Source organism: Pseudarthrobacter sulfonivorans (genome assembly GCF_001484605.1).
GTDB classification, from domain to species: Bacteria; Actinomycetota; Actinomycetes; order Actinomycetales; family Micrococcaceae; genus Arthrobacter; species Arthrobacter sulfonivorans_A.
Genome location: NZ_CP013747.1, coordinates 805,733 through 863,403, shown reverse-complemented (window position 1 = coordinate 863,403; position 57,671 = coordinate 805,733). Strand labels below are relative to the sequence as shown.

Here is a 57,671-nt window from a genome sequence, read left to right as displayed (position 1 = left end):
CAACTCAATGCCGGCGTGCAACGCCTGGCCGTGCGCGCCGAAGCCGGCCTGCAGGCCAGCGAAGAAGGCCGCGACGGCGATGAAGACGACGCCCCGCTGCCGCTGGCCCGCGCCGTCGGCTTTGCTGACCTGGTTTCCTATACGAGCCTCTCCCGCCGGATGAATGAAAAGACCCTCGCCCGGCTGGTCCAGCGCTTTGAGAACAAATGCGCCGAGATCATTTCCGTTGGCGGCGGGCGCCTGGTCAAGACCGTAGGCGACGAAGTCCTGTACATTGCGGAAACGCCGGCTGCCGGGGCCGAGATCTCACTGGCCCTGGCACAGGCTTTCACTGAGGACGAGATCCTGCCCGAAGCGCGGGTGGCGATGGTCTGGGGCCGGATACTGTCCCGGCTGGGGGACATCTACGGCCCTACGGTCAACCTCGCCGCCCGGCTCACCACGTTGGCGGATCCGGGAACCGTCCTGATCGACTCCATGACTGCTTCCGCGCTGGACCAGGACAAGCGCTTCATTCTCGTTCCGCAGCCGGCTGAAAATGTCCGAGGGTTCGGCGAAATCCATCCCGTGCTTCTGGCACGCGGTCAAGGAAAAGGCCTGGTCCTCGACTAGCCGGTTACCGTCCCCACGTATTTATCCACTTGATGGTGAATGCCGCTATAGTCGGTTGTGCCCGGCTGCAGCGGACCGTACATCGGCCCGGCCGGAGTCTTATCTGGGGAGATACCGGTCATGAAACTTCGCCGAACGGCGCGCGCCACAAATCCGCGTGCCACAAATGCGCGCGCAGGAAACGGCGCGGGCTGGACCACCCGCCGCGGCATCCTGCGCTCCCGCGGCGTTGCGGGGACGGCTCTTGCTGCTGCTGTGGTTGTCCTGGTGACCGGTGCGATCATCTATCCGGGGTTCAAGACCACTGAGGTGGAGTTGAACGACGGCGGCGTGTGGGTAGTCAGTAAATCCAAGAATGCGGTGGGTCGGCTGAATTATCCGTCGCGGGTTTTGGATGGTGCGGTGACGCCGGCGAGTACGACTTTCGATATTCTCCAGAGCTCCGGGGATGTGTTTGTGGATGATGAGACGGGTTCGACGTTGAACCAGGTCTCGCCGGCGAACATGCGCCTGGGCGGGGACAAGCAGCTTCCGGGTTCGGCGGATGTCAGCTTCGGCGCCAGCGTGATCTCAGTGACGGACGCGGCATCAGGCAAGGTCTGGGCCGTGTCGCCGTCCACCGTTAATGGTTTTGACCAGGAAGCATCCGAACCTGTGATGGTGGGTTCCGAAGGTCTGGTCTCCGCAGTGGGTACCGATGACCGGATCTACAGTGCGGACCCCAAGACGGGCGCGGTGACTGTCACGTCTGTGGACGCGAACGGCGAAGTGGTGTCCACCGATTCGAGTATGTGGGGTGAGCTGAAGGGTGCAGGGGACCTGCAGATCACGGTGGTGGGGGATAAACCGGTGGTGTTGGATGCTGCTGCGGGGAAGTTGTTCCTGCCGGGCGGTAAGCGGCTGCAGTTGGAGAATGCGCGGGATGCGAAGCTGCAGCAGGGCGGTCCGGCGAGTGATTTTGTGGCGGTTTCGACGCAGAAGGCGTTGTTGAAGCAGCCGTTGGATGGTTCGACGGCGAAGACGGTCACGTTTGATGGTGAGGGTGTGCCGGCGGCTCCGGTGCAGCTGGCCGGGTGTGTGCATGCTGCGTGGTCCGGGGCGAACAAGTATGTCCGTGACTGCACCAATGATGCTGATGATAAGAACGTTGACGTGCCCAAGGCGAGTGCGTCGCCGTCGTACGTTTTCCGGGTGAACCGGGACCTGGTGGTCCTGAACGATGTGAATTCGGGGAATGTGTGGCTGGTGAACCAGAACATGCAGCTCGTGAACAACTGGGACGACGTTGTTCCTCCGAAGAACGAATCCGATGAGCAGGATCAGGAATCGGCGGACAACAACACCATCAACGTCCTGCCGGACCGCACCAAACCCAACCGGCCGCCGGAAACCAAACCGGACACCCTGGGCGTTCGTCCGGGGCGGACCACCATCCTCAGCGTCCTGGACAACGATTCCGATCCTGACGGTGACGTCCTGACCGCCGCCGTCGGCGATTCCGGGCCCAAAGCCGGAACAGTGGAAAGCATTTACGGCGGCACCGCGTTCCAGATCTCCGTTCCCGCGGACGCCAGGCCTGGCGCCGAAACGTTCAGCTACAACGCCGCCGACGGCCGGGGACTTTCAGCCGGCGGACAGGTCACGCTCAACGTGGTGGCAGCCGATGAAAACAAGCCGCCCGCATTCAAGCGCGGCGGAGACTCCACCACCATGCTGGTGGAACAGGGCAAAACCGTCAGCCAGAACATCCTCACCGACTGGGTGGATCCCGACGGCGACGACCTCGTCCTGCTGGACGCCAAGGCAGACAACGACCAGGACCAGGTCAAGGTCCGGCGTGACGGATTGCTGACGTTCCAGGACTCCGGAGCCACCGCCGGCAAGAAGAACGTGGAAGTCACCATCTGGGACGGCCGGGCAACGGTCACCGGAAAAGTCGTGGTGAACGTCCAGCCGCCGGGCGCCTTGGCGCCGGTGGTCAACGCCGATCACGTCACTGCCGTGGTGGGCCAGGACCTGGTCATCGCACCCCTGAAAAACGACGTCGATCCCAACGGCGGCGCCCTCCGCCTCGCGCAGGTGGAGGCCAACGGTCCTGCCGAACTGGGCCCGGTCACCGACGGCGGTACCTTCACGTTCCGCAGCACCACTCCCGGTCCCGTCTACCTGACCTACATCGCCAGCAACGGCCCGCAGAGCAGCCAGGGCCTGATCCGCGTTGACGTGGAGTCCGGCAAGGACGCCGGCGACCCCGTGGCCGTCCACGACGTTGCGCTGATGCCCACCGGAGGCAGCGTGCTGCTTGACCCGCTGGCCAACGACTCGGATCCTTCCGGCGGCGTGCTGGTGCTGCAGTCCGTGAAACTCCCGGACAACACCACGGCCTCGGTCAGCGTGATCGACCACGGCGTCCTGCGCATCACCGATGTGCTGGGCACCAAGGACCCATTCCTTTTTGAATACACCATGTCCAACGGCAAGAAGTCAGCCACCGGCAGCGTCTCCGTGATCCCCGTCCCGGCCCCCGCCGTCGTCGAGGCCCCCCAGCCCAAACCCGACGAAGTGAACGTCAGGGTCAACGACGTCGTCACCATACCGGTGCTGGACAACGACACGCACCCGCAGGGCCTGGAGCTGAGCGTGGACCCCATCCTGCCGCAAGCCGTGGACGAACTGGACGGCAAGAGCTTCGTCTCGGAAAACACCCTGCGTTTCATCGCCGGGCCGCAGCCTAAGACGGTGCGCGCCATCTACAATGCCGTGGACCCGCAGGGGCAGAAGAGCGCTGCCGCCGTCACCATCCACATCCTTCCGCTGGAGGGGGCCGAGAATTCGAGGCCCCAGCCTCAGAATCTCACCGCCCGTGTGGTTGCCGCCGGTTCTGTCCGCATCCCGGTTCCGCTGGACGGCATCGATCCCGACGGCGACTCCGTTCAGCTAACGGGTATTGACAGCACGCCGGCCATGGGAACCGCCACCGTGGGCAGCAACTTCATTGACTTCACCGCTGCCGGCGACGGCGCCGGTACGGATACGTTCCGCTACAAGGTGGTGGACCGCCAGGGCGCCGTCAACACCGGAACCGTGACGGTGGGCATCGCCCCCCGTGGCGAAACGAACCAGAACCCCACCCCCGTGGATGACGAAGTGAAGGTCCGGCCGGGACGGCAGATCGCCGTCGACGCCACCGGCAACGACACTGATCCCGACGGCGACATTATCCGCATCCTCACAGACGGTATCGAGGCCGACGACGCCCTCCAGGCCACCGTCAGCAAGACCAGCGGCCGCATCATCCTGACCGCTCCCGGCGCTGCCGGGACGGTCAACGTCCGGTACACCATCGCCGACGACCGCGACGCCACCGCCCAAGCCACCATCCGCGTGATGGTGGACAACGAGGTTCCGCTGAAGGCGCCCATTGCCCGCGACGACCGGGTCACCTCGGCCCAGGCGATGGGCAAGACTGCCGTGGACGTGCCGGTCCTCAAGAACGATGAAGACCCCGACGGCGTCGGCGAGAACCTCAAGCTCAGCACCGAGTCCCTCACCGCCCGCCCGGGGCCTGACGGCACCATGCTCGTAGACCTGACCGAACAGCCGCAGCTGATCCCGTACACCGTCGAAGACGTGGACGGCCAAAAGTCCACAGCCATCATCTGGGCGCCGGGGCTGGGGCAGCAGGTTCCCACCCTCGCCAAAGACGAGGTTATTGAGGTCATCGCCGGACAATCCGTGAACGTTGACCTCAAGGAATGGGTCAAGGTCCGGGAGGGACGCTCACCGCGCCTGACGCAGACTGACCGGATCAAGCTCATCGGTTCGGACGGCGGCAACCCGGTTTCCGGTGACGGAACGGCGCTGAAGTACACCGCCGGCGTCGACTACGTTGGCCCGGGTTCGCTGAGCTTTGAGGTTACCGACGGCACCGGGCCGGATGATCCTGCAGGGCTGAAATCCACCCTGAGCATCCGCACCAAGGTGCTGCCGGACCCCAACCGCAACAACGCGCCGGAACTCCTGGGCGCGAACGTTGACGTGCCGAAGGGCGAGTCTGCGGACCTGGACCTGAGCCGGTTGACTTCCGACCCGGACAGGGATGATCTGGACAACATGAAGTACGAGCTGGTGGGCGGCAGCCCGGCCAGCTTTAGTGCCCGGATAGACGGCAAGATCCTCAAGACATCCGTGGACGGCGCCACCGCCACCGGCACCACCGGTGCGGTCCAGATCAAGGCCAAGGACTCCCGCGGGCTGGAGGCAACGGCCACCTACCAGCTGGCTGTCACGGCCTCCAACCGGCCCAAGCCGGTGGCCAACGACGACCTGGAGCCGAACGCGGCCGCCGGGAAGCCGGTCACCGTGAAGGTGCTGGCCAACGACTCAAATCCGTTCCCCGAAACTGCGTTGAAGATTATTTCCGCATCAACCGAGACGGGCCAGGGCAGCGCAACGGTGTCCGGCGACTCGGTAACGGTGACGCCGTCGTCCGGTTTCACCGGGACCATGGTGGTTGCCTATACGGTGGCAGACAAGACGGGAGACGATTCCCGCAATGCCACGGCGCGAATCCGGCTTACCGTCAAGGACAAGCCCCTGGCACCGACTACCCCGCAAGCGCAGAGCGTTGGCGACAAAACTGCCCTGCTCAACTGGTCTGCCCCGGCAGACCGCGGTGCGCCCATTACCAAGTACTCGGTCTACGGCGAATCGGGCTTCAGGCAGGACTGTCCGGCGAACACCTGCACGTTGACCGGGCTGGTCAACAACACGAAGTACCACTTCGAAGTCACGGCCACGAACGAGTTCGGCGAATCTGAACGTTCCCCGGCCTCCGCCGAGGTCCGCCCGGACGTCAAGCCGGACACGCCGCTGGCGCCCACGCTGAAGTTCGGTGACAAGCAGCTTTCCGTGAACTGGGTGGCACCGGCCAGCAAGGGATCACCCGTCAAGTCCTACGATCTGGAAATCTCGCCGGCCCCGCCGGGACAGAACGCCCAGATCCAGAACCTGGCAGCGGTGAGCTATGTCTGGAAGGGACTCCAGAACGGCGTCTCTTACAAGGTCCGGGTCCTGGCCCGCAATGATGCCAAGGATCCGTCCGAGTGGAGCCCGTATTCGGCAGCCGAAGTCCCGGCGGGCGTCCCTGCCACCCCGGCCGCCCCGACGGCGACCCAGGCGGGCCAGGTGGGATCCACAAGCCAGCTGAAAGTCAGCTGGACGGCGCCGAACAACAACGGCGACGCCGTCTCCTCCTACACGCTGACCACCCTGCAGGGCGGGGCGGTGGTTGCCACGCAGCCGGTAGCTTCAGGCACCACGCAGAACGTCACCGTGGACAACTCCGAGAGCAACTACACCTTCACCGTTTCGGCCACCAACAAGGCCGGCACCAGCGCCACCAGCAACCCGTCGGCCCAGATCCGGGCGGCCGGCAAGCCAGGCCAGGTAAGCAGCGGAACCGTGGCTGACACCGGTAACAGCGGCCAGCTCCGCGTGACGTTTACGCCGCTGACCCAGGCTCAGCGGAATGGTTCGACGGACACCGAAATCCAGTACACGTACAACGCAGACGGCAAGTCAGGAAGCATCCAGGCCGGCGGCGGAACCATCGGTGGCCTCACTAACGGCCGGGACATCACGGTCACCATCATCGCGACGTCCACCAAGAACAACGTGTCCGGGGACGCCAAAGCCATCGGTACGGGCAACCCCTACGCTCCGCCGAACGCACCCAACGTGAACGGCATGACTTCGCCCAAGGGCGATGGCCAGGTGCATTGGTCCTGGAACCAACCCAACACCAACGGCCGACCACTCAACCACTACGAGGTCAGCGTCGACGGTGGCGGCTGGCAGAACGTGGGGCAGGCCAGGAGCTTCGACGCCCCCGGCGGTGGTTGGGGCAACAACCGCACGCTGCGTGTCAAGGCAGTGACTATTGTGGACGGTGCCATCGGCGGACCCGTCACCTCCACGTCCGGGGCCGATCCCACCCCGCCGGTTACCACCGTGAGGGTCAAGCCCGGCGACAACAACAGCTGCCCGGGCAAGCCCGGAGTCCCGGACCGCTACAGCAATGTGGGCGGGGACGCGCGCTGCGGTTCATCCGACGCCAACTGGGTGTCCACCTCGGACGGCTGGATTCCCAGCGCCTGCTGGATGAACATTTACGGCTCCAGCGAATCGTCCAACCCGGCGTCCTACTACAAGTGGTACCGCATGGACGGGGGCCCCCACTCGGGCTGGTACGTCAAGCTCGCCACTATCGATATCAGCGGTCCGGACGTCGGCAGATGCTGACAGTCCACACAGCCCGTCCACTCCAGCTTCATCAGACCCGCACCACAAGAAAAGGACTCATTTCATGACCATGACCACCGAGCAGGCCGAATGGTTTGCAGGCACTTTCGACAAGCTCGTTGCAAACGTGGGACAGGCGGTGCTCGGCAAGGACCACGTCATCCGGCTCACCTTCACCGCAATGCTGGCTGAGGGCCATGTGCTGTTCGAGGACGCCCCCGGCACCGGCAAGACCATGCTGGCCCGGGCGATGGCCGCCACCGTCCAGGGGTCCAACAACCGCATCCAGTTCACCCCCGACCTCCTGCCCTCGGACGTCACGGGTGTGACCATCTACGACCAGAAGACGCAGAAGTTCGAGTTCCACAAGGGACCGATCTTCAACAACATCGTGCTGGCCGATGAGATCAACCGCGCTTCGCCGAAGACCCAGTCGGCACTGCTGGAGGTCATGGAGGAATCCCGGGTCACCGTGGATGGCGTGACCTACGAGGCAGGCCGGCCGTTTATGGTGATGGCCACGCAGAACCCGATCGAGCAGGCCGGTACGTACCGCCTGCCGGAGGCGCAGCTGGACCGCTTCCTGATCAAGACCTCCATCGGCTATCCGGACCACGCCTCCACGGTCCAGCTGCTCGGCGGCTCGAACCTGAAAGACCGCTCCAAGGAGATCTCCGCAGTTATCACCACGCAGGCCGTGGCGGACATGGCTGACCTCGCTGCCACCGTGCACGTGGACACGGCGGTCCTCGAATACATTTCCCGGCTCTGCGAAGAGACCCGCAACGCACCCGAGACCCGTCTCGGCGTTTCCGTGCGAGGCGCCATCGCCATGGTCCGCGCCGCAAAAGTCTGGGCCGCGGGGCAGGGACGCAACTTCGTCCTGCCGGACGACATCAAGGAACTGGCCGCCGTGGTGTGGACGCACCGGTTCGTGATGGATCCGGAGGCCGAGTTCTCCGGCGCCACCCCCGAGGCCGTCCTGGCCCGGGTGCTATCCGACATCGCGGCACCGCAGCAGCGCGCCGCCGTCTGACGCTCCGGCGGAGCTCCAGACCACCACTGACCAGCACGAACAAAGGCACATTTATGTCCAGCAGCACTCCGTTGACCCGGCTTGCTGAACGTCTCCGGCAACCCTTCCGCCGGGACGGCAGACCCACCAGGCTGCATCCCTCGTCCGTCTGGGCCGAAGCCACCAGCACCGCCGCCCTCGCCCTCACCCCGGCGTGGGAGAAGGTCCGTGGCCTGTGGCTGCGCTACGTGTGGCCTGTCCTTTCGGTGGTCAGTGTCCTGGGCTGGTCCGTCCTGGCGGCCTCCATCCTGCTGTGGACTGCCGGTCAGGCCTTCGGCTGGCAGGAGGCCAAGGCGGCGGCCATCGCGGCGTTTGTCCTTTTCCTGATCGCCATCGGGTTCATCCTGGGCCGGTCATCCTACGGCGTGATCCTGGACCTCGCCCGGACCCGTGTGGCCGTCGGGGACAGTGCGGTAGGAAGCATCGCCGTCTCCAACACCTCGGCCAGGCCCCTGTTGCCCGCCGCCCTGGAACTGCCGGTGGGCAACGCGACCGCCGTCTTCCACCTGCCCAGGATGAAGCCCGCGCAAGTGCACGAGGACCTGTTCACCATCCCAACCGCCCGCCGCGCCGTCATCGTGGTGGGACCTGTCCGCTCCGTCCGGGCCGACCCCCTGCACCTCCTTCGCCGGCAGGTGCTGTGGACGGAACCGGAGGAACTGTTCGTGCACCCGAAGACAGTGGCCCTGGCCGGTTCCGCGGCGGGATTCATCCGCGACCTCGAGGGCATGCCCACCACCGACCTGTCCAGTGCGGACGTGTCCTTCCATGCCCTGCGGGACTACGTCCCGGGTGATGACCGGCGGCACATCCACTGGAAGACCACCGCGCGGACCAACAAGCTGATGGTGCGCCAGTTCGAGGAGACCCGGCGCGCCCACCTGGCCATCTCACTGTCGATCAACACGGACGAGTACGCCTCAGAGCAGGAATTCGAAATGGCCATCTCAGCGGCCGCCTCGATCGGCCGGCAGGCCATCCGCGAGCAGCGCGAGCTGAACGTCCTGACGCAAAAGGGGCCGCTGCGCTGTGAAACCGGGCGGAACATGCTGGATGACATGACACGGATCGCCGGGGCACCCATGCGCCGGACCGCCGTCGACCTCGCCCGGACACTGGCCGACACCGTCCCCAACGCGTCGGTGGTCTTTTTTGTGGTGGGCAGCAACGTGACACCCTCCCAGCTCCGATCGGCCGCGGCCTCCGTGCCGCTCGGCGTCAGGAGCCTGGCCGTGCGCCTCCAAATCGGGGCTGCACCGGGCCGCGCCAACATCGCAGACCTGACAGTGCTGACCCTCGGCGACCTCGCTGACCTCGCCATCGTCCTCAGAAAGGCGGCCGCATGAGCTCCGTACCGGGCCTCCGGCCACGCCCGCAGCAGCGGCAGTACGAATCATCCTTCGCCGACGGCCAGCCGGTCTGGCACTTTGTGCTCGACGCCGGCGCCCTCACCGTCCTGCTGGGGTTGGGCCTGCTGGGCTTCAGCCTCAGCTTCGGCGGAGACCCCTACTATCTGGTGTCGGGCTTCGGCGGCATCCTCCTGGGCCTCGGCATCGCCGCCGCCAACGCGCACCTGCGCCTGGGTTTGCTGATCACCACCGCCCTCGCGCTGGGCGCGTACCTGGTGTTCGGCACGCTCCTCGCAGTCCCGGATGCGGCAATTGCCGGTTTTGTGCCCAGCCTTGACTCCTTGCGGACCTTGCTCCTGGGTGTCGTGTTCGCCTGGAAGGACATGCTCACGGTGGGCGTTCCGGTAGGGTCTGCCGGCGGCGTCCTGATCGTCCCGTTCCTGAGTTCGCTGCTCACCGCCTTGGTTGCCGGCATCCTCACGTGGCGGCTGAAAACCCCGTACTGGCCACTGCTTCCCGTGCTGGTGCTTTTCGTCACGGGCATCGCCTTCAGTACCAACGCTGCCTTCCTCACCGTGGAGCGCGGCATCGGGCTCACCGTCATAGCGATTGCCTGGGCCACTTTCCGTCGCGACGCGCTGCGGCGCAGCGACACCCGAAAAGTCTCAGTCAACCGTCCGCAGACCGACGCTGCCACAGCCCAGCGGGCCAAACTCCGCCGGCTCTGCACCGCAGCCGCCGTGATCGCCGCAAGCGTCGCCATCACCGCGGTGGCGGCACCCCTGGTCACCGCCGGCGGTGACCGCAAGGTCCTGCGCAACGTGGTGGTCCCGCCGTTCGATCCCAAGGACTACGTCACGCCCCTGGCAAGCTTCCGGACGTTCGTCAAGGACAAGAAAGACGACACCCTGTTCGTGGTCAAAGGACTGCCCCGGGACGGCCGTGTCCGGCTGGGGGCTTTGGATGCCTTCAACGGCACCAACTACAACATGGATCCCAACGGCTCCGGCAGCTTCAGCAAGGTGGGCGACACCGAGTCCATCAACACCCTGGCCGACACCTCGGGCATCGTCCCCTCGAATGACTACTCCATCGACATCACCATCGAGGATTACCAGGGCTACTTTGTCCCGGGAGGCCGGAAGACCACCGGCCTGAGCTTTGACCAGGGCGCCTCCGCCGCGGCGTCGGGCCTGTACTTCAACGCGGGCACAGACACGGCCGTGACCACGCAGGGCCTGTCCAAGGGCGATTCCTACAGCGTCCAGGTGTCCGATCCCGTGAAGCTCGAACACGGTCAGTTGACGCAGTACGACTTCGCGAAGATTACGCTGCCGGACGCCGTCGAGGTCCCGCCGGTGGTGGGGTCACAGGCCAACGACCTCTCGGCCGATGCGCCCACCGCGATCGACCGGGTCCGCCAGATCGAGGCGCATTTCCAAAAGACGGGCGCCTTCAGCAACGGCCTGGTGGCTGACGGCCAGCTGCCCAGCGTTTCCGGCCACAGCTCGTCGCGGATCAGGAACCTGCTGACCGCCAAGCAGATGCTCGGCGACGACGAGCAGTATGCCGTGTCCATGTCGCTGATGCTCCGCCACCTGGGCATCCCGTCACGCGTGGTCATGGGCTTCTACCCCGAGCCGACCAGCCCCGAGAACGGCGCCGGCGAGGTAGAGGTCACGGGCAAGGACGTCCACGCCTGGGTTGAGGTGGCCTTCGACCGGGTGGGCTGGGTCAGCTTCGACCCCACACCGCCCAAGGACAACGTCCCCATCCCGCCGGACCCCGAAAACAAGTCCAAACCCAAGCCCCAGGTGCTGCAGCCGCCGCCCCCGCCGCAGGAACCGGCCGATCTGCCGCCGGATTCCTCGCCGGACGCCCTGGACGCCGACGAGAAGAAAAACAATCCGTGGCTCTTCTGGGGTGCCCTGCTCGGGGCCCTGGGCATTGCCCTGATCCCGCTGTCCATCCTTGCCCTGCCGCTGCTGCTGATCGCGCTCCTTAAATCACGACGCCGGAAGGCCCGCCTCACGGAGGGGCACCCGGCCCAGCGTGTGGGCGGCGGTTGGAACGAGGTGGTGAGCCTCGCCACGGATTTGGGCGCCGGCATCGACACCCGTGCAACCCGTCGCGAAAGCGCAGTGGTGCTTGCTGACTCGTTCCCGGCCACCGGGCAGACCACCACCATGCTGGCGCACCGTGCGGATGCCTCCATCTTCGGCGCCGGCCAGCCCAGCGAGGAGGAGGTCCGGGAATACTGGACCATCGTGGACGGCTCGCTGAAGGAGATGACCGGGACGTTGGGGTTCTGGCGCCGCCAGCAGGCCCGCTTCTCGCCCCGGTCGCTGCTGGCTGATGGCCGCAACGCCCTTAAGCTGCGCGGTACCAGGCTCGGGCTGAGCCCGCTGGTGCGTCCGTCCGGCCAGGGTTCCCCCGGATGGGGGTCCGCCACCGGTAGGGTGGGGACGGGCGCGGACGCTGCCGGAACCCCGAATCCGGCAGCACAGGGAAGCGAACCCCGGACGACGGCGGGGGCTTCCGAGCCTGATGAGTCCACCGTTATGCGGAACCCTGGCAGGAAGAACCCCACTGACTCATGATGAACGAGGCCGAGCGCTGCCAGCAGTGCCAGCAACTGATCCGGGGCGGCGCCACGTTCTGTCCGGCGTGCGGTGCTCCGCTGCCCAACAGGGCGGCACGCAGCGGACGCAACGTGGACCATGCACAGCGGGCCATGATGGAGCGTGCGGCGGCGCACGCCAGCCAGAATCCCGGTACTATCCCGGTAGAACAAACGGCTCCAGGGGGAGGAACGGGAATGGCAGCCAATCTTGAGCTTGTTCCGGCCACGGCGGGGAAACGGCTCGGCGCAGCAGTGCTCGACTGGCTGGCCCCCGTCGCGGTCCTGGTGGTGACTTTCGCCATCGGATTCGCGGGAATCACCCGCACCCAAAGCGGCGGCTTCATCATCTATGACACCGGTTCGCTGGTGCTGTTCGGCAGCATCGGCCTGGGACTGACGCTGGTCTATCTGGCGGTCCTGGTGGGCATGGAAGGCCGGTCCGGGAAGACCCTCGGCAACCACGTCATGGGCATCCGCAGCGCTGACAAGGATGGTTACGCCCCCGGCGCCGGGGGAGTGTTCCTGCGCGGCCTCATCACCGGCGCGGGCATCGTCCTGGCGCTCCTGGCCGCCGTGGCCATCGTCAGTTTCAAATGGTTCGATGTGGCTGTCTTTATCCTCGGACCGCTGCTCTTGGTCGGCGCGGTGTGGGCCGTGCTGGTGGTGGTTTCCAACACCTGGGACCGCAACGGCGGGCTCCGCGGCTGGCATGACACCGTGGCCAAAACGCTGGTGTTCGACGTCAAGGACGGCCGGAACCCCATCACGTCCGGCGGCATCCAGGGCCCGTACAGTTTCGCGCCCCTGGACCTCCCGCCTGTCCAGCAGGTCGCGTCGCCTGTGGCGGGGGCCGCAAAGCCGCCCCAGGTTGTGTCCGCCCAGCAGCCGCCGGTCCAACAACCCGTGCAGCCGTACGCCCCGCAGCCGTACACGTCTCAACCGGCAGCCGCGCCGCCGCCGTTCGCACCCCAGCCGGACGCGCCGCCGTCGTCCACTCCTTTCCAGCCGCATGTCCCGTACGCGGCCCCTGCCGTTCCCGCGCCGGGCGCCCAGTTCCATCCAGATGACGACCTCGACCGCACACAGATGCGCGGCGGGGCAGCGTATGCAGCGGCCGTCGCCGTACTGCGGATAAAGCTCGACGACGGCCGGGACTTCCAGCTCGACCGCAACGTCCTGTTGGGCAGGAACCCCCTTGGCCAGGCGGGGGAGCAGCAGGCCCAGCTCCTGGCGGTCAGTGATCCCGGCCGCTCGATCTCCAAGACGCACCTCCACCTGCTGACCGACGGTGCCGGCATTTGGGTGACGGACCGGAACTCCACCAACGGCAGCGCCGTCACTACACCGGACGGACGGCGCACCCCACTGCAGCCGGGCGTGCCCGCTTTTGTCAGCCCGGGATCCACTGTCCACTTTGGTGACCGTTCCTTCCACCTAGGACAAGCATGAACTCACAGCCCGCCAGCGACCCAGCTGACGCAGACCACGGAACCGGCCTCAGCCTGAGTTACGGCTACGGAACGGACCGCGGGCTGCGCAGGGAATTGAACGAGGATTCCTTCATCGCCTCCGACCCCGTCTTCGCCGTGGCCGACGGCATGGGCGGACACGAAGCCGGCGAGATTGCCAGCGGTATGTGCGTCCGCGCCCTCGCTGCCATGCCACAGCTGGCCACCGGGGAGCGCAGCGTCACGGCGGCAGTGCTCCAGCAATACCTGCTCCGCGCCGACAGTTCTATCCGGGAGGTGACCGGTGCCCGCGCCGGGACCACGCTCACCGGTGCCGTGGTGGTGGAACAGATGGGCATGCCGTACTGGCTGGTCATGAACATCGGCGATTCCCGCACGTACCGGCTGAGCCAAGGACACTTTGAACAGGTCAGCGTGGACCACTCGGAGGTCCAGGAACTCGTGGATGCCGGTGAAATCACGCCCGAGCAGGCCACCGTCCATCCCCGCCGCCACGTGGTCACCAGGGCGCTGGGCACTGGGGACGAGATCGAAGCTGACTACTGGCTCCTGCCCGTTGAGGAGGGCGACCGGATCATGGTCTGCTCCGACGGACTTAATGGCGAACTCACGGACGAGCACATCTCCCGGATCCTGAGCACCGTGGGCCACCCGCAGGACGCGGTGGATGCCCTGATCCAGGCTGCGCTCCGCAATGGTGGCAGGGACAACGTCACCGTCATTGTGGTGGACGCCAGGAACGTCATGAACGACGGCGGCATCGCCACTACTGCGCCGCGCCCCGCCGCTGATGCTGCGGAGGAGGTCACACTGCCCCGGGGACAGATTGTTGACGCCAGCCGGCCGGCCGGCCAGGACGACGAAAGCGGGGAACGCTGAGATGGCCACCGCAACATACACCGCGGGCACGTGGCTGGGCGTTGTCCGAGCCAACACGGTGGTCCTCCTAGGACCCGGCACCCCGCCCGCCCTGGTCCAGTCCCTGTGGGAACTGCTGGAGGATGCCCCGGAAGTCCACGAGGTGCTCCACGCCGTCACCAGCAGCTTCGGCGTTTCCCTGGCAAAGATACCGTCGTTCGGGATAGTGGATTCCGGTGACGCGCTCCGGATCTTCCTCCGCGGCAACCTGGACCTGACCGTGCAGCTGCCCGGCGGCCCCGTGGAGCTGAACGGGCGGGATGTTACCACCTGGACGGAGCGCCGCCTGGACACCCCCGAGTGGTACCGCCTCACCGTGGCCGGAAACGGCCAGCCCGGAGACGGCCAGGCCGGGAACGTGTTGCCGCTCAGCGAAGGCGTGGTCCTGCTGGAGTCGCTGACAGTGTCGCTCACCGGAATTCCCGTGGACGAGGTGGCGGCTCCGGCTGCCACGCCCGCTGAGGTCGAGGCACCCACCGCTGTCGGCGGCGTCGTCCTCGTAGCGGACGCTGAACCGGTCACTGAAACGGTAGCGGAGCCTGACTCCGAACCGGCGCCGGAAACTGCACCTGAGGGGGCGGCTGAATCAGGGCGGGAGGCGGTGAGGGAATATGACCGGGAGGTCTCCGCCGAAACGGTGATGGGGCTCATGGATGATGACGCCAACTTTGCAGCCGGAGCAACGGAGCCCGAGCCGGACATGGAGCCCGCCCCGGAACGCACCGCCCATCCTGACCAGGTCCCGGCCCACGAAATGACCGGCAGCTACGACCACCTCTGGGAACGGACTGTTGTCCGCAGCATCGAGGACGCAGCAGTCCGGGACGAACCAGAGGAAGATCACGCCGTCCCCGCGGCACATGTTGGCGCGTCTCCGGCACCGGTCGATGCGGCAGAGGCGAACGCTCCAGGACAGCCGGAGGCAGCGGCCAGCCTGGCTCCTGCACACCCCGCCCACGAACCCGCACGTCCACCTGCCACACCGCCTGCGGCCGCAGCGGCCGCCCGGACGATCGGCGGGCTCATCGACTCGGTCCCGTGGCGGACCGGCGGGAGCACACCTGCTGCCCAGGCCGCGCCGTCGTCCAATCTGCCGGCGTTGATTCTGCCGCCGTCGAACCTGTCCCCGTTGAATCAGCCCCTGTTGAATCAGCCCCCGGCGGACGTCCGGGCAGAAGTGCACGCAGGGCAGCCGGCAGCAGACCCGGACGCCTTCGACGGCGACCACGACGGCCACACGATCATGAAGAGCGACCTCGCCGGAATGGCCGCGCATCCCGCCCCGGTTCCGGAGCCGGATTCGGCCGCAGGCCCCCTGGTGCTGGCCCGGGTCTGCGATCGGGGACACGCCAATCCGCCCACCCAGGCGCAGTGCGCTGCCTGCGGCTCGCCGCTGCCCGCCGATGCCGTTCAGGTGGCCCGGCCACGGCTGGGCCGGATGCGGGTCTCGACGGGTGCACTGGTTGACCTTGACCAGTCGCTGGTCATCGGGCGTCAGCCGTCCGTTTCCCGGGTCCAGGGCGGTGTGATGCCGCGGCTGGTCCAGGTGGCCAGCCCCAGCGGCGACATCTCGCGCTCCCACGTGGAAGTACGGCTCGAAGGCTGGCACGTGATGCTCTGCGACCTGAAGGCCACCAACGGCACGGTCCTGGTCCGCGAGGGCCAGCCGCCCCGCCGCCTGGCCCAGAACGAGATGGCCATCCTGCTCGACGGCGACATCGCCGAATTGGGTGACGACGTCTCACTGCGTTTTGAGGAGATTCTTTGAGTTCCAAACGGCCGGTTGCGCCGCCGCCCCACATTCCGGGGTTTACGTACATCAACCTGCTCGGCTCCGGCGGGTTCTCGGACGTATATCTCTACGAACAGGACCGGCCGCGCCGGAAAGTGGCGGTCAAGGTCCTTTTGTCGGATCTGAAGACCGAGGGTGCCCGGCGCAGGTTCGAGTCCGAGGCCAACCTGATGGCCCAGCTCTCCTCCCACCCGTACATTGTGACCATCTTCGAGGCCGAGGTGACCGAGGCCGGTCACTCCTACCTGGCCATGGAGTACTGCTCCAGGCCCAGCCTGGACGTCCGGTACCGCCGTCAGCGCTTCAGCGTTGATGAGGTGCTGGCCGTCGGCATCCAAGTGGCCTCGGCCGTCGAGACCGCCCACCGGGCCGGCATCGCCCACCGGGACATCAAGCCCGCCAACATCCTGGTGACGGACTACAACCGGCCGGCCCTGACGGACTTCGGAATCTCGGGCACCCTGGGCGGCGACGCCGACGAGGACGCCGGGATGTCCATTCCGTGGTCGCCGCCGGAACAGTTCGCGGACGGCCCCGTGGACGGCGTGATGGTGGATGTCTGGGCGCTGGGCGCCACGCTGTACACACTGCTGGCCGGCAGGTCGCCGTTCGTGATGCCCGGGACCGATAATTCCCAGCGCGAACTGATCTCGCGGATCACCAGCGCGGCACTGCCGCGCCTGGGCCGGGCCGACGTTCCGGAGTCACTGGAGCGGGCGCTGTCGACGGCCATGGCCAAATCCGCGGCGTCCCGGTACTCCTCAGCCCACGCGTTTGCCCTCGCCCTGCAGCGGATCCAGGCCGAACTGAACCTTTCGGTCACGCCCTTCGAGGTACTCGAAGAGCAGCAGCTGGAAGAGCACCACCCGGATGACGGCTTCGAGGAAACCCGCGTCCGCAATATCGCGTCCATCGACCCGGAGCGGACCGGCAGCGCCCCTACTTTCCCGGCACGCACCCGGCCGCAACGCCCCGGAACCGGTGCGACGCCGTCGGGTTTTCCGGCTGGCGGCTTCGCCCTTGCGGCTGCGGCCCCGGCAGGACCCCGGCCCCAGGTTCCGGGCAACCTGTTTGCCGGCCAGGACGGCCAACTGGACGACGGCGGCACGCAGGCTGGCAGCAACTCCGCAGGCGAGTGGGCCCATGCCACGATGCTCCGCGGCAGTGCACCGGCCGCCGAGTACGGTTCCGCGCCGGACGCAACCGTCCAGCGTCCCGGGCCCCTTCCCGCCCAGGCCGGCCAGCAAACCGGCCTGCCCGGCCACCGGGCGGGGCGGGCCGATCCGGAGATCGACGCGACGATCAGCCGGCCGGCCCCGGTCGCCGAAACCGCCCCCGAGGCGGCGCCCGACCACGGCAGGCGCAACGTGTGGCTCGCCGCCGCGGGCGGAACGCTGCTGGTCCTCGCCATCATTGTCGGAATCGTGCTGGCGTCATCAGCCCCGGCGCCGAAGGTCGAAGAGACCGGCCAGGTCAGCAAACCGCCGGCGGATGCCCTGGACAACGGGACAGTTCCCGACGTCGCGGATCTGGCGGGGACTGTGGACGCCGCCGGCAAGGCGACGTTCACGTGGACCAATCCGCAGCCAAAGTCGGGCGACGCGTATAAGTGGCGGGTCTACGCGTTGGGCAACAACGGCGAATACCAGTCCACTGCCGAGCCAACCGCCCAGGTTGCGTTGAATCCGACGGAACCCACGTGTGTCCAGGTGATGATCGTCAGGAGCGACGGCGCGTTCTCACCTTTGGAAGAAGACTCGATCGCCTGCATCCGCAAGTGACGGCAGAGCAGACCGGAACCGTTAGTGAACGCGGGCAGAGCCCGACGAGGAGGCACGGAAAATGGGGGATCTAGCAATAGATTTCTGTGGTGAATGGTACGAACCGTCCGATGAGGAAATCTTCAACATCGGCCGCGAAGGCGACCTTGAGGTGGACGACAACCCGTACCTTCACCGCCAGTTCCTGCAGGTGGCCCGCTACGACGGGATCTGGTGGCTGAGCAACGTGGGCGGGATGCTGTCCGCCACCGTCGCCGACGGTTCCGGCGGGATGCAGGCCTGGCTGTCGCCGGGTGCGCGCATCCCGCTGGTGTTCAGCCACACGAACGTCATTTTCACCGCCGGGCCCACCACGTATGAGTTCGCCGTCCACCTCAAGACGCCGTCCTTCCGCCAGGAATCACGGGAGGATGACAGCAACGGCGATACCACCATCGGCCCCGTGGTCTTCACCGACTCTCAGAAGGCCCTCATCGTGGCCCTGGCCGAACCCATGCTGCGGCGGGAAGGGACCGGATTCAGCGCCATCCCGTCCTCGGCCGCAGCGGCCAAGACCCTGGGCTGGGCACTCACCCGGTTCAACCGAAAGCTCGATAACGTCTGCGACAAACTTGACCGCGTGGGCGTGGTGGGCCTCCGCGGCGGCGGCGGGAAACTGGCCACCAACCGGCGCGCGAGGCTCGTCGAACACGCCGTCACGTCCCACCTGGTCACCCCCGATGATTTGCACTTACTAGAAAAGATGAGGGGCGTGGACGAAGGATGAGGATCCGGCTGACACTCCGCCGGGACCCGGCGGAAACCAAGGACCTGGCCGTCACCGTCGACGGCCTGGCCACGGTGGCGGATATTGCCACGCAGCTTTGGGTCGCGGACCCCGACCGCAAGGGATCGCCGGCACCGGAAAACCTATCGCTGCGCATCGACGAGGCCTTTGTGGGCGGCGGCATGCGCGGCAGCGTCCTGACCCGCACGGACAACCTCCTGGAATCGGGCCTGCGGCCGGGATCCGTGGTGTCCCTGACCGAGGTCAGCGAACTCTTCAACGCACCCGGCGCCAACCGCGGACCCGCCGCAGCCACCCTGCGGATCCTTTCCGGGCCCGACGTCGGCCAGGAATTTTCGCTGCCTTCCGGCACCAGCTACATCGGCCGGGACCGGGACGTGGACATCCGGCTCACGGACCCCCTGACCTCCAAACGCCACGCCCGCATCACCGTGGGCGAGAGCGTGGAGATCGTGGATACGAACTCCGCCAACGGCCTCCTGATGGACGGCCTGCCGGTCACCCGGGCCACCCTGAACTCCTCGGACACGGTGACGCTGGGGGAGACCACCGTGACCGTGGTGCCGCTGGGCCGCAACCTGGCGGCAGCCCCGACGTCGCCCCTTGTCGATTTCAACCGCTCCCCGCGGGTGGTTCCCCGCTTTGAGGCGCCCAAGCGCGTGCCACCGGCCGGACCCAAGCGTCCGGACCACCAGCCGTTCCCGTACATCATGCTGATGGCGCCGCTGCTGATGGGCGGCATCATGTTCGCGGTCACGCGGAACATCCTCTCGGTGGTGTTCATGATGATGATGCCGCTGTTCATTGTGGGTCACTACGTGGACCACAAGATGCAGACCAGGCGCCAGCAGAAGGAACAGCTCAAACAGTTCCGGGAGTCCATGGCTGCGTTCCGGCAGGACATCACCGAACTGCAGCACGTGGAACGCGCGGTCCGCCTGCAGGAATCACCATCGGTCAGCGACACCGTGGATTCCATCTACAAACTCGGTCCGCTGCTGTGGACCCACCGCCCCGAGCACACCGGTTTCCTGGGCCTGCGGTTCGGGCTCGGCACCAGTACATCTCGCATCCTGTTCGAGGAACCCCACAGCAACGACACCGAAGCTGAATTCATGCGCGAGATCCAGGACTGCCTGAAGCAGTTCAGGGACATCGAGGGTGTCCCGGTGGTCTCCCAGCTGCGCACGGCCGGGTCCTTCGGCGTGGCCGGAGCCCGGGGCCTGGTTGACGACGTTGCCCGCGGCATGGTCCTGCAGTTCGTGGGCCTGCACTCGCCGGCCGAGGCCGTGGTGACGGCCATAACGTCGGCGCAATCCCGGCAGCGCTGGGACTGGCTGCAGTGGCTGCCCCACGTGGGCTCCGGCCACAGCCCCCTCAACGGCGACCACCTGGCCGCCGGTTCAGCCAGCGGCTCCTCCCTCGTGGCCAGGCTCGAGGACCTGCTCGACGCACGCGAAGCCATGGCCAAGCGCTCCACCCCCGAACACCGGGGATCCGTGGACCCTGCCAAGGACGAGATCCCGGTCCCGGTGCTGCCGGCGGTCCTGGTCATCGTCGAGGACGACGCTCCGGTGGACCGGGGCAGGCTGACCCGCCTCGCCGAGCGCGGACCGGACTCCGGCGTCCACGTGATGTGGGTGGCCACCGACATCCAGGCACTCCCGGCCGCATGCCGGGACTTTATGGTGGTTGACGGCGAAAACGGCACCACCACCGGGCAGGTGCGGCTGGGACGGCACACGTATCCCGTGAGCTGCGAAAGCCTTGACGCCGACCTGGCCGCGCAGCTGGCCCGGATGCTGGCGCCCGTGGTGGACGTTGGCAAGCCGGTCAGCGACGACTCCGACCTGCCGCGTGCGGTATCCTACGCCACCCTGATCGGCAAGGACTTCCTGGACAACCCGCAGGCCGTGGCGGAGCGCTGGGTGGAGAACAATTCAGTCCATGCCTCCGCGGTTCCCAACCGGAAGGACAACGGTACCCTCCGGGCCCTGGTGGGTTCCAAGGGCATCGAGCCGCTCTACCTGGACCTGAAGAACGAAGGCCCGCACGCGCTGGTGGGCGGCACCACCGGCGCCGGCAAATCGGAGTTCCTGCAGTCCTGGGTCATGGGCATGGCTGCCGCCTACAGCCCGGACCGCGTGAGCTTCCTGTTTGTGGATTACAAGGGTGGGGCGGCGTTCGCCGATTGCCTCAGCCTGCCCCACACCGTGGGCCTGGTCACCGACCTCTCCCAGCACCTTGTCCGCCGTGCCCTGACCTCCCTCCGTGCGGAGCTGCACTACCGCGAACACCTGCTGAACCGCAAGAAGGCCAAGGACCTGCTCGGGCTCCAGCGCGAAGCCGACCCGGAGGCGCCGCCGTACCTGATCATCGTTGTGGACGAATTCGCGGCGCTGGCCACCGAGGTCCCCGAATTTGTGGACGGTGTGGTGGATGTTGCCGCCCGTGGCCGGTCCCTGGGCCTGCACCTGATCCTCGCCACGCAGCGTCCCGCCGGCGTCATCAAGGACAGCCTGCGCGCCAACACCAACCTCCGGGTCGCCCTGCGCATGGCGGATGAGGATGACGCCACCGACATCCTCGGCGTGCCTGATGCGGCCTACTTCGACCCGTCCATCCCGGGCCGCGGCGCCGCCAAGACCGGGCCCGGCCGTATCCAGGGGTTCCAGACCGGCTATGCCGGCGGCTGGACCACGGAGAAGCCCCAGCGTCCGCAGATCGACATCGTGGAAATGGCCTTCGGGTCAGGGCCCAGCTGGGAGGCGCCCGCCCCCGAGAAGCCCGTCAAGGAAGCTCCGGCCGGCCCCAACGACATCGCCAGGATGACCACCAATATCGTCAGGGCCGCGGAATCCCTGGCCATCCGGCCGCCGCGCAAACCGTGGCTGGACGAGCTGGCCAAGACGTACGACTTTTCCAAGCTCCCGAACCCCCGGACGGACGAACGGCTGCTGCTGGGTGTGGCGGATGATCCCGCCCGCCAGGAACAGCCCACGGTGTTCTACGAGCCGGACCAGGACGGCAACATGGCCATCTACGGCACAGGCGGCTCCGGAAAATCCGCTGCCCTGCGCGGCATTGCGATTGCCGCCGCCGTCACGCCCCGGGGCGGGCCCGTGCACATCTACGGGATCGATTGCGGTTCCTCCGGGCTGAAGATGCTCGAAGAGCTGCCGCACGTCGGCGAGATCATCAACGGTGACGACGTCGAACGCGTCGGCCGGCTGCTCCGCCTGCTCCGGGACATCGCCGACGAAAGGTCCGCCCGGTTCGCCGAGGTCAGAGCCTCCACCATCGTGGAATACCGGACCCTGGCCAACCGCCCGGACGAGAAGCGGATCTTCGTGCTGCTGGACGGCATATCGGCGTTCCGCGAAACGTACGAATTCAGCCGCCTGTCCGCACTCTGGGACGTCTTCCTGCAGCTGGCCACCGACGGCCGTCCCCTGGGGATCCACTTGGTGGTCACCGGTGACCGGCCGAACGCCGTACCGGCGACATTGCTGGCTTCCATCCAGCGCCGGCTGGTGCTGCGGCTGACGTCCGAGGACGACTACATGTCCATGGACGTCGCCAAGGACGTCCTCACCAGCTCCTCGCCGCCGGGGCGCGGCATGCTGGGCGGCTACGAGGTCCAGCTGGCCGTCCTGGGCGGCAACTCCAACCTGGCGCTGCAGGCCCGTGAAGTCCACAAGCTCAGCCAGGCGATGCTGCGCCAGGGGCTGGAATCGGCACCAAAAATCCAGCGGCTTCCGGAACAGGTGGACCTGGATGTGCTGCCTTCCGGCAGCCCGGACCTGCCCGTCATCGGCGTCGACGACGAAACCCTGCAGCCGGCCGAGATCATGGCCCAGGGACCGCTGCTTCTGGCGGGTCCGCCAGGGGCGGGCAGGACGGTGGCGCTGGTGACCCTGGCCTACGCGCTGCGCCGGTCCAACCCGGACACGGAGCTGGTGTACATCGGCTCCCGCCGGTCCGCGGTGGCGTCGCTGCCGCTCTGGAACCGGTCCGTGGTGGGTGCCGATGACCTGGCCGAGATCATCGAGGACCTCACGGAGCACTCTTCCGGGAACCCCGGGAAGCTGGCGATCTTCATCGAGGGCCTGACCGACTTCACGGATACCGTGGTGGAATCGCGCGTTTCGCAGCTCGTGACGGCGTCCATCAAGGCCGATCAGTGGGTCATCGGGGAATCGGAAACATCAACCTGGTCCTCCGCCTGGTCGCTGTCGCAGCCCTTCAAATCCGGACGCCGGGGCCTGCTCATCAACCCGGGCGACATCGAAGGGGACAGCCTGCTCAACACGTCGCTGGGCCGGGTCAGCCCGGAGTTCATACCGGGCCGCGGCTACATCGTGGGCCGCGGCAAAGCACGGAAACTGCAGATTGCGCTGCCGCCGGAAAACAGGGGCTGAGCCGTTGCTTCCCACGGGCCCGTAAATCCATTGGATTTGCGGGCCCGTGCCGCGTTGTAGGAGACTACCGGAAACACTGTTCGCTGCGGCAGGGGGGTGCGCGGCGCTGTCGAAAAGGTAACCATGATCCGATCCTCATCCGTGCTCCGCGACGTGTCCGCTGCTGCGGCCGCTGCGGTGCTGGCGCTCCTGGTTGGCCTTTCGGCGGCGGTCCCGGCGCAGGCCGAAGACGGCGACCCCACGCCGCAGTGGTGCCTGCTGAACTGTGAAACGGCCAGCGCTGAGCCTAAGGATCCAGGTAAGGGCAAACCTGAAGTGCCGCCCGTAGTCCCGTCCCCAGTTGTCCCAACCCAGCCCCCGGCACCGCCGCCGGTGGCGCCAGCACCGGTACCGATTGCCACCCTCGCCCCGGAACCGAGCGTTTCGCCGACTGAGGAATCGCCGTCGGCCGCGCCCAGCACCACCATCCCCAGCCCGCCGTCGTCCGCAACCCCGTCCACGGAATCGAACTGGAACAAGCCAGTCACCAAGTCGGCCAAGCCCACACAGGCCGCCGCCGTTTCCCGGAACGACGGCTCCGGCCTCTTCGGCGGGCCCGGCCTGCTGGCCATCATGGCGGGCGTGGTGCTGGTGGGAGTCGCCGGCCTCGCCTTCGCCTGGTGGAGCCGGAACCGCCCCGCCTCACACTGACCTTTGTTATCCGGTGATCGAGCTTGTCGCCAGCCCCGACCTTCCCAACTAGGTAGCAGTAACTGTCGTTATGTGCGCTCATAGCGACAGTTACTGCTACCTACACGGGGGCGTTCCGTGCCCACCGGGCCCCGCGGCATTTAACGCCAGGGGCACGGCGGCGCAGTGGGCGTTTGGGCGCAATGTCGGGGCGGTAAGGCAAGATAGGTCTGTGAGCACAGCACCGGTCCCCGCAGAGGAAACAGCAAACAGCACTGAGGAACTAACCGAGCCGGACGCCGTCCCCGCTGGGTCAGTGCGCGAAGAATATGAGAATCTGACGGACCTGGTCAGGAAGTACCGGTTTGCGTATTACCAGGAGGACGAACCCCTGGTCTCTGACGCGGAATTCGACGAACTGTTCCGGCGCCTGGAGGAGATCGAGGCCCTGCATCCGGAGCTGGTAGCCAATGATTCGCCTACGCAGGAGGTTGGCGGGGAAGTCTCAGCCGCGTTCGCCGCCGTCGAACATCTGCAGCGGATGTATAGCCTCGAGGACGTCTTTTCCCTGGAGGAGCTGGAGGCCTGGATCACCAAAGCCGAGGCCGGCGTCAGCAAGCTGGGGGACACGGCTCAGCTCGCGTGGCTCACGGAACTGAAGATTGACGGCCTCGCGGTCAACCTGTTGTACCGCGACGGGAAACTGGTCCGGGCGGCCACCAGGGGTGACGGAACCACGGGTGAAGACATCACCCACAACGTCCTGACGATCAAGGAAATCCCGACGGAACTGACGGGCACCGGCTTTCCCCCGGAGGTGGAAATCCGTGGCGAGGTCTTTATCCCTTCCAAGGCTTTTGCGGAATTCAATGAGGCACTGATCGAAGCCGGCAAGGCGCCGCTGGCCAACCCCCGGAATGCCGCCGCCGGTTCGATCAGGCAAAAGGATCCGGCGGAAACCGCCAAGCGTCCGTTGCGGATGTTTGTCCATGGCATTGGTGCGCGCGAAGGGCTGGAAACCCTGAGCCAGTCCCAGACCTACGCCGTGCTGGAACAATGGGGCCTTCCCGTCAGCCCCTACTTCGAGGTTCTCAGGGGCCTGCCGGAGATCCTTGCCTTCATCCAGCGCTATGGAGAACAACGGCACAACCTCATGCATGAAATCGACGGCATTGTGGTCAAGGTTGACGATCTCGCCACCCAGCGTGCCCTCGGCTACACCTCACGCGTTCCCCGCTGGGCCGTCGCCTACAAGTACCCGCCGGAAGAGGTCCACACCCGGCTGCTGGACATCCGTGTCCAGGTGGGCCGTACCGGCCGCGTGACCCCGTTCGGGGTGCTGGAGCCAGTGAAGGTGGCCGGCTCCACCGTGGCCCGTGCCACGCTGCACAACCAGGACGTGGTCAAGGCCAAGGGCGTGCTGATCGGCGACGTCGTGGTGCTGCGCAAGGCCGGAGACGTCATCCCGGAGATCGTTGGCCCCGTGATGGCGCTGCGCAAAGGCCGTGAGGGCGAACTGCGCGAGTTCGTGATGCCCACCGTATGCCCCTCCTGTGGTACGGAGCTCGCCCCCTCGAAGGAGGGAGACATCGACATCCGCTGTCCCAATTCCAGATCCTGTCCCATCCAGCTGACGGAGCGCGTGGCGCACCTGGCCGGCCGCGGTGCCTTCGACATCGAGGCCCTCGGCGGGGAAGCTGCCGTGGCACTTACCGATCCGGCCGAGCCCAGGCCAGGCCCGCTGGTGAGCGAATCGGAGCTCTTCTCCCTAACCGCGGCGGACCTGGAGCACGTGCGGATCCTGCGCGAGAAGCGTTCCAAGGGCGTGGGCACCGGCGTCTTCGAGCTGGTCCCGTACTTCTGGACAAAGGCAACGGCCAAAACACCGTCCAAGCCCACTGCAACCACGAACAAGCTCTTCGACGAACTGACCAAAGCCAAGACGCAGCCGCTGTGGCGGGTGCTCGTTGCCCTGTCCATCCGGCACGTTGGTCCCCGCGCCTCACGCGCCCTGGCCACCGCGTTCGGCACCATGGACGGCATCCGGAACGCCTCCGAGGAAGACCTGGCCCATGTGGACGGCGTCGGCCCAACCATCGCGGCCGCACTGAAGGAGTGGTTCGCCGAGGACTGGCATGTGGAAATCATTGACCGCTGGGCTGCGGCCGGGGTCCGCATGGAGGACGAGCGCGACGAATCCATGCCGCGGACCCTGGAAGGGTTGACCATTGTGGTTACTGGCTCCCTGCCGAACTTCAGCCGGGACGAGGCCAAGGAAGCCATCCTTCTGCGCGGTGGCAAAGCTGCCGGCTCGGTCTCCAAAAACACCAGCTACGTCGTCGCCGGCGAAAGCGCAGGCACCAAACTGGACAAAGCCGAACAGCTCGGAATTCCCGTCCTGGACGAAGACGGCTTCCGGGAGCTCCTTGCGAACGGCCCGGCCTCCGCTGCCGAAGCCACGCCCACACCAACGCCCACAGAATCAGAAGAGGCAGCCGAATGAGCCACGCGGACCTCAACACCGAACTGCTTGCGGTGGCCCGGCAAGCAGCCGCCGCCGGCGCCGCCGTGCTGGCTTCCCGCGATGGCGAGACCCTGGACGTCAGCAACAAAGGCGACGCCGGCGACTGGGTTACGGCCTTTGATGTCGCCGCGGAGAATGCCGTCCGGGATGCCATCGTGGCCGCCCGGCCACAGGACACCATCACGGGGGAGGAGCATGGGACCACCCGGCCCGCTGCCCCCACCGGTTATCGCTGGTCCATCGACCCGCTGGACGGTACCACCAACTTCATCCGGAACATCGTCTACTACGCCACCTCCGTGGCAGTGGCGGATGCCGACGGCGTCTGGCTGGCCGGCGTCGTCAACGCCCCTGCGCTGGGCCGCGTCTACTACGCTGCCCGCGGCCAGGGTGCGTGGCTGGAAGAGGGCGGCCGGGTGACCCAGCTCCAGGGTCCGGCGCCGGACCGCGCCGGGCAGATCCTCGCCACCGGCTTCAGTTACGACCCCGCCATCCGCGCCGAGCAGGCTGCACTGCTGGGCAGTCTCATGGATGGATTCGCCGACGTCCGGCGGCTGGGCTCCGCGGCGCTGGACCTCTGCATGGTGGCTGACGGGACCCACGACGCCTACGGTGAACGCGGGCTCAACGAACATGACTTCTCCGCCGGTGCGTTGATTGCCGAGGAAGCCGGTTGCTGGGTCCGGCGTCCCCGGCTGGCCAGTCCGCTGGACGGCGGACCCGCCGACGAGGACAGGCTGGCCGCCTGGACCTGCGCCGGGACCTTGGCGCTGTCCGGCAAGTTTCCGCTGTGACGATGCTGCGCCACTAACATTGTCAGGTGCAATCGCAAATAACCATCCGACCGGCCGTTGAGGCAGACTTCCAGGCCATCGCCAGGATCACCGTGGACTCGTACCTGGCAGCAGGGTATTTCGACAGCGCGGACCATCCCTATATGCAGCAGATCCAGGATGTTGCCGCACGTGCGGCGAAGGCCACGATCTGGGTTGCCGAGCGGGACCGGCAGGTGGTGGGTTCCGTGACGCTGGCACTGGCAGGTGAACCGTTCGCCGACATCGCCCTGCCGGATGAGCTGGAGTTCCGGATGCTGGTGGTGGATCCGGCGGTGCAGCGCAGCGGCGCAGGCAAGGCCATGGTGGAAGCCATCATTGAGCATGCGAAATCGCTGGAGGGGATCACCGGCGTGGCCCTCACCACCGGCGGGACCTGGGAGAGCGCCCATGGCCTCTACCGGAAGACCGGCTTCAAACGCGTCCCCGAGCGTGACTGGCTGATTCCGGGCACCGACATAAAGCTGCTGGTTTACCGGCTTGACGTCCAGCCAACCTAAAGTGGTGCCGACTCGTTTTCGGCACTGAAAGGCCCACCATGCGCAAAACATTCGGCACCGGCTCCGTCTGGGAGCAGACCCTCGGCTACTCCCGCGCCGTCCAGGTGGACAACACGCTCTACATTTCCGCCACGGCCGCCAGCGGCGAGGACGGCATTGTGGGCGAGGACTTCTACACGCAGACCCAGTACATCCTGCAGAAGCTCGGCGTGGTCCTGGCCGATGCCGGCTTCAGCTTCGAAGACGTGGTCCAGTCCAAGCTGTACCTGACGGACATCAGCAAATGGGAAGAGGCCGGCCGCGCCCACGGCGAAGTCTTCGGCGAGATCCGCCCCACGCTGGCCCTGGTGCACGTCCTGCCGTTCCTTGACCCGAAGATGCTCGTCGAAATCGAGCTCGTGGCCCAGAAGAGCGCCAGCTAGAAGGCCTCGCGCGGGACAGGCATCCTCCGCGTGCTCGCTCGTTCCTCCCCACCGCCACCCTCTCCTCGCAAGCTCGGACAGGGAACCCTGGCGGCGTGGGCCCCCTTAGACGCACGCTTCCGGATGCCTGTCCCGCGTTCGGACGCTTCGCAGTTGCGGGCTCCGGTCGGGTGTGTGTTAACTGGCCGGGAGGCTGTAGCGGTGTTCCGGGCGTCCGGTGGTTCCGTAGCGCAGTTGGATGTCGACGGCGCCGTCGTCGGCCAGCGAGGACAGGTACCTTTGCGCCGTGGCCCGCGAAACCCCCACGCGGGTGGCCACTTCCACCGCCGAATACTGTTCGCCGGCAACCAGCGATTCCAACACCGCGGCCTCGGTGGCGGAGCGGGGTTTCGCCGCCGGCGTCACGTCCCCGGGGATCAATGCCCGTTTGGCCCGCTCCACGGAGCCCTGGTCCAGGGCCCCGGGCTGGCCCAGCAGCCTGCGGTACCGGGCATACGAACGTAGCTGCTGCGAGAGCGACTCGGCGGTAAAGGGCTTCAACAGGTACCCGAGGGCGCCGCGGCGGAACGCCTTCCGCAGCGACTCGGCGTCCGATGCGGCACTGAGGATCATGGTGTCCACGTCCAGCTGCTGCAGCAGGTCGAGACCTGAGGCGTCCGGCAGGTAGACATCCAGCAGCACCAGGTCCGGGCGGAGGCTGTGGATCGCCTGCAGCGCCAGGGATGCCGACCCCACCGGCGCCAGCGCCAGGAATCCCGCCACCGAATCCACATACGTTGCGTGCAGCTTGGCCACGTGGAAATCGTCGTCCACAATCAGCACCCTGAAGTCCTCAGGCATCATTGTCCTTTCCAGCTAAACCCTGGGTCCCCGCAGGTGTCCCGGCGGTGGTCCCGGCCGTTGTGCGTGGCAGGGAAGCCATAAACACGGCACCGGGTCCGCCCGGTGTCCCCGGCTCCAGCAAGCGGACGTCCCCGCCGCGGCGCCGGGCCAGCTTCCGGGCCAGGGCCAGGCCCAGCCCCTGCCCGCCACTCCGTCCGCCACTCCGTCCACCGGCAGCCGCCGGAGCCGGCACTACTGGGCCAGCCGCCGTCGTAAATCCCTCGGCGAAGACCGCTTCCGCGTCCGTTCCGGCGGCCAGCCCGTCGCCGGAATCGGCGACGACGATGTGCAGCGTCCCGCCGTCGTCGTGCGGTTCATCCAGCACCTCCAGCTCCACCCAGCGGTCCGGGGCGGAGCCCGCGACGGCGGCGTTCACCGCGTTGTCGATCAGGTTGCCCAGTACGGTGGTCACGTCCTGCGGCTCGGTGACCTGGCCGCGGACCAGGGTTTCGGGGCCGATCCGCAGCGTCACGCCGCGCTCGTCGGCCTCCACGCCCTTGGCGCCCACAAAGGCCTGCAGGTAGGGGTCCTGCAAAAGTTCCGCCTGGTCCACCGGGAACTTCAGCGGCCCCGTGGCGGCCAGCCCGGCCAGGTACTCGCGGGCCTGTTGGTGCTGCCCGATGCTCATGAGGCCGGCGATGGTGTGCAGCTGGTTGGCGAACTCGTGGCGCTGGGCGCGCAGGGCCGTGGACATGGTGCCCACGGCGTCGAGCTGCCGGGTGAGCTGCTGGAGTTCGGTGCGGTCCCGGAGCATCACCACCCAGCCCAGGTCCTCGCTTCGATGCAGGGCCTTGCGCGCGCTGGCCACCAGGACACTGCCGCCGGCTACCAGCTCGATGGCGTCCGCCTCCGCAGCGTCCGGCCGGGTCAACGCCCTGAGCTGCTCGGGCACAGGAGCGCCGGCCCACGGCATCCCGGAAAGGTCCGGCTGCTCCAGAAGGCGCTGCGCCGCTGCGTTGAACACGCTGATCCTGCCGTCGGCCGAAACGCCGATGACGCCGTCGTCCACGCCCTGCAAAACGGCCACCTGGTCGTGCACCAGCGTGCTGATTTCCTCAGGCTCCAGGCCCAGCGTCAGGCGCTGGAGCCGGCGCCGCAGTAGGAACGAGGCCAGCACGCCCGCCAACAGCGCACCTGCGGCGGTCAGCCCCACCGGGCCGATGTCGCGCGCAACGCTTTGGCCCACGCTCTCCATGGAGTACCCAACGCTGACCTCGCCCACAACCGTGCCAGTGCCGGGCGCGTAAACAGGAACCTTGGCGCCGGCAGACGGGCCCAGTGTCCCGGTGTTCCTGGTAGTGACCTCCTGGCCGGCGAGGGCCTCGGACGGATCGGTGCTGACCTTCTCGCCCAGCCGGTCCGGGTCCGGGTGCGCCAGGCGCAGGCCGGTTTCGTCGGTGATCACCACAAACAGTGCCCCGGTACGGGTCCGGATCGCCTCGGCGGCTGCCATCAGCGGCCCGGCGCGGAGCACGGCGGGCGGGGGAGTGCCCGCGCCCGCGCTGATGGCTAGCACGTCAGCCTGCACGGAAGGATCCGCGGCGACGGCGCGGGCCAGCGTCAGGGCCTGGTTTTCCGCCTCGCGGCCCACCCGGTCGTAGGTCAGCCAGGCGTGGACAGCGGCGCTGAGCAGCACCACCAGCAGGACCACGCCCAGCTGAAGGAGGAGGGTCTGCGTGGAGAACCGCAGGGGCGGGGTGCGTGGCGGACGCGGCATGGTTCTCCCTTCCTCAGGCATTGGCGTGAGCACAATGCGCAGAATGCTCCGAATAAGCAGTATGCCAATCAATTGAGCCAAAGGCACGGCCGTGACCTCCGCCACCCTAATGTCTGTAGCACGCGTCACACTGCGGTGGCGTTGTTCACAAGAAGGAGCCGGCCGTGCTGGTATTACTTGGATTCGCAATGATCGCGGTATTCATGGTGCTGATCATGACGAAGAAGTTGACGCCAGTACTGGCGCTGATCATCGTCCCCACCGTTTTTGGCCTCTTCGCAGGCGCCGGACTGGGCATCGGGGACATGGTCCTGGAGTCGATGAAGTCCATGACGTCCACGGCGGCCCTCCTGATGTTCGCCATCATCTACTTCGGCCTGATGATCGACGTCGGGCTGTTCGATCCGCTGGTGAAGTTCATCCTCCGGAAGCTCGGCAATGACCCTGCCAAGGTGGTGCTCGGCACCGCGATCCTGGCGGCCGCGGTCTCCCTGGACGGCGACGGCTCCACCACCTTCATCCTCACCACCGCGGCCATGCTGCCCGTCTACCTGCGCCTGAAGATGAGCCCCGTTGTCCTCACCTGCGTGGCCGGCCTGGCCAACGGCACCATGAACATCCTGCCGTGGGGCGGTCCCACGGCCCGCGCCGCCACCGCGCTCCACCTCGACGTCAACGACGTTTTTGTCCCGATGATCCCGTCCCTCATCGCCGGCCTGGTAGTGGTCTTCGGCTTCGCCTGGCTGCTGGGCCTGCAGGAACGCAACCGCCTCCGCGCCATTGCACCGGAAATCTGGGGAGTCCCGGACACTGCTGAAAAGTTCGACGGCGGCGCTTCCGACGGCGGCACCGCCGCTGCCTCCGCCGGTACCGGCCGCAGTGGGTCACGTTCCCCCGGAACCGGAAGTCCCGCCGTCGGCGGCTACTCTCCGGAAGGTTCGTCAGTGGCTGTCCTGGAACGCACCGAAACGCTGGTGGAAGAACAGGACGGCGGTCTTGCCGATACCGCCCTGGACCCCAACCGCTCCACGCTCCGCCCGAAACTGTTCTGGTTCAACCTTGGCCTGACGGTCGCTGTGATGGTGATGCTCGTGGCCGATCTCGTCCCGCTGCCGTTCGTCTTTATGGTCGGGTCGGCCATCGCGCTTGTAGTGAACTTCCCCAACGTCAAGGAACAGGGCGCTCAGCTGGTGGCCCACTCCTCGTCCATCGTGGCCGTGGTGAGCATGGTGATGGCGGCCGCAGTCCTGACCGGTGTCCTGACCGGCACCGGAATGGTGGAGGCCATGTCCGCGTGGCTGGTCCAGATCATCCCGACTGAAATGGGTCCTTTCCTGGCCGTCATCACCGGCGTCCTCAGCATCCCCATGACCTTCTTTATGAGCAACGACGCCTTCTACTTCGGCGTCCTGCCCGTGCTCAGTGAGACCGCCGCACACTACGGGATCAGCGCCGCGGAGATGGCGCGTGCCTCCATCACCGGCCAGCCTTTCCACCTGCAGAGCCCGCTGGTTCCGGCCATCCTGCTGCTGGTTTCGCTGGCCAAGGTGGACCTGGGCGACCACCACAAAAAGGTCCTGTGGCGCACCGCGGTGGTTTCCCTCGTCATGCTGGGTGTGGGAATGCTGACGGGAGCCATCGGGATCGGTTAGTCTGTAGCTGCCTGTGGCCGGTCCCCGTGACCGGGACCACGGCACCGAGGTGCCCGTCTGACGCCCGCTGGGGGTCGTCAGACGGGCACTGACGTTTCCCCACTAGACTGGTTCGGAAAACAATCCGAACCTGCAGGGGAGATCCATGGCTGCGATCAACCGTGACGATGTTGCGCACCTCGCGCAGCTCGCTCACATCGAGATGAGTGCTGAAGAGCTGGACAGGATGGCCGGCGAACTCGCCGTCATCGTTGATTCAGTGAAGTCCGTGAGTGAAGCCGCCGGTGATGACGTCCCGGCAACCTCCCACCCGATCCCGCTGACCAACGTGTTCCGCGAGGACGTTGTGGGCCACACTTTCACCGCGGAGCAGGCACTCTCGGGGGCTCCGGATTCCGATGAGAACCGTTTCAAGGTCCCGGCAATCCTGGATGAGGCATAACCAATGACTGACACCAACGAACTCATCCGCCTGTCCGCCGCGCAGTTGGCCGGCATGCTGGCCGCGGGCGAGGTCACCTCCGTCCAGGTCACGCAGGCTTACCTGGACCGGATCGCAGCTGTCGACGGCGGCGAACGCGGCGTGAACGCGTTCCTGCACGTCAACACTGTGGAAGCGCTCGCCGTCGCTGCCGAGGTGGACGCCATCCGCGCCGCCGGCGGCGCCGCGGCCGAGGAACTCCACGTACTCGCCGGCGTGCCGATCGCGGTCAAGGACCTCATCGTCACCATCGGCCAGCCCACCACGGCAGGCTCCAAGATCCTCGAAGGCTGGCACAGCCCCTACGACGCCACGGTGGTCAAGCGCCTCCGCGCCGCCAAAATGCCCATCCTGGGCAAGACCAACTTGGACGAATTCGCCATGGGTTCCTCCACCGAGCACTCCGCGTACGGCCCCACCCGCAACCCGTGGGACCTGGACCGGATTCCGGGCGGTTCCGGCGGCGGTTCGGCCGCGGCCGTTGCTGCTTTTGAGGCCCCGCTGGCCCTCGGCACGGACACCGGCGGGTCCATCCGCCAGCCCGGCGCCGTCACCGGCACCGTGGGAGTCAAGCCCACCTACGGCGGTGTTTCCCGCTACGGGGCCATCGCGATGGCTTCCTCGCTGGACCAGATCGGCCCGGTTTCCCGCACCGTCCTGGACTCGGCGCTGCTGCACCAGGTCATCGGCGGGCATGATCCCTTTGACTCCACGTCCCTGCCCGACCCCCTGGCGGACCTCGTCGCCGCTGCCCGCGTGGGCAACGTCGAAGGCATGCGGATCGGCATCATCAAGGAACTCCACGGCGAGGGCTACCAGGCCGGCGTCGAGAACCGCTTCAACGAATCCCTGGAACTGCTGAAGCAGGCCGGTGCGGAAATCGTCGAGGTGTCCTGCCCCAACTTCCAGTACGCCCTCGGCGCCTACTACCTGATCATGCCGTCCGAAGCCTCCTCCAACCTGGCAAAGTTCGACGGCGTACGGTACGGCCTGCGCGTCCTGCCCGAGGACGGACCCATGACCATCGAACGCGTGATGGGTGCCACCCGCGCCGCCGGCTTCGGTGCCGAAGTCAAGCGCCGCATCATCCTGGGCACCTATGCCCTGAGCGCCGGTTACTACGACGCGTACTACGGGTCGGCCCAGAAGGTCCGTACCCTGGTCCAGCGCGACTTCGAGGCCGCGTTCGCGCAGGCCGACGTCCTGATCTCGCCCACGGCGCCCACCACGGCGTTCAAGCTCGGGGAGAAACTGAATGACCCGCTGGCGATGTACCTCAACGACGTCGCCACCATCCCCGCCAACCTGGCAGGCGTGCCCGGGCTGACCCTGCCCGGCGGCCTGGCGGACGAGGACGGCCTTCCCGTCGGCATCCAGCTGCTGGCTCCGGCCCGCGAGGATGCCCGGCTCTACCGGGTGGGTGCTGTCCTGGAATCCCTCCTGGAGGCACAGTGGGGCGGCCCGCTCCTGGACCAGGCCCCGCCGTTGGTTGAGACCCTTGTTGACGCCAAGGAGGCAAAATAATGAGCACGGACGCAACCCTGAGCTTCGAAGAGGCCATGGAGAAGTACGATCCCGTCCTGGGTTTTGAGGTCCACGTGGAGCTCAACACCAAGTCCAAGATGTTCTCCTCCGCGCCCAACGTCTTCGGCGATGAGCCGAACACCAACGTCAACGAGGTGGACCTGGGCATGCCCGGTGTGCTGCCGGTAGTGAACAGGGTCGCGATCGAGTCCTCGATCAAGATCGGCCTTGCCCTGAACTGCAAGATCGCTGAATCCTGCACGTTCGCCCGGAAGCAGTACTTCTATCCGGACACTCCCAAAAACTTCCAGACGTCACAGTACGAGGACCCCATCGCGTACGACGGCTACCTGGACATCGAACTGTCGGACGGGACCATATTCCGCGTGGAGATCGAGCGCGCCCACATGGAAGAGGACGCCGGAAAGCTGACGCACATGGGCGGGGCCGCCGGCCGCATCCAGGGTGCCGACTTCTCGCTGGTGGACTACAACCGTTCCGGCGTTCCGCTGGTGGAGATTGTCACCAAGCCCATCGAGGGTGCGGGTTCCCGAGCCCCGGAGCTGGCCAAGGCCTACGTGGCCGCCGTCCGGGAGATTGTCAAGAACCTTGGTGTGTCGGACGCGAAGATGGAACGCGGCAACGTGCGCTGCGACGCGAACGTTTCGCTGCGCCCGCACGGCCGCGAACGCTTCGGCATCCGCTCCGAAACGAAGAACGTCAACTCGCTGCGCGCCGTCGAACACGCCGTCCGCTACGAGATCCAGCGGCACGCAGCCGTCCTGGATGCCGGCAACCCGATCATCCAGGAAACCCGCCACTGGCACGAGGACACGCGCACCACCACCTCGGGCCGGCCCAAGTCGGACGCCGATGACTACCGCTACTTCCCGGAGCCCGACCTGGTTCCGATCGTTGCGTCCCGCGAATGGGTGGAGGAGCTCCGCGCCACCCTGCCCGAGCCGCCCGCGGCCCGCCGCAAGCGGCTGCAGTCGGACTGGGGCTACTCGGACTTGGAGTTCCGCGACGTTGTCAACGCCGGCGTTATGGATGAGATCGAGGAAACCATCGCCGCAGGAGCTTCTGCCTCTGTCGCCCGTAAGTGGTGGATGGGCGAGATCGTTGGCCGTGCCAAGAACGCCGACGTCGATCCCGGCCAGCTGGGCGTCCAGCCTGCCACCATCGTGGAGCTGAACCGGATGGTCGAGGACGGCAAGATCAACAACAAGATGGCCACCGAAGTCCTGGACGGCGTGCTCGCCGGTGAAGGCACCCCGGCGGAGATCGTGGAGAAGCGCGGCCTCGCTGTCGTTTCCGACGACGGACCCCTCCTGGAAGCCATCGACGCCGCGCTCGCCGCGCAGCCCGACGTCGCGGACAAGATCCGCGCCGGCAAACTCCAGGCGATCGGCGCGATCGTCGGCGGCGTTATGAAGGCCACCCGCGGGCAGGCCGACGCCGGCCGCGTCAAGGAGCTGATCCTTGCGAAGCTTGGAGTTGAGGGCTGAGCCACAGGGCAAGCTACCTGTTTAAACCCAACTGGGTCGCAGCTACTGCGACCCAGTTTGGCTTTAAGTACTCACTTCCCGCCCGCAAAGTACGCGTATTCAGCGGGGCCTGCCGGTTCTAGACTGAAGATCCAGGGCGCCGGAGCCCTGCCCGTGCTGTGGGAGGAATGGCCATGTCGGTCCAAGAACCGTTGAGATTCCGCAAGGCTTTGCTGGCTGGCGTCATAGCGCTGGCGCTGACCGGTACGGGTGTCGCCATCGCCTGGTCCGCCACAGATACGCCGTCGCCGTCGCCGTCGGCCTCCGCGCCGGGGAAATCGGACAAGGCTAAGGGCCAGGAGAAGCCGGCCAAGGCCCAGCGCCCGCAGCACCTGCACAGTGAAAGCGTGGTGAAGAAGGCGGACGGGACGTTCGAAACCTTGCTGACCCAGCAGGGCACCGTGGAGGCCGTCAGCGAAACCTCGCTCACCGTCAAGAGCGAGGACGGTTTCACCCAGACCTACGCCGTCAACGCGGAGACCAGGATCATCAAGTTCCCTGCCCCGGCCGCGGACGGTTCGCCGGCAACGGGCGACGACGGCAAACGGCTGAAGCGGTCAGAGGTCACCATCGCGGAAATCGCCACGGGTGAGGCCGTCAGGGTCTCCGGCGTGAAGAACGGTGACAACGCCACCGCCCGGCAGATCGTGGAGGGCGCCGGCACGGGTCCGGGCCTGGGCCTCGGAAAAGGAATGGGCAAGGGGCACGGCCACGGGCTGGGCAAGGGCCTCGGCCACGCCAAGCGGCTTCCCCCAAGTAAGTAGCGCCAACTGTCGTTCTGAGCCCTGAAAACGACAGTTAGTGCTACCCAGCTGGGTTAGCCCTGCTCCACCAGCCCGGTCATGATCGCCTGCAGCGCCTCGCACACAATCATCACCGAGCGGCGCTTCAGGTTCTCCGGCCGGGCCAGGATGTCGATCCGCCGCCGGGTGCTGATGCCCTCCAGCGGCCGCAGCACAATGCCCGGGTTGAGCACGGGCCGCGCCGTATGCCGCGGCAGCAGGCCCACCACACCGCCCGCCGCCACCAGCGCGGCCACGGTGGAGTAGTCGTTGATCCGGTGGACGATGTTCAGTTCCTTGCTGGAAACGGCCGCGACGGCGGACAGGACGTCGGCGGGGGAGTATCCGGTGTGGCTGGTCACCCAAGGTTCGCCCACGACGTCGGCCGCGGTGAGAGTGCCCTGGCGGGCCAAGCGATGGTCCGCCGGCAACGCAACATCCAGCGGTTCGTGCGCCAGCGGAATCACCGCAACACGCTCCTCCGGCCAGCGCGGGCTGTGGTCCATCCGGTGCGCCAGCACCAGGTCGTACCGCGCCGTCAGCGCCGGGAAGTCCTGCTGCGCCACGTCCTCGTCAGAGAGCTGGATCCGCGGCTGGCCGGGCGCGTCCAGCATGCGCGCAAGCGGTGCGAACAGCGCCTGCCCCGCGCTGTGGAAGCCGCTGATGGTCACGGTGCCAACCGGCGAGCCGTGATAGGCGCCGATGGCTGTCCGGGCGTCCGCCATGGCACTGACGACGGCGGCACCGGCGTCGGCGAGAACCTGCCCGGCCTCGGTCAGCACCAGGTTGCGGCCCTCCTTCCGGGTCAGCGGAACCTCAACATTGCGCTGCAGCAGTGCCAGTTGCTGGGACACCGCGGAGGGCGTGACCATCAGCGTCTCCGCCACCGCTTTCACGCTGCCCAGGGCTCCGAGTTCGCGGAGGATTTCCAGCTGGTGAATTTCCATCCGCCCAGTCTATGCATTAGTGAACACTTCATCGTCGATTGAGAGAATTCTGCTTGTGCTAATGCTTCGAAATGGCTCTAATGAAGGGAGACCATACCCGCAGGCCGCGGGTCGCTGCCAACAGTCAGGAAGCCAATGAAGGCACTCTACAAGTCCGGTGCACACGCCGGGTTCGAGCTGGTTGACCGGCCCGAGCCCGAGGCCGGCCCCAGAGACGTCAAGATCCGGGTCATGACCACCGGGATCTGCGGCACGGACCTGCACATCCAGTCCTGGGACGCCTGGGCGCAGGGCATGATCGAGGCACCCCTCATCGCCGGCCATGAGTTCTACGGTGAAGTAGTGGAAATCGGCGACGGCGTCCGCGACGTCAAAGTGGGGGACCGCGTATCCGGCGAAGGCCACGTGGTCTGCGGGATCTGTCGGAACTGCCGCGCAGGCCGCCGCCACATGTGCATCCACACCGTCAGCGTCGGTGTGCAGCGGGACGGCGCCTTCGCCGAGTACGTGGTCATCCCCGAGACCAACGTCTGGGTTCACCATGACCCCTCCATCACACCGGAACTCGGCGCGATTTTCGATCCGTTCGGCAACGCCGTGCACACCGCCCTCAGCTTCCCGCTGGTGGGCGAGGACGTGCTCATCACCGGGGCAGGACCCATCGGCCTGATGGCCATCGCCGTGGCCCGCCACGCCGGGGCGCGCAAGATCGCCATCACCGATGTCTCCCAGCCACGGCTTGAGCTTGCACGCCAGCTCGGCGTGGACCTCACCATCGATGTCTCCACCACGAGCGTCAAGGATGCCCAGCGTGAACTCGGCATGCGCGAAGGCTTCGACATCGGCATGGAAATGTCCGGCCACCCCACCGCCCTGCCTGAGATGATCAACAACATGAACCACGGCGGCCGCATTGCCATGCTCGGCCTGCCCAGCCAGGACATCACCATCGACTGGGGCAAAGTGGTCACGCACATGCTGACGCTGAAGGGCATCTACGGCCGGGAAATGTATGAGACGTGGTACGCCATGAGCGCCATGCTCTCCTCCAACCCCGTGCTGCACGCCGGCATCTCAGCGGTAGTGACGGACAAGCTGCCCGCCGCAGAATGGGAAAAAGGCTTCGCCACCGCCCGCGCCGGCGTCGGCGGAAAAGTTGTCCTCGACTGGACCGAACTCTAAGGAGCACCATGTACACCTCCATCAAGGACCAGCTGCAGGCTGAGCTGGACGACATCCGTACCGCCGGGCTCTTCAAAACCGAACGCAGCATCAACTCCCCGCAGTCCAGCCACATCACGGCAGGGCAGATCGGCCAGCCCGGAGCCACCGTCCTGAACTTCTGCGCCAACAACTACCTGGGCCTCGCGGACCACCCGGACATCATCGCCGCGGCCAAAGAGGCCATGGACTCACGGGGCTTCGGCATGGCCAGCGTCCGCTTCATCTGCGGCACCCAGGATCTTCACCTGGAACTGGAAGCCAGGGTCTCCAGATTCCTCGGCACGGAGGACACCATCCTGTTCTCCAGCTGCTTCGATGCCAACGGCGGCGTCTTCGAATCCCTCTTCGGCCCCGAGGACGCCATCATCTCCGATGCCCTCAACCATGCCTCCATCATCGACGGCATCCGGCTCTGCAAGGCCCAGCGGTTCCGCTACGCCAACCAGGACATGGCGGACCTCGAGGCCAAGCTCGTTGAAGCGAAGGATGCGCGGCGCAAGATCATCGTCACCGACGGCGTATTCTCCATGGACGGCTACCTGGCACCGCTGGAGGCCATCTGCGACCTCGCCGAGAAGCACGACGCCCTGGTGATGGTGGACGATTCCCACGCCGTCGGCTTTATGGGTGCCACCGGTGCCGGAACCCCCGAGCACGCAGGCGTGTCCCAGTGCGTGGACATCTACACCGGAACGTTCGGCAAGGCCCTGGGCGGCGCGTCCGGCGGTTACGTGTCCGGCCGCGGTGAAGTGGTGGCCATGCTCCGCCAGAAAGCGCGCCCGTACCTGTTCTCCAATTCCCTGGCCCCCGCGATCGTCGCCGCCACCATCAAGGCCCTTGACCTGGTGGAGAATTCCGGTGACCTGCGGACCCGGCTCTTCGAGAACGCCCGGCTGTTCCGCCGCCGGATGACCGAAGAAGGTTTTGAACTCCTCGACGGCGAACACGCGATTGTCCCCGTGATGTTCGGGGACGCCGTAATGGCCGCCAAGGTGGCGGACCAGATGCTCCAGCACGGCGTCTTCGTCACCGCCTTCAGTTTCCCGGTGGTCCCGCGCGGCGCCGCCCGGATCCGCGTGCAGCTTTCAGCGTCGCACTCAGCGGACGACGTCGAAGCGTGCGTGCGTGCGTTCGTCGCCAGCCGTGCCGCAGTAGGGGGTTAACCCAGCCGGGTTAAACCTTACAGAGCAGGACCGGCGCGGCCGCACGGCAACTCTGCAAGGATGGAGCCATGGCAGCACACTACGACGTCCTGATTGTGGGTGGCGGCATCGCCGGCCTGTCCCTGGCGTCCACGCTCGCGGGCAGCTGCAGCGTGGCGCTGGTGGAGGCGGAGCAGGAGCTGGCGTACCACACGTCCTCCCGCTCCGCCCGGAACCTGATTCCGAGCTACGGCCCGGACGTGGTGCGGGAGCTCACGGTCCGGACCTTGGGGCTGATGGCGGCCCGGGACGCGCAACTGCCCGAACCTGTCCTGACGCCGCGGAGCTTTATGCTCATCGGCACGGAGGAATCCGTCCGTGCCGAGGCCAGCGGCCACATGCGCCTCATCCCCATGGCAGAAGCGCTGGAGCTGTGCCCTGCGCTGGTGCCCGGGTCTTTCTCCGCCGCAGGCCTGGACACCGGATCTTTCGGCTGCAACGCGCCCCTTTTGCTGGCCGACCACCGCCTGCGGGCGGAGGCCGCCGGCGCCGACATCATCACCGGAGCACGCGTGCATTCGGCCCAGCGGCTGGGCTCGGGCTGGGAGATCGGTGCCGGCCAGGAGGCGTTCGAGGCGGGTGTGTTGGTCAACGCGGCCGGCGCCTGGGCCGATGAACTCGCGGTGATCAGCGGCGTGGAGAAGCTCGGGCTGCAGCCGTACCGGCGCACTGCGGCTATTGTCGACGTCGAACATCCACTGCCCGGGCACAGCCCCATGGTGGCGGCAGCGGACAACTCGTTCTACTTCCGCCGCGACGGCACCGACGTGCTGATCTCGCCGTCGGAAACGGTGCCCAGCGGACCGGAGGATGCCAGGCCGCGGCCCGGCGATATCGAGCGGCTGATCGTGAAGCTCAACCAGCTGACCACGCTGGGAATCCGCGGAATTCGGAGCGCATGGACGGGGCTCCGGACCGAGGCGGCCGACGGCGTCCCGGTAGCCGGTTTCGATGCCGAGGCACCCGGGTTCTACTGGCTCGCCGGTCAGGGCGGCTACGGTTTCCAGACGTCATCGGCCATGGCGGAGCTCGCCGCCGGACAGATTCTGGCCGGACAGGGCGCCGGGCACCGGGCGGCCGCTGCGGCCCACGATCCGGCATCCCGGACAGCGGAGGCGCTGGCCGCCACGCGGTGGTCCGTCCGGCGCTGAACAATGGAACCCATGAGCACCCTGATCACCAACATCGCCGAGCTGATGACCCAGGACCTGGAACACCGTGTCCTTAAGAATGCCGCCGTGGTGATCGAGGGCGAACGGATCGCCTGGCTCGGTTCCGCCGAGGATGCGCCGGCGGCCGACGACGCCGTGGACGCCGGCGGCCGGGCCGTGTTGCCGGGCTGGGTGGATTCGCACACACACCTGGTCTTCGCCGGCGACCGCACGGCGGAGTTCGAAGCGCGGATGGCGGGGGAGTCGTATTCGGCCGGGGGCATCGCCGTCACCATGGATGCCACCCGCCGCGCGTCCGATTTCGACCTCACCCGGCTGGCGATGGCGCGTGTGTCCGAGGCTGTATCGCAGGGCACCACCTACCTGGAAACCAAGACGGGCTACGGGCTGGATATTGAGCACGAGGCCCGGAGTGCCCGGATCGCCTCCACTGTCGTAGACGAAGTCACCTACCTGGGTGCCCACCTTGTCCCCTTGGGCACCGATGCGGATGCCTACACCGATCTCGTCTGCGGGCCCATGCTTGACGCCGTCCGGCCGTACGTCCGGTGGGCGGACGTCTTCTGCGAGGAAGGCGCCTTCACGGCGGAGCAGTCCCGCCGTGTGCTGGAGGCGTGCCGGGCCGCCGGACTGGGGATACGCGTCCACGGGAACCAGCTCGGCGAGGGTCCGGGCGTGCAGCTGGCGGTGGAACTCGGGGCAGCCAGCGTGGACCACGTGAACTACCTGTCGTCCCGTGATGTGGCGGTGCTGGCGGAAAGCTGGTCCGGCTGGAGTCCGGACACGGGCAGTGGTTCCCGCGGCACCGTGGCAACTTGCCTCCCCGCGTGCGATCTCTCCACCCGGCAGCCGCTGGCCCCGGGGCGTGAACTGCTGGACGCCGGCGTGCAGGTGGCGCTCGCCTCCAATTGCAACCCGGGCACCTCGTACACCAGTTCCATGGCGTTCAACGTGGCGACGGCCGTGCTGCAGATGCGCCTGAGCGTCCATGAAGCGGTGCGCGCCGCAACGTATGGCGGCGCGCTGGCGCTGCACCGGGAGGCAGGGCACGACGCCGACGGCGTCCGGGCGGTGGGTTCGCTCGCCGTCGGGCATCGTGCGGACCTGCACATGCTGAACGCCCCCTCAGCAACGCATCTCGCTTACCGCCCGGGCATGCCGCTCACGTACGCCGTGTGGCGGGCCGGTGTACGGGCACGCTAAGTACGGTCGCACTTAGTGATTGCGAGGTGATCATTTGTGCCTGTTATGATCAGATAACGTCATATATTGGTGACTGTTTGATCGCTGAGAGGCCCCCATGACCCGCACTGACCGCCTGACGGCCATCCTGGACATTCTCGCCAAGACCGGCCAGGTGGAGGTGGAGGAGATTGTCTCCCAGCTCGCGGTCTCGCCGGCCACGGCACGGCGGGACCTGGACAGCCTGGCCAAGCGGCGGCTGCTGACCCGCACCCGGGGCGGGGCCACCACCGGCGCCCTGGCCTACGACCTCCCCGGGCGGTACAACCGTGACGACCACGCCGAAGCCAAGGAGCAGATCGCCCAGGCCGCCTCGGCGCTGATTTTTCCCGGCGCTGTGATCGGTCTCTGCGGCGGCACCACCAGCACGGCCCTGGCTCAAATCCTGGCCACGCGCGAGGACCTCAACGCTCCCGGCCACCAGTCCACCCTGACGGTGGTCACCAACGCCATCAACATCGCTGCGCAGTTGGCGGTCCGACCCAACATCAAAGTCATGGTGACCGGCGGCATCCTGAACCCCCGCTCGTACGAACTCGTGGGCCCGTACACCGACATCATCATGCAGAAGGTGGTCATGGACATCGCCTTCATCGGCGTGAACGGCATCGACCCCGAGGTCGGTCCCACCAACACTGGGGAGGGCGAAGCCTCCGTGAATGCCCTGCTGGCCAGCCGGGCCCGGATCTCGTACGTGCTGGCCGACTCCTCCAAGGTGGGCGTCAGAGCCTTCGCCACCATGGACGGTTACGCGTTCACCCGCCTGATCACTGACTCCGGGATCTCCGCCGAGGACAAGGCCGCATTCGAAGCCAATGGCACCGAAGTGATCGTGGCCCCGCACTAAGGGACCTGCAACAACGCCTAGAAGATCACCGGCGGCGCATCCAGGACGGTCTCGTCCACCCGGCGGTCCACCCACTGGCTGAACGGAATATCGAGTTCGTACTTGCCCAGGTCGGTGCGCAGGAGGGTCCGCACCGCGGCATTGTCCGGGTTGTTGAGCGATTCGAAATATTCCACCGACCAGTGGAACCAGCGCATGCAGAACAGGCGCATGGTGAGCCCGTGGGTCACCAGCAGGGTGTTGGGGGCGTAGTCCGGTTTGGACCAGTGCCGGTACAGCGTCTCCATAAAGGATGAGATCCGGTCGTAGACGTCGGAGCCGGATTCGCCCTCCCGGAACCGGTAGAAGAAATGGCCGTAGGCGTTGCGGAGTTCCTTCTGGTCCTCGATGTCGCCGGTGATCTGGAAATTGGCCCAGTCCTGCTCGCGGAGCCGCGGCTCTTCGATCACCCGCTCCGTGAGATTGCCGAGGTTGAGCGCCTCCAGGGTCTGGTGCGCCCGCAGGTACGGCGACACATAAACGCAGACCTGCCGGCCGTCCAGCTCGCGGCGGATCCGTTCCCCGGCCGCCGTGGCCTGCGCCAGGCCCAGGGGAGTCAACGGAATCCGGTAGTCCGGGACCCTGTTGTAGATGGACGTATCGACATTTGCCGCGGACTGGCCGTGCCGGATCATGAAGATTTTCCCAGGCGCGCTCATAAGCCCCAAGCATAGGTCCCGCCGCATGGACGCTCTCTCACTTTTGGTGGGTTTTTGGCGGACGCTCTCTCACTTTCGGTGGGTTTTTGGCTGACGCTCTCTCACTTTGGTCAGCCCCGGCGAGCTGGCCACCCTCCCAATCAGCGAAGAACCAGAAACTACAGGCAAGATGGAACCATGTTGGTTCCCTCCCGCCGTCGGCTGCGGATTGAAGTCTGGATTGTGCTGGGCCTTTCCCTGGGGCAGTCCGCCGTCTACTCGGTGGTGCAGCTGCTGGACAAGATGACTCGGGCCCCGCTGGCCGAAGGCACGTCCACGCTGAACCGGTCACAGAGCCCCCGCGAATACTTCGACCTCACCTACCAGCTGCTGGACATCATTTTCGCCCTCGTGCCCGTGCTGCTGGTCATCTACTTCCTCACGGACCAGCGGCAATCCGGTTCCGGCTTGAGCGCCCAGGGCGGGTCCGCCTTCCGGAAGCTGGGGTTCAACTTCGCCCGGCCGGGCCGTGACCTGCTGCAGGGCTTTGGCCTCGCGGCGCTGATCGGAATTCCTTCGCTGGGCCTCTACGCAGCGGGACGTGCCCTGGGGATCACCACCGCCATCATCCCCAGCGCACTCGACTCGTACTGGTGGACAGTTCCCGTCCTGATCCTGTCCGCGCTGCGGCACGCCGTGGTGGAAGAAGTGATCGTGGTGGGCTACCTCCTGGACCGCTTCGGCAAGTTCGGCTGGAGCATGCCCCTGGCCATCTTCATTAGCTCGATGCTCCGCGGCAGCTACCACCTATACCAAGGCTTCGGGCCGTTTATCGGCAACGCAGTGATGGGTGTGGTCTTCGCCTGGCTCTACACGAAAACCAAGCGGATTATGCCGCTGGTCATCGCGCATGCGCTGCTGGACATCGTGGCTTTCGTCGGCTTCAGCCTCTTTGGCCGGGCGGTAGGCCTGGGGTAGGACAGCTGCCGTGCCCGCGCGGCGCGCGTGCACTGATGCAGGTCCGGCTTAAAGGGATTCGGCCGCCATCGGTGGGTGGCATCATTGGCACCCGCTGATGGCGGCCGAAGCTATTGAACGTGCAATCAGATGGTGACTGCTCCGGTAGCGGTTTCGAAGGTTACGGACAGGATGCCCGGGGTTCCATGCGGAGCCACCCAGTCAACGGCCACATCCTCCAGCGGCTTCTCGACGGGTTCGCCCAGCCATTCCGTCACGCGTTCGGCGGAACCGGCTATGGTCAGGCAGCTCATCTTGACGTTGCTCTCATAGGCGTTGGACGGGTGCAGGGCGGGGTCGCCCTCCCACTTGAGCATGTACGGGACCTGCGGGTCCGCGATCAGGCCCAGGATGCCGATCTGCTTCCAGACCAGCTCGCGGCCGTCCGGGAACTTGCGGTTGCCGTTGACGGCGGCACGGCCCAGGCGGTCTTCGAACGGAGCGAGGTCGTCCACTTCGACGCACCAGCCCATCCAGCCGCCGCCGGCTTCGGACCGTGCCCGGACAGCCTGCCCGAAGGGAGCCTTGTCCGATGCAGGGTGGTTCAGGACCTCCACAACTTCCAGGTATTTGTGGCCGGCGAGGGGAATAATCATGTTCCGGGTTCCAAACCGGGGGTGCACCCCGCCCTTCACGGCTTCAACGCCGAGGGCGGACGAAATACGTTCGGTGGTGGCAACGAGGCCATCTTGTTCACAGGCGTAAGAGACGTGATCCATGCGCATGCCATCATCTTGGCACTTTGTGATCCGGCTCTCAGCTAAGGGTAGCCTTACCGGAATCCTGATGCGTCACGAGTGGACATTTCCGGGCGGCCAAGGGCGCGGCGGACCCTGGCAAGGACGCGGCCGGCCAGCCGCAGTAGGGCTCCCGCGAAGTCATAACCAGTCACACGCTTAGCAATAGACCGGGGCTGTTCGTACACTCGAAGCAGGTCATGAGTGCCAGCGACAGCCCCGGCTTGCTGGCCGGCAACCCTCTTTTGCGGTGGGGTGCCCCGGGTGAGGACCTGGCCTGCCGGTCAATTGACGGTGGGCAAGCGCATAGAAAAGGTCCTTCCATGACGATTACGATTTCCCGTACTGCAGCACCCGGAAACGGGGTGGTCCGTTACGCCAGCATCGGCGGACTCGAGCTCGAAGCCGGCGGCTACCTCCCGGAAGTCACCCTCGGCTATGAAACGTGGGGAACCCTCAACGCGGACGGCTCCAACGCCGTCCTGATTGAGCACGCCCTGACCGGAAGCACACACGTGACCCGCGGCGACAGTGACGAGCCCGGCTGGTGGGAACAGCTGGCCGGGCCCGGTGCGCCGGTGGACACGGACCGGTTCTTTGTGGTCTCCATCAACATCGTGGGCGGCTGCTACGGCTCCACAGGGCCGTCCTCGGTTGCACCGGACGGCAAGCCGTGGGGGTCCCGCTTTCCGTTGGTAACGCTGCGGGACACCACGGCGGCCGAGGCCAGGCTGGCTGACCAGCTGGGCATCCCGAGCTGGTACGCCGTGCTGGGCGGTTCCATGGGCGGCGCGCGGGCCCTGGAATGGGCGGTCACCTACCCGGAACGGGTTCAGCGGTGCGCCGTTATCTCGATCGGTGCCGCCAGCACGGCCGAACAGATCGCGTTCGCCCAGGCGCAGACGCTCGCCATCCGCCAGGACAGCAATTTTAACGACGGCGACTACTACGGCGGTCCGCTGCCGGAGGACGGCCTGGCCCTGGCACGGCGCATCGCCCACATCACCTACCGCTCCGCCGAGGAATTCCATGGCCGCTTCGGACGGTCGGCCCAGCACCCGGAGTCGCCGTTCCAGGCGGCAGCGCTGGGGGAGCGGGGCCGCTACCAGGTGGAAAGCTACCTGGACCACCAGGGCAAAAAGCTGGTGCGGCGCTTTGATGCCAACAGCTACATCGCCATCACCGACGCCCTGATGAGCCACGACGTCTGCCGCGGGCGGGGCTCGCTGAACGAAGCCTTGGGCCGTGCCACCGCCAGGTTCTTCGTGGCTGCCGTGGACAGCGACCGGCTGTACTTCCCGTCCCAGTCCCGTGAGCTGGCTGACGCGCTCCCGGGCGACGTGGACGTGCACGTTATTGAGGCCCCGATCGGCCACGACGGCTTCCTGACCGAGATCGGCCAGCTCGGCGTCCAACTCCGGAAGACCTTCCTCGTCTAAGCCCGAACGGACACTTGAGCCCCTGCTCTTAAACGCGAGAGGACACTTGAGGGCCCCTGGAATCAGGGGCCTCAAGTGTCCTCTCGCGCTGACTAAGCGATCAGCCGTTCATGATGTCGGAGCGGCGCTTCATGTAGTCCTCCATGGCCAGCTCGCCGTTGCTGTACTGCTGGTCGAGTTCGGCCAGTTTCCGGGCACGGTATCCCTGCGGGCCCGACGGCGGCAGGGGAATAGCGGGGGCGGCAGGCTGCTGCGGTGCTTCCGCGCGCTGCTCCGGCACCGGCTGGCCGTTGGGTTGCGGCTGACCGTACGGCGGGAACTGCTGATCCGCAGAAGGAATCGGCTGCATGGGCGGCAATGGCTGGCTAGGCGGCAGGGGCTGCGGGCTCATGATCTGCCGGAAGCCGCCACTCATGTAATCCTGCTGCGTGTAGCCGTCACGGGGCTGCTTGTTCTGCGGGCCCGGGTACTGATCGCTGCCCGGGTACTGCCCGCCGCCTGGAAACTGCTCGGGGTAGCGCCCGGAAAAGCTCTGCTCCTGGTTCCGTTTGTTCACGGATTTCCGGTACATCCGCATCGCCATCGGTATCACGAACGACAGAATGATGATCCAGAAAAACAAGCTGTTCACGGTGTAGCGCCTCTCATATGTGTCCTTCCAGCTTAACCCCGGAGCCCACACGCGCGGCCGGGATCCCCAGGAAGGCCCCGTACCGGTCCACGGCGTCCTGCACGGCATCTTCCGTGGCCCGGTCCGCGGCAGCGGACAGCCGGATATCCAGCTCACAGCGGCCGGAGAACATGGTGTGCCGCCAGCAGCCGGCCATCCGCCCGTCCAGCAGCACCACATGCATCGGATCCCCGGCGACCGGGAACACCGGAGCGCTGCCGCCCAGATAGTGCCGCGTTGCGGAATAGCCCATCACGTATTCGTCGTAGCACTGGATCAGATCGATCCGCGGTCCGGCCGCGGTATTGCCGGCCTCCGAACCGGCCTCCGCGCCGGCGTCGAAATAATGATCGACGCCGTCAATCGCCGACGTTGCCAGCGTTTCGGGAGCAGCCGCCAGGGACTGTTGAAGGCCCAGCCGCACGTCGGCCATGGTGAGCCCGGACCAATCGGCGCAATCCTTGACCGTGGCCGGCCCGCGGCTGGTGAAGTAGCGCCGGACGAGCTCGCTGAGCGCTTCGGCCCGGGTGGGCGGCACGGCCGGGCCGGCAGGTACACGCTCGTCAAAAAGGGCGTAGGTCTGCTTCAGGGCCCCGCCCCGGCTGCGCACCGGCGACCCGCTGGTCAGGATCCCGCTGATCTCGGCGTGCATGATCAGGTAGGCCAGCCCGAAGCCGGTGGCCGCGAACCCTTCGTCCTGCAGCCGCGCGGCCAGCTGTTCGCGGGTCAGGTGTGGCCCGCCCCGGACGGCTTCGGCCAGGACCTGCCCGCTCCGGCCAGCGGCGGCGGCATCAATCCCGGTCTGCCGGTACATGCCCGCGTTGCCCTGGTGAAGCCGCGGCGCGGACAATGCCGTCAGCCAGCGAAGATCCTCGCGGTGCACAAAATGCCAGGTGGGCCGCAGGATATGGGTGCGCAGGATACGCCCGTCGGACACCGCCTGCTCAACCTCCGAGGCTGTGGCCACCGCAGCCTCGGCAGCGACACGATGCGACGGCGCCCCGCCGGCAGCTCTAAGTCCGTTGGTCCGTTGCGCCAGGCTCCAGCGGGCGTACGGAAACTCCTGCGCCTGGACAGCCAGCAGGTGCCGGACGGCGTCCTCCGCGGCGTTCAGGCCGGGCCCCCGCAGCCGTTGGGCGTGAAGCCGGCGCCGCACCACCTCATCCGGATCCATGCCTGTCCGGGGGAGCCGTCCCTGGGTCACGCCGTGCCGCCGCTCACGCCGGGGCCGCCGCTAGCGCCGGGCGTCGGTGGTGCCCAGCGGCCCCTCGCCGGAACCCAACGGAACGCCCGGGCCGAACACAGGGCCCGGCGTCGGGCGTTTTGCGGTGATTCCGTCGCCGGAGGAGCGGTGGCGCAGCCGCCGCACCACCCACGGGACAAAGTACTCTCGGGCCCACACCAGGTCCTCGGAACGGGCTGTCCGCCACGTGCGGGCGGGCAGGGGCTTGGGCCGGAGAGGCTCGAGCGTGTGGTCCACGTTGAGCGATTCCAGCACCATGGCGGCGATGGTGTGGTGTCCCAGCGGCGAAAAATGCAGGCGGTCCTCGTCCCACATCTGCGGATCGTTCAGCTGCTTGAGCGACCACATGTCGGCGATGATGGCGTCATGGCGGGCGGCCACTGTGCGGAGGTTCTCGTTGTAGATGGCCACCTTGCTGCGGATCCGTCCCAGGACCGAGGATCCGGTATCCGGACCGTTGAACAGCACCACCGTGGCGCCGCCCATGGCCAGGATCTGGACCACTGAATCAAGTTTTTCGGCGAGGGCGTCGGGGTCGCCGCCCGGCCTGATGAGATCGTTGCCGCCGGCGGAAAGGGTTATCAGGTCCGGCTTAAGCGCCAGGCACGGAGCGAGCTGCTGGTCCACGATCTGCTGCAGCAGCCGGCCGCGGACGGCCAGGTTGGCATAGGCGAAGTCCGCCTGGCCCCTGCCCAGTTCCTCGGCCACCCGGTCCGCCCAGCCGCGGAAGCCGCCGGGGCTTGTGGGGTCCGGGTCGCCGATGCCCTCGGTGAACGAATCTCCCATCGCCACATAGCGGCTCCAGGGGTGGGCTTCCGTGGCCCTGGGCGGGCTCTGCATGGCTTTTGCTTCATTCACGGTCCTATCCTGCCTCCTTGCTCACAAGCTACGCCACCGTAGGTAGTTACCGCCGGGTAACTGTAAGAATGGAAACCATGACTGACGCCCAAGTATTTCCCGCCCCCGTTGTTCTGTGGTCCCGGCCGGAGGACCAGCGCACCGGAAAGCCGCTGCTGGTGCTGCTTCACGGCTACGGCGCCAACGAACAGGACCTGCTGAGCCTGGCGGATATGCTTCCCGAGGACTTTGTTGTTGCTTCGCTCCGGGCGCCCCTGGCTACGGGCCCCGGGTTTATGTGGTTCCCCCTGACGGCCTCCATCGAATACACGCTCGACGCCGTCAAAGCTGGCGCCGGTTACGTGCAGGACTGGATTGACAACGTCAAAGCCGACCACCCGTCGGTGACGCTGCTCGGCTTTTCCATGGGAATGGCGATGGCCACCACGCTGCTCCGGCAGCGCCCCGCTGACTATGCCGCCGTCGTCGGGCTTTCCGGTTTTGTGGTCAACGCGGACGGGGACCCATCCTTCAAGGACGGCGAGCTGGACGGCACAGTGCCGCTCTTCTGGGGCCGGGACCAGCAGGACCCCGTGATCACCCCCGACAAGATCGACTACACCATGGGCTGGGTGCGCGGGCACGTCAAGCTCACCAAGGTCCTCTACACGGGCATGTGGCACGGCATCAACCAGCAGGAAATCGGGCACGTCTCCGAGTTCCTGACGCACGAGGTGCTGAACAAATAAACGTACGACGGCGGCCGGCGGCACAGTGCCGCCGGCCGCTTACCCTGTCCTGGCCGACTGAGGCTGAGCCAGGCCTGCTAAATCAGGCTTCGGGGGCCACAACCTGCACGGTCTGCCCGTTGGCGGTGACGGTGTCGCCGTTGTGCAGCTGGCGTCCGCGGCGGTCCTCGATCTCGCCGTTGACCTTGACGAGTCCGTTCTTGATCAGCTCAGCGGCTTCCACGCCGTCCTCCACCAGGCTGGCGAGCTTCAGGAGCTGGCCAAGGCGGATCATGCTGTCGCGGATGGGGATCTCTTGAATGTCCTGGTTGCTCATACAAGCAATAATGCCTGACGTAAGGTGAATCCAATGACCCACACCCCACGGCTGCCGCGCTTCGCGGGGCTCCCGCTGGCCGTCGGCGCGGGACTGGCCATTCCCGTCCAGGGCCGGATCAACGGGGCCCTCGGCGTCCGGCTCAACGACGGCATCGCCGCGGCCGTGGTGGGTTTCAGCGCCGGCCTGGTGGTGATGATCCTGATCTCCCTGATCCTGCCCAGCGGCCGCGCCGGTCTGGCCAGGATCCTGCCGGCGGTCCGGACCCGGGCTTTCCCGCCCGTTTACGTGCTGGCCGGCGGCATCGGTGCCCTATTTGTCTTCGCCCAGTCCTTCACCGTGGGCATCCTGGGCGTGGCACTGTTTACCGTCGCCGCCGTGACCGGGCAGACCCTGAGCGGGCTGCTGGTGGACCGGCTGGGCATCGGACCTGCCGGCAAGAGGGCCGTCACGCCCATGCGGATCATCGGCTGCGTGCTGACGGTCGCCGCCGTAGCATGGGCGGTTTCGCCGCGACTGGCCGGATCGCCGGGCTCCCCGGGCGCCCCTGCCGACGGAGCAGGCGGGCTGGAATCCTTGGTTCTGCCGTTGATCCTCCCTGTCCTGGCCGGTTTCCTGATGAGCTTCCAACAGGCGATGAACGGGACGGCCACGGTCCACTACGGTTCGCCCGTCGCCGCCACGCTGGTGAATTTCGTTGCCGGCTCCGTGTTCCTGTGGATTGCCTTGGCCGTCAAGGTGGCTGTATTCGGGCCGGGCAATCCGTTGCCGGCCGAGTGGTGGTACTACCTGGGCGGGCCCATGGGCTGTGTGTTCATCGGCCTGGGTGCGCTGCTGGTCCGCAGCCTGGGCGTGCTAGTGACCGGGCTCGGCATGATCGCCGGACAGCTCCTTGGCTCCCTGGGGCTGGACCTCCTGGTGCCGGCCCCCGGGAGCGTCGTGGCCCCGGCCACCGTCCTGGGCACACTGCTGACGCTGGCCGCCATCATCCTGGCCACACTGCCGTGGCCGCGGGGCGCCTTCCGGAGGCAGGCAGCTTCCGGAGGCAGCGGCCGGTAGGCTAGGACACGCAGTTCTCTGCATCTCGTTCCTTCGCCCGCCCCGCCCGCACCCAGCGGTGATGCACCCACGTGCAGCGGGGCCAGATACCCGCGGACCGCACCCAGCGGCCCTGTAGAAATTGGAGTCCACCATGGCAGCAAAATCCGTACTCGACCAGGTCATTTCCCTTTCCAAGCGAAGGGGCTTTGTGTTCCAGGCCGGTGAAATCTACGGAGGCTCGCGCTCTGCCTGGGACTACGGACCCCTCGGCGCCGAGCTGAAGGAAAACATCAAGCGCCAGTGGTGGCAGTCCATGGTCCGCGGCCGCGAGGACGTGGTGGGCTTGGATTCCTCCGTCATCCTGCCCCGCCAGGTATGGGAAGCCTCCGGCCACGTTGATGTCTTCTCGGACCCGCTCGTGGAGTGCCTCTCCTGCCACAAGCGCTACCGTGCCGACCACCTCGAGGAAGAGTACGAGGAAAAGAAGGGCCGCCCCGCCGAGAACGGCCTGAAGGACATTGCCTGCGTCAACTGCGGCACGCGCGGCGAATGGACCGAACCCCAGGAGTTCTCCGGCCTGCTCAAGACCTTCCTCGGCCCGGTGGCCAGCGACGAAGGCATGCACTACCTGCGCCCCGAAACGGCCCAGGGCATATTCGTGAACTTCAGCAACGTCCTGACCACCTCCCGCAAGAAGCCGCCCTTCGGCATCGGCCAGATCGGCAAGTCCTTCCGGAACGAGATCACACCGGGCAACTTCATCTTCCGCACCCGTGAGTTCGAGCAGATGGAAATGGAGTTCTTCGTCGAGCCCGGCACTGACGAAGAGTGGCACCAGTACTGGATGAAAGAGCGCATGTCCTGGTACACCGGCCTGGGCATCCGGGAAGAGAACCTGCGCTTCTTCGAGCACCCGCTGGACAAGCTCAGCCACTACTCCAAGGGCACCACGGACATCGAATACCGCTTCGGCTTCCAGGGCTCGGAATGGGGCGAGCTCGAAGGCATCGCCAACCGCACCGACTTCGACCTCTCCACGCACTCCAAGGCTTCCGGCCAGGACCTGAGCTACTTCAACCAGGCCACCAACGAGCGCTACACCCCGTACGTGATCGAGCCGGCCGCAGGCCTGACCCGTTCCTTCATGGCGTTCCTGGTGGACGCGTACACCGAGGACGAGGCACCCAACGCCAAGGGCGGCGTCGACGTCCGTACCGTCCTGCGCCTTGACCCGAGACTGGCCCCCGTCAAGGCTGCGGTGCTGCCGCTGAGCCGCAACGAGGACCTCTCGCCGAAGGCCAAGGACCTGGGCGCGCAGCTGCGCAAGAACTGGAACATCGACTTCGACGACGCCGGCGCGATCGGCCGCCGCTACCGCCGCCAGGATGAGATCGGCACCCCGTTCTGCATCACCGTGGACTTCGACACCCTTGAGGACCAGGCCGTGACCATCCGTGAACGCGACTCCATGAGCCAGGAACGCGTCTCGCTGGACAAGGTGGAAGGCTACCTGGCCGCCCGCCTGATCGGCGCCTGAGCATGGCCATCGAATACCGCGAATGGCGTGAGGGCGATGACCTGACGCTGCTGGAAATCTGGGGCGGCCCGGAGACCGAACAGGCCCGGCAGTTCCGCGGTGCCCTGACGGTCTCCTCGGCCGGCACGGACGGCACTCCGTGGCGCCGCTGCATCGTGGCCGAGGACGTCATTGACGGCGTCGGCATTCCGGTGGCGGCGGGCGCGGTTTACGAGGCCTCGCTGCACCCGGAACGGTTGTGGACCTACATCGAAGTGGCGCGCGATCACCGCCGCGCCGGCATCGGTGCCACGCTCCTGACCATGCTGCGGCGCGAAGTCGGGCAGGCGCCGTCGGGAGTTACCAGGCTGCGCGCGAAGGTGCAGCCGGGCACTCCGGGGGCCGCGTTCGCCGAGGTGTTCGGGCTCGCGCCCATCCAGCGTTCCCGGCTGGTGGTGGTGGAGCCGGGCGCCCTGAAGCTGCCCGTGTTCCCTGCGAAGAACGACGGCGGCGGGCTGGCCAACGACGAAAACGCCGGTTCCGACGTCGTAATGGATCTCGCTACCGGTTCCGTTGAGCTGACCGACGTCGTGGGGCGGTATTACACGTCGATCCACGGCTGGGATTCGCCGGGCGTGCTGTCGGTGGGGCAGGTGCAGAAGCTGTTCCTGGATGATCTCACCGGCGCCCACGGTGCGCTGGTGTTGCGCGCCGAGCCGGGATCCGCCTTTGGCGCCGGGGTTTCCCCCAGCAAGAAGGGCCGGATCCGCGCCTTTGCGGTGAGCTATGCGGAGGCAGCCCAGGACCCGACGGCAGATGCTTCGGCCCAGGGCGCAAAGGCCACGGATGTGTTTGTGGGCCACGAACCCGCGCTTGAGGCAGACGACGCAGCAGCCGCCGTCCGTGACCTGCTCTCGCTCCTCGCATACCAGCACCCGGTCATGCTGGAACTGGACGATTCGATGACAGCGCTGCGCGCCGCCGTCGAGCCCTTGCTGGAAACCGGCAAGGCGCGCCAGGCCGGTGCCGAAACGCTGATCGTCTCGGACTGACCCCACCCGGGGGAGGTTACCGGCGTTTGGGCGGCCACGGGATGAAGCCGCTGGTTGCCTCGACGTATTCCCGGTAACCGGGCCGTCCGGACATCGCCTTTTCCGTCAGGGGCTTCCCGGTCTTCCCGGCGAGCGTCCACACCATCAGTGCCGGAGACAGGACCGTCAGGATGCCCGGCCAGGAGTCTGCGGCAATGAGGAACAGCCCCGTCCAGATAGCCGCATCGCCGAAATAGTTGGGATGCCGGGTATACCGCCACAAACCGGTATCCAACACCGTGCCGCGGCGGGACGGATCCTTCTTGAACCGGGCCAGCTGCCAGTCGCCCACGGTCTCGAACACAAACCCCGTCACCCACAGCAGGACGCCGAGCCCGGCCACCCACCCCACAGGTCCGGTGGCGAACATCCCCACCTGCAGCGTCAGGGACACAAAAAACATCACCACGCCCTGCGGCAGGTAGACACGGCGGAGCGCAAACGCGTTCCTGGATCCGGGCGCCGGGTCCAGCAGGGCCTTGTAACGCGGGTCTTCATGTCCGTCGCGCGCCCGCCAGCCAATATGGCCGCCCAGCCGCAGCCCCCAGACCGCCGTCAACAGAAGCAACAAGGCGCGGCGGGTGTCATCGCCCGATCCGGCCGACAGGAACCAGGACACTACGGCCACCGCGACGAAGCCGGGGCCCCACACGACGTCCATCACCGAGTGCCGGCCCTGCCGCACGGCCACACCAAACGTCAGAGCCAGGACCGCCAGGACTGCCAGTGCTGTCCAGGGCAACGACGCCGCGAACGCCGGCCAGGGAAAAGGGCTCACAGGGCCACCTCAGCGGCGGACCCGGGCACCAGCTCAGCCAGCTTGTTCGAGGCCTGGTGTGTGAACCGCGTGCGCTCGGCGAAAGCCTTCATCACAAAACCGGTGGCCAGCGTGTGCCACAGCCGGCCGCGGCGCACCATAAAATGCCCGGCACCGTGCAGCGAAACATACTGCATGGAGGCTGCTGTCCCGGTGGCTCGGCGCGCAAACGCCAAGGACTGGGACGGGCTGGTCATATGGTCTCCCGTGCCGTGGACAATCAGGACCTTGCGTCCGGCGAGCGGGGTGGCGGGTGTCTCCGGGCCGAGCCACGGGGCCAGCGCCACCACGGCGTCCACCTGCGGATGGTCCGCGGCGGTCACAGCGGTGAGGCCGCCCATTGAGTGCCCCACCAGATACACGGGAACCCCAGGGTGCTGCGCACTGATTTGCTGGAGGGCCCAGCGGGCATCCTGCAGTGCGGACCTGTCCGGCCCGTTCCAGCCACGCACGCTGTTCCGCAGGGACCACACCGCCAGCCCGTGGTCCTTCCCGGCACGGTGCAGGTGACGGGCGAACGTGACCATGCGCAGCGGGCTCAGGTGGTGGGCCTCCACGGGCTCATAGCTGTGTGCTTTGCCCCCGTGCAGGACCAGTGCCACGCCCCGCGTTGTCCCGGGGGCCGCCAGCACAGTGAGTGCCGCCTCCCGCCTCGCAGCAGGTTCGTTGGTGTGGAATTCAGTCCTGCGGTCCGTCACGCGTGGTTCCTCCCGGTTCCTGCCATTTACCAACCTTAAGGCGCCGGACGTAGAGTTCAAGGTATGAGGTTCAACTGCTGATGGGCTCCGGTCACACCCACGTTTCAACAGATCATTCGGAGCCGACGGCCCAGGCGATTGCTGCCCGCCGGAAGGCAAACCGCATCCTGGCCGCGGTGCTGGTGCCGCTGACGCTTCTGACCCTGGCGGGCATGGCCATGCTGTGGCCGTCCGGGTCCAAGGACGGCATCTCCCTCGCCAACCCCTATTCGGCGGCGCCCGGCGTCACGTTCGATACGGGCAAGATCCAGAGCGTCGTGGAAGAAAGCTGCATGCAGGGCTCCACCGCCCCCGGCCAATCCCCGGACACCGGCGGCCAGCCCGCCCCCGCCGGCTCCGACTGCATGTTTGCCTTTACGGAACCGGACCAGGGCGGCAGCCCCGTCAAAGTGGTGGTCAACCCGGAAGTGGCACAATCCCATGGCGTGAAGCCGGGGGACCAGATCAGGTACCTGAACCTTTCCAACGCCCCGGGCGCCGCGGCGTCGCAGGGGTCCCCGGCCTACATCTTCGTTGACTTCGTCCGGACCCTTCCCATCGTGATCCTGGCGCTCCTCTATGCCCTGGTGGTCATCGCGGTGGCGCGCTGGCGCGGACTCCGGGCACTGCTAGGGCTGGTGGGCGCGTATTTCGTCCTTGCCGGCTTTATGTTGCCCGGGCTGGTGGAGGGCAAACCTCCGCTGCTGCTCGCGCTGGTGGGGTCAACGGTGATCATGATCGGGGTCCTGTATTTTGCCCACGGCTTCTCCGCCCGCACATCAACGGCGCTGCTGGGCACCATGTTCGGCCTGGCCATCACGGCGCTGTTGGCGGCGTGGGCCACCGACGCCGCCAACCTCGCCGGAGTGGGCAGCCATGACGCCACCACCCTGATCAATACCTCGGCCAACATCTCCATTTCCGGCGTGATCCTGTGCGGCCTCATCATCTCCGGCCTTGGTGTCCTGAACGACGTCACCATCACGCAATCGTCCGCCGTCTGGGAACTCTACGAGTTGGCTCCCGGCACCAGCGCCCGCAAGCTCTTCACCTCGGCCATGCGGATCGGCCGGGACCACATCGCCTCCACGGTCTACACCATCGCGTTCGCCTACGCCGGCGCCGCCCTGCCCATCCTGATCATTGTGATGCTGTACGACCGGCCGCTGGGGGACACTCTGACCAGCGCCGAACTGTCCGAAGAAGTCATCCGCACGCTCGTCGGCTCCATCGGCCTGGTCCTCGCCATTCCCGTGACCACCCTGATCGCCGTGCTGGTGGTCAAGGCCACCGGCGTCCGGACGGCCGGACAGTCCGCCGTCGGCGTCCCGGACGAAGACCGCCGCCCCCACGGCACCTCGGGCGCCGGCGCCATCAACGCGGACGACGTCGACGATACCGGTGCGCTCGCGGCGGCCGCGTTCGAGAGGCGGTCACGGCAGTCCACGGAAGGTTCCGCCGATCCTGCCACCACCCGGAGGGGACGC

Annotated in this window: 44 protein-coding genes and 1 riboswitch (2 of these 45 running past the window's edge); of the genes, 33 read left to right on the top strand and 11 right to left on the bottom strand. The window is 66.8% G+C overall.

Going from position 1 to position 57,671, the window contains the following annotated elements; translation table 11 throughout:
• The 16 genes from AU252_RS03815 to AU252_RS03740 all read left to right on the top strand — a co-directional run.
• Positions 1-612, top strand: partial view of an adenylate/guanylate cyclase domain-containing protein gene (locus tag AU252_RS03815; protein WP_058929580.1) — the 3' portion only. 513 nt of this gene lie to the left of the window's left edge; 612 of the gene's 1,125 nt are visible here — the last part of the coding sequence; the start codon falls outside the window, past its left edge; it ends in the stop codon at positions 610-612.
• Between the two features lie 120 nt (positions 613-732).
• On the top strand, positions 733-6,915 hold the full coding sequence (locus AU252_RS03810) for an Ig-like domain-containing protein (RefSeq protein WP_083510246.1): 6,183 nt from the start codon (positions 733-735) through the stop codon (positions 6,913-6,915).
• Positions 6,916-6,979: 64 nt separating this feature from the next.
• Positions 6,980-7,951: an AAA family ATPase gene (locus AU252_RS03805; RefSeq protein WP_056348155.1), complete on the top strand. Its 972-nt coding sequence runs from the start codon at positions 6,980-6,982 to the stop codon at positions 7,949-7,951.
• 53 nt (positions 7,952-8,004) lie between these two features.
• Positions 8,005-9,336, top strand: coding sequence for a DUF58 domain-containing protein (locus AU252_RS03800; protein WP_058929579.1), 1,332 nt, complete (start codon positions 8,005-8,007; stop codon positions 9,334-9,336).
• Positions 9,333-11,939, top strand: a complete 2,607-nt coding sequence (locus AU252_RS03795; protein WP_058929578.1) for a transglutaminase domain-containing protein — start codon at positions 9,333-9,335, stop codon at positions 11,937-11,939. Before AU252_RS03800 ends, AU252_RS03795 begins: the two co-directional genes overlap by 4 nt.
• The gene (locus AU252_RS03790; RefSeq protein WP_058929577.1) at positions 11,936-13,411 is read left to right on the top strand and encodes an RDD family protein; all 1,476 of its coding nucleotides are present in this window, start codon (positions 11,936-11,938) and stop codon (positions 13,409-13,411) included. Before AU252_RS03795 ends, AU252_RS03790 begins: the two co-directional genes overlap by 4 nt.
• Complete coding sequence (locus tag AU252_RS03785) at positions 13,408-14,310, top strand: PP2C family protein-serine/threonine phosphatase (RefSeq protein WP_058929576.1); 903 nt, start codon at positions 13,408-13,410, stop codon at positions 14,308-14,310. Before AU252_RS03790 ends, AU252_RS03785 begins: the two co-directional genes overlap by 4 nt.
• A gap of 1 nt (position 14,311) precedes the next feature.
• Entirely contained in the window at positions 14,312-16,117 is a 1,806-nt protein-coding gene (locus tag AU252_RS03780) for an FHA domain-containing protein (protein ID WP_058929575.1), read from the top strand.
• Positions 16,114-17,922: a serine/threonine-protein kinase gene (locus tag AU252_RS03775; protein ID WP_058929574.1), complete on the top strand. Its 1,809-nt coding sequence runs from the start codon at positions 16,114-16,116 to the stop codon at positions 17,920-17,922. The genes AU252_RS03780 and AU252_RS03775 overlap by 4 nt, the downstream gene beginning before the upstream one ends.
• Positions 17,923-17,983: 61 nt before the next feature.
• Positions 17,984-18,688 carry a hypothetical protein gene (locus AU252_RS03770; RefSeq protein ID WP_058929573.1) on the top strand — a complete coding sequence of 235 codons (705 nt, stop codon included), beginning with the start codon at positions 17,984-17,986 and terminating at the stop codon, positions 18,686-18,688.
• The gene (locus AU252_RS03765) at positions 18,685-23,130 is read left to right on the top strand and encodes an FtsK/SpoIIIE domain-containing protein (protein WP_058929572.1); all 4,446 of its coding nucleotides are present in this window, start codon (positions 18,685-18,687) and stop codon (positions 23,128-23,130) included. Before AU252_RS03770 ends, AU252_RS03765 begins: the two co-directional genes overlap by 4 nt.
• 123 nt (positions 23,131-23,253) lie before the next feature.
• A complete protein-coding gene (locus AU252_RS03760) occupies positions 23,254-23,820 on the top strand; it encodes a hypothetical protein (RefSeq protein ID WP_157768926.1) in 567 nt (188 codons plus the stop codon).
• A gap of 211 nt (positions 23,821-24,031) precedes the next feature.
• Positions 24,032-26,302: an NAD-dependent DNA ligase LigA gene (ligA, locus tag AU252_RS03755; RefSeq protein ID WP_058929570.1), complete on the top strand. Its 2,271-nt coding sequence runs from the start codon at positions 24,032-24,034 to the stop codon at positions 26,300-26,302.
• On the top strand, positions 26,299-27,117 hold the full coding sequence (locus AU252_RS03750) for an inositol monophosphatase family protein (protein WP_058929569.1): 819 nt from the start codon (positions 26,299-26,301) through the stop codon (positions 27,115-27,117). Before ligA ends, AU252_RS03750 begins: the two co-directional genes overlap by 4 nt.
• A 26-nt stretch (positions 27,118-27,143) precedes the next feature.
• Complete coding sequence (locus tag AU252_RS03745; protein WP_058929568.1) at positions 27,144-27,656, top strand: GNAT family N-acetyltransferase; 513 nt, start codon at positions 27,144-27,146, stop codon at positions 27,654-27,656.
• Positions 27,657-27,694: 38 nt separating this feature from the next.
• Positions 27,695-28,078 (top strand): RidA family protein, encoded by a 384-nt coding sequence (locus AU252_RS03740; protein ID WP_058929567.1) that lies wholly within the window; start codon positions 27,695-27,697, stop codon positions 28,076-28,078.
• Positions 28,079-28,255: 177 nt separating this feature from the next.
• On the opposite strand, the gene AU252_RS03735 is transcribed toward AU252_RS03740, so the two are convergent.
• Positions 28,256-28,918: a response regulator gene (locus AU252_RS03735; protein ID WP_058932726.1), complete on the bottom strand. Its 663-nt coding sequence runs from the start codon at positions 28,916-28,918 to the stop codon at positions 28,256-28,258.
• On the bottom strand, positions 28,911-30,677 hold the full coding sequence (locus tag AU252_RS03730; RefSeq protein WP_058929566.1) for a sensor histidine kinase: 1,767 nt from the start codon (positions 30,675-30,677) through the stop codon (positions 28,911-28,913). The genes AU252_RS03735 and AU252_RS03730 overlap by 8 nt, the downstream gene beginning before the upstream one ends.
• A 164-nt stretch (positions 30,678-30,841) precedes the next feature.
• On the opposite strand from AU252_RS03730, the gene AU252_RS03725 reads away from it, so the two are divergent.
• The 5 genes from AU252_RS03725 to AU252_RS03705 all read left to right on the top strand — a co-directional run bounded on the left by AU252_RS03725 (position 30,842) and on the right by AU252_RS03705 (position 36,645).
• The gene (locus tag AU252_RS03725) at positions 30,842-32,329 is read left to right on the top strand and encodes a CitMHS family transporter (RefSeq protein ID WP_058929565.1); all 1,488 of its coding nucleotides are present in this window, start codon (positions 30,842-30,844) and stop codon (positions 32,327-32,329) included.
• 145 nt (positions 32,330-32,474) lie between these two features.
• Positions 32,475-32,771 carry an Asp-tRNA(Asn)/Glu-tRNA(Gln) amidotransferase subunit GatC gene (gene gatC / locus AU252_RS03720; RefSeq protein ID WP_056348187.1) on the top strand — a complete coding sequence of 99 codons (297 nt, stop codon included), beginning with the start codon at positions 32,475-32,477 and terminating at the stop codon, positions 32,769-32,771.
• A 3-nt stretch (positions 32,772-32,774) separates the two neighbouring features.
• Entirely contained in the window at positions 32,775-34,334 is a 1,560-nt protein-coding gene (gatA, locus tag AU252_RS03715; RefSeq protein WP_058929564.1) for an Asp-tRNA(Asn)/Glu-tRNA(Gln) amidotransferase subunit GatA, read from the top strand.
• Positions 34,334-35,842: an Asp-tRNA(Asn)/Glu-tRNA(Gln) amidotransferase subunit GatB gene (gene gatB / locus AU252_RS03710; protein WP_058929563.1), complete on the top strand. Its 1,509-nt coding sequence runs from the start codon at positions 34,334-34,336 to the stop codon at positions 35,840-35,842. The genes gatA and gatB overlap by 1 nt, the downstream gene beginning before the upstream one ends.
• A gap of 173 nt (positions 35,843-36,015) precedes the next feature.
• Positions 36,016-36,645 (top strand): hypothetical protein, encoded by a 630-nt coding sequence (locus tag AU252_RS03705; protein ID WP_058929562.1) that lies wholly within the window; start codon positions 36,016-36,018, stop codon positions 36,643-36,645.
• Between the two features lie 53 nt (positions 36,646-36,698).
• On the opposite strand, the gene AU252_RS03700 is transcribed toward AU252_RS03705, so the two are convergent.
• Complete coding sequence (locus tag AU252_RS03700) at positions 36,699-37,610, bottom strand: LysR family transcriptional regulator (protein ID WP_058929561.1); 912 nt, start codon at positions 37,608-37,610, stop codon at positions 36,699-36,701.
• Positions 37,611-37,745: 135 nt separating this feature from the next.
• On the opposite strand from AU252_RS03700, the gene tdh reads away from it, so the two are divergent.
• From tdh to AU252_RS03675, 5 genes are all read left to right on the top strand, one after another.
• Positions 37,746-38,792: an L-threonine 3-dehydrogenase gene (tdh, locus tag AU252_RS03695; protein ID WP_058929560.1), complete on the top strand. Its 1,047-nt coding sequence runs from the start codon at positions 37,746-37,748 to the stop codon at positions 38,790-38,792.
• 8 nt (positions 38,793-38,800) lie between these two features.
• The gene (locus tag AU252_RS03690) at positions 38,801-39,997 is read left to right on the top strand and encodes a glycine C-acetyltransferase (RefSeq protein WP_058929559.1); all 1,197 of its coding nucleotides are present in this window, start codon (positions 38,801-38,803) and stop codon (positions 39,995-39,997) included.
• A gap of 68 nt (positions 39,998-40,065) precedes the next feature.
• A complete protein-coding gene (locus AU252_RS03685; protein ID WP_058929558.1) occupies positions 40,066-41,187 on the top strand; it encodes an NAD(P)/FAD-dependent oxidoreductase in 1,122 nt (373 codons plus the stop codon).
• 12 nt (positions 41,188-41,199) lie between these two features.
• Complete coding sequence (gene hutI / locus AU252_RS03680; RefSeq protein ID WP_058929557.1) at positions 41,200-42,411, top strand: imidazolonepropionase; 1,212 nt, start codon at positions 41,200-41,202, stop codon at positions 42,409-42,411.
• Between the two features lie 97 nt (positions 42,412-42,508).
• Positions 42,509-43,297: a DeoR/GlpR family DNA-binding transcription regulator gene (locus tag AU252_RS03675; protein WP_058929556.1), complete on the top strand. Its 789-nt coding sequence runs from the start codon at positions 42,509-42,511 to the stop codon at positions 43,295-43,297.
• A gap of 17 nt (positions 43,298-43,314) precedes the next feature.
• Here the strand turns inward: AU252_RS03675 and AU252_RS03670 are convergent, their stop codons facing one another.
• Positions 43,315-43,995 (bottom strand): histidine phosphatase family protein, encoded by a 681-nt coding sequence (locus AU252_RS03670; protein WP_058929555.1) that lies wholly within the window; start codon positions 43,993-43,995, stop codon positions 43,315-43,317.
• Positions 43,996-44,172: 177 nt separating this feature from the next.
• Between AU252_RS03670 and AU252_RS03665 the strand changes: the two genes are divergently transcribed.
• Positions 44,173-44,952, top strand: coding sequence for a CPBP family intramembrane glutamic endopeptidase (locus AU252_RS03665; protein WP_058929554.1), 780 nt, complete (start codon positions 44,173-44,175; stop codon positions 44,950-44,952).
• Between the two features lie 125 nt (positions 44,953-45,077).
• Here the strand turns inward: AU252_RS03665 and AU252_RS03660 are convergent, their stop codons facing one another.
• Positions 45,078-45,716, bottom strand: coding sequence for a VOC family protein (locus tag AU252_RS03660; RefSeq protein WP_056348211.1), 639 nt, complete (start codon positions 45,714-45,716; stop codon positions 45,078-45,080).
• 208 nt (positions 45,717-45,924) lie between these two features.
• Positions 45,925-46,039, top strand: a riboswitch (SAM riboswitch).
• Positions 46,040-46,051: 12 nt separating this feature from the next.
• Here AU252_RS03660 and metX point away from each other — a divergent pair.
• Complete coding sequence (gene metX, locus AU252_RS03655) at positions 46,052-47,167, top strand: homoserine O-acetyltransferase MetX (RefSeq protein WP_205630630.1); 1,116 nt, start codon at positions 46,052-46,054, stop codon at positions 47,165-47,167.
• 100 nt (positions 47,168-47,267) lie between these two features.
• Here metX and AU252_RS03650 read toward each other — a convergent pair whose 3' ends face one another.
• The 3 genes from AU252_RS03650 to AU252_RS03640 are packed head-to-tail and all read right to left on the bottom strand — an operon-like array spanning position 47,268 to position 49,920.
• On the bottom strand, positions 47,268-47,798 hold the full coding sequence (locus tag AU252_RS03650; protein ID WP_058929553.1) for a lipase chaperone: 531 nt from the start codon (positions 47,796-47,798) through the stop codon (positions 47,268-47,270).
• Between the two features lie 13 nt (positions 47,799-47,811).
• Positions 47,812-49,011 carry a winged helix DNA-binding domain-containing protein gene (locus tag AU252_RS03645; RefSeq protein WP_058929552.1) on the bottom strand — a complete coding sequence of 400 codons (1,200 nt, stop codon included), beginning with the start codon at positions 49,009-49,011 and terminating at the stop codon, positions 47,812-47,814.
• Positions 49,012-49,071: 60 nt separating this feature from the next.
• Complete coding sequence (locus AU252_RS03640) at positions 49,072-49,920, bottom strand: SGNH/GDSL hydrolase family protein (RefSeq protein WP_099093423.1); 849 nt, start codon at positions 49,918-49,920, stop codon at positions 49,072-49,074.
• Between the two features lie 95 nt (positions 49,921-50,015).
• Here AU252_RS03640 and AU252_RS03635 point away from each other — a divergent pair, with 95 nt between their 5' ends.
• Positions 50,016-50,666 carry an alpha/beta hydrolase gene (locus tag AU252_RS03635; RefSeq protein ID WP_058929550.1) on the top strand — a complete coding sequence of 217 codons (651 nt, stop codon included), beginning with the start codon at positions 50,016-50,018 and terminating at the stop codon, positions 50,664-50,666.
• Positions 50,667-50,748: 82 nt separating this feature from the next.
• Here the strand turns inward: AU252_RS03635 and AU252_RS03630 are convergent, their stop codons facing one another.
• Positions 50,749-50,982: an RNA-binding S4 domain-containing protein gene (locus AU252_RS03630; RefSeq protein ID WP_058929549.1), complete on the bottom strand. Its 234-nt coding sequence runs from the start codon at positions 50,980-50,982 to the stop codon at positions 50,749-50,751.
• Positions 50,983-51,015: 33 nt separating this feature from the next.
• On the opposite strand from AU252_RS03630, the gene AU252_RS03625 reads away from it, so the two are divergent.
• The 3 genes from AU252_RS03625 (at position 51,016) to AU252_RS03615 (ending at position 54,591) form a co-directional block, all read left to right on the top strand.
• A complete protein-coding gene (locus AU252_RS03625) occupies positions 51,016-52,041 on the top strand; it encodes a DMT family transporter (RefSeq protein WP_058929548.1) in 1,026 nt (341 codons plus the stop codon).
• A gap of 133 nt (positions 52,042-52,174) precedes the next feature.
• Positions 52,175-53,560 (top strand): glycine--tRNA ligase, encoded by a 1,386-nt coding sequence (locus AU252_RS03620; RefSeq protein ID WP_058929547.1) that lies wholly within the window; start codon positions 52,175-52,177, stop codon positions 53,558-53,560.
• Between the two features lie 2 nt (positions 53,561-53,562).
• On the top strand, positions 53,563-54,591 hold the full coding sequence (locus AU252_RS03615) for a GNAT family N-acetyltransferase (RefSeq protein ID WP_058929546.1): 1,029 nt from the start codon (positions 53,563-53,565) through the stop codon (positions 54,589-54,591).
• A 16-nt stretch (positions 54,592-54,607) separates the two neighbouring features.
• Here AU252_RS03615 and AU252_RS03610 read toward each other — a convergent pair whose 3' ends face one another.
• Together AU252_RS03610 and AU252_RS03605 are read right to left on the bottom strand one after the other, a co-directional pair.
• The gene (locus AU252_RS03610; protein WP_058929545.1) at positions 54,608-55,408 is read right to left on the bottom strand and encodes a DUF1295 domain-containing protein; all 801 of its coding nucleotides are present in this window, start codon (positions 55,406-55,408) and stop codon (positions 54,608-54,610) included.
• Positions 55,405-56,145, bottom strand: a complete 741-nt coding sequence (locus AU252_RS03605; protein WP_058929544.1) for an alpha/beta hydrolase — start codon at positions 56,143-56,145, stop codon at positions 55,405-55,407. Before AU252_RS03605 ends, AU252_RS03610 begins: the two co-directional genes overlap by 4 nt.
• 80 nt (positions 56,146-56,225) lie before the next feature.
• Between AU252_RS03605 and AU252_RS03600 the strand changes: the two genes are divergently transcribed.
• On the top strand, positions 56,226-57,671 hold the 5' portion of the coding sequence (locus tag AU252_RS03600; protein ID WP_083510245.1) for a YibE/F family protein. Its footprint extends 18 nt past the window's final position; only the first 1,446 of its 1,464 coding nucleotides appear in the window; its start codon is at positions 56,226-56,228; its stop codon lies off the right edge, out of view.

Excerpts from the sequence above, each read along its gene's own strand:
- AU252_RS03810 (WP_083510246.1), top strand. The coding sequence starts at position 733 with ATGAAACTTCGCCGAACGGCGCGCGCCACAAATCCGCGTGCCACAAAT.
- AU252_RS03805 (WP_056348155.1), top strand. The coding sequence starts at position 6,980 with ATGACCATGACCACCGAGCAGGCCGAATGGTTTGCAGGCACTTTCGAC.
- AU252_RS03800 (WP_058929579.1), top strand. The coding sequence starts at position 8,005 with ATGTCCAGCAGCACTCCGTTGACCCGGCTTGCTGAACGTCTCCGGCAA.
- AU252_RS03795 (WP_058929578.1), top strand. The coding sequence starts at position 9,333 with ATGAGCTCCGTACCGGGCCTCCGGCCACGCCCGCAGCAGCGGCAGTAC.
- AU252_RS03790 (WP_058929577.1), top strand. The coding sequence starts at position 11,936 with ATGATGAACGAGGCCGAGCGCTGCCAGCAGTGCCAGCAACTGATCCGG.
- AU252_RS03785 (WP_058929576.1), top strand. The coding sequence starts at position 13,408 with ATGAACTCACAGCCCGCCAGCGACCCAGCTGACGCAGACCACGGAACC.
- AU252_RS03780 (WP_058929575.1), top strand. The coding sequence starts at position 14,312 with ATGGCCACCGCAACATACACCGCGGGCACGTGGCTGGGCGTTGTCCGA.
- AU252_RS03770 (WP_058929573.1), top strand. The coding sequence starts at position 17,984 with ATGGGGGATCTAGCAATAGATTTCTGTGGTGAATGGTACGAACCGTCC.
- AU252_RS03765 (WP_058929572.1), top strand. The coding sequence starts at position 18,685 with ATGAGGATCCGGCTGACACTCCGCCGGGACCCGGCGGAAACCAAGGAC.
- AU252_RS03760 (WP_157768926.1), top strand. The coding sequence starts at position 23,254 with ATGATCCGATCCTCATCCGTGCTCCGCGACGTGTCCGCTGCTGCGGCC.
- AU252_RS03750 (WP_058929569.1), top strand. The coding sequence starts at position 26,299 with ATGAGCCACGCGGACCTCAACACCGAACTGCTTGCGGTGGCCCGGCAA.
- AU252_RS03740 (WP_058929567.1), top strand. The coding sequence starts at position 27,695 with ATGCGCAAAACATTCGGCACCGGCTCCGTCTGGGAGCAGACCCTCGGC.
- AU252_RS03735 (WP_058932726.1), bottom strand. The coding sequence starts at position 28,918 with ATGCCTGAGGACTTCAGGGTGCTGATTGTGGACGACGATTTCCACGTG.
- AU252_RS03730 (WP_058929566.1), bottom strand. The coding sequence starts at position 30,677 with ATGCCGCGTCCGCCACGCACCCCGCCCCTGCGGTTCTCCACGCAGACC.
- gatC (WP_056348187.1), top strand. The coding sequence starts at position 32,475 with ATGGCTGCGATCAACCGTGACGATGTTGCGCACCTCGCGCAGCTCGCT.
- gatA (WP_058929564.1), top strand. The coding sequence starts at position 32,775 with ATGACTGACACCAACGAACTCATCCGCCTGTCCGCCGCGCAGTTGGCC.
- gatB (WP_058929563.1), top strand. The coding sequence starts at position 34,334 with ATGAGCACGGACGCAACCCTGAGCTTCGAAGAGGCCATGGAGAAGTAC.
- AU252_RS03705 (WP_058929562.1), top strand. The coding sequence starts at position 36,016 with ATGTCGGTCCAAGAACCGTTGAGATTCCGCAAGGCTTTGCTGGCTGGC.
- AU252_RS03700 (WP_058929561.1), bottom strand. The coding sequence starts at position 37,610 with ATGGAAATTCACCAGCTGGAAATCCTCCGCGAACTCGGAGCCCTGGGC.
- tdh (WP_058929560.1), top strand. The coding sequence starts at position 37,746 with ATGAAGGCACTCTACAAGTCCGGTGCACACGCCGGGTTCGAGCTGGTT.
- AU252_RS03690 (WP_058929559.1), top strand. The coding sequence starts at position 38,801 with ATGTACACCTCCATCAAGGACCAGCTGCAGGCTGAGCTGGACGACATC.
- AU252_RS03685 (WP_058929558.1), top strand. The coding sequence starts at position 40,066 with ATGGCAGCACACTACGACGTCCTGATTGTGGGTGGCGGCATCGCCGGC.
- hutI (WP_058929557.1), top strand. The coding sequence starts at position 41,200 with ATGAGCACCCTGATCACCAACATCGCCGAGCTGATGACCCAGGACCTG.
- AU252_RS03675 (WP_058929556.1), top strand. The coding sequence starts at position 42,509 with ATGACCCGCACTGACCGCCTGACGGCCATCCTGGACATTCTCGCCAAG.
- AU252_RS03670 (WP_058929555.1), bottom strand. The coding sequence starts at position 43,995 with ATGAGCGCGCCTGGGAAAATCTTCATGATCCGGCACGGCCAGTCCGCG.
- AU252_RS03665 (WP_058929554.1), top strand. The coding sequence starts at position 44,173 with ATGTTGGTTCCCTCCCGCCGTCGGCTGCGGATTGAAGTCTGGATTGTG.
- AU252_RS03660 (WP_056348211.1), bottom strand. The coding sequence starts at position 45,716 with ATGCGCATGGATCACGTCTCTTACGCCTGTGAACAAGATGGCCTCGTT.
- metX (WP_205630630.1), top strand. The coding sequence starts at position 46,052 with ATGACGATTACGATTTCCCGTACTGCAGCACCCGGAAACGGGGTGGTC.
- AU252_RS03645 (WP_058929552.1), bottom strand. The coding sequence starts at position 49,011 with ATGGATCCGGATGAGGTGGTGCGGCGCCGGCTTCACGCCCAACGGCTG.
- AU252_RS03640 (WP_099093423.1), bottom strand. The coding sequence starts at position 49,920 with ATGCAGAGCCCGCCCAGGGCCACGGAAGCCCACCCCTGGAGCCGCTAT.
- AU252_RS03635 (WP_058929550.1), top strand. The coding sequence starts at position 50,016 with ATGACTGACGCCCAAGTATTTCCCGCCCCCGTTGTTCTGTGGTCCCGG.
- AU252_RS03630 (WP_058929549.1), bottom strand. The coding sequence starts at position 50,982 with ATGAGCAACCAGGACATTCAAGAGATCCCCATCCGCGACAGCATGATC.
- AU252_RS03625 (WP_058929548.1), top strand. The coding sequence starts at position 51,016 with ATGACCCACACCCCACGGCTGCCGCGCTTCGCGGGGCTCCCGCTGGCC.
- AU252_RS03620 (WP_058929547.1), top strand. The coding sequence starts at position 52,175 with ATGGCAGCAAAATCCGTACTCGACCAGGTCATTTCCCTTTCCAAGCGA.
- AU252_RS03615 (WP_058929546.1), top strand. The coding sequence starts at position 53,563 with ATGGCCATCGAATACCGCGAATGGCGTGAGGGCGATGACCTGACGCTG.